The organism is Thioclava dalianensis, assembly GCF_000715505.1.
In the GTDB taxonomy this organism is placed as follows: Bacteria; Pseudomonadota; Alphaproteobacteria; order Rhodobacterales; family Rhodobacteraceae; genus Thioclava; species Thioclava dalianensis.
Map to the genome: position 1 here is coordinate 110,835 of NZ_JHEH01000002.1, position 56,121 is coordinate 166,955.

The following is a 56,121-nucleotide window of genomic DNA, read 5'->3' on the forward strand; positions in this document are numbered from 1 at the left end:
GTGAGCCGGTCGTAGAAAGCGCAGCAGCGCACATAATCGGTCGAGAGCGAGGCCTGCGCCGGATCGAGCGTGTCAGCCGTTGAGGACGACCAGCCCGCCGCACGCAGGTTGCCGCCCGATTTGGGCGTCGCAGCGACGGCGCGGTCTGCGCGCATCAAAAGCGACCCGCCAGCCGCGGCCCCCACACCCGATGCCATCAGCATCTTGAGCAGTTCCCGGCGCGTGGCGCCGCGACGGATCGCATTTTCGACCATCGCATCATCTTGGCCGGACCAGTTCATCGGTATCTTCTTCATGACAAGTCTCCATGTTGGCTTATGTGACTGCTGGGAGATCTTTCGTCGCCCTTCAGTTTCGTTCGTATTCAAGTTTCGGCAAAAGCACGATCTGCGGCGTCCGCCAGCTCCATCAGGCTATGGAAATGATAGTCGGGCTTGGTGAAGGCCTTCGGCGCGATCGTTCCGCCATAGCCGCTCTGCGCGTGGCGGCGCTCGATCCAGGCGTTGGTCATGCCGAGTTCGCGCGAGATCCCAATATCATGATATTGGCTTTGGGCCGTGTGCAGGATCGTCTCGGGGGCACCGCCCTGCTGTGCCACATGGGCGAACACTTGATGAAAGAAGGCCGGGTCCGGTTTCTCGGTGCCGGTGTCATCCGTCGTGAACCCCGCCCAGAACGGAAAGCCCAGCTTGGCCTCGTATTTCTCGAACGCCCAGCGGCGCGCATTGGTCATCGCGATCAGCTTGTAATGCCGCTCGAGCCGCGCCAGAGCGTCGACGCTGTCAGAGAAAGGCTCTGCCTCGCCCACGATATCGATCATAAGACGACGGTTGTCCGGCGTATCGGGCAGCCCGGTTGCGGCTGCAATCGCGCCAAAGCAGCGCCCGAGATCATCTGGAAAGCGCAAGGCTTGGGGTTGATAGCGCGCCTCGCGATAGACCGAGAGCGCCGCTTCAAAATCAATTTCTTGTCCTGCCGCCTGCGCGATCTGGCCAAGCCCTGCTTTGATCGCGCCTTCGAAATCGATCAGAGTGCCGACCACATCGAATGTCAGATACGCGGCCCGGGTCAGGGATAGGGGCAGTGTGGCAGTCGTCATCGTCGCAGGTCCTTGTGTTGATCACAGCGATCAGTTTACGGCTTTGGTCATCTCAGCTTCGCTCAATGCCTGCAGCTGCATGAGATCATTCTCTATAGCTACGACGGCATTTTCTCCTCTATTGCCCCGCTCCACAGCACATCTGACGCCATATCTCGGCGGGTTCAGTAGCCACGCTGCCGATCAACCTGACCTGGAACATCGATTCCGGCCTCCAATGCGGCGATGACATCCAGCGCATGACGCGCGCCTTCCTGCGCGTTGGTCTCAGCCCCGATATGGGGCGTCACGATCACCCGCGGGTCGCGCCATGCCCAATGCGTCTCGGGCAGCGGCTCGGGGTCGGTCACGTCCAGCATGGCACTCGCAATCTGCCCGTTCTCAAGCGCCGCACGCAGGTCATCAAGCACAAGTTGCGCGCCCCGTCCTGCCTGCACGAGCTTTGCACCGACAGGCAGATGCGACAGGAAATCGGCGTCGATCATACCACGCGTCTCTTCGGTCAGCGGTGCGAGGCAGATCAACAGATCGGTCTGGGCAAGAAACTCCGCCTGACGTGACGCATCAAAGATCTGCACCCCCGCGACCGCCTGCCCCGAGCGCGACAGCCCCGCCACTGGAAAACCCAGCGTGCCAAGGCTTTGCGCCACCAGACGCCCGATCCGTCCCATGCCAAGAATGCCGACCCGGCAGGTTGCGCTTTGCGCGACCGGATGGCCCTTCCAAGCCCCCGCGCCCGCCTGCGCGAGGTAGCGCGGCATATCGCGATGCAACATCAGGCTAGCCATCACCACCCAGTCGCGCACCATCTCCTCGATCCCGGGGGCTACGGCGCGGACAAGCGCGACACCGGGAGGAAGTGCGGGCATCTGATCGACGCCCGCCCCGGCCGAGATAACCGCGCGCAGATTGGGATAGCGCGCCATGTCTTCGGGTGGTTTCCAGCACGCGATCTCGGTGATCGCCGCCGGGTCGCGCACCTGTGCCTCGCCCCAGATCAGGGGGCGACCAGCGGCATCAAACGCCTCGGCCCATGCATCGGCGCGTGCTTTCGGCGAGATCAACAGCAACGCCATCAGGCAAGCACCGCACGAATCTCAGGATCTTCCAAGGTCAGATCCAGCACGCGGCGGGTGCGCTCGACGATCATGTCGATCTCTTCCTCAGTGCAGCAGAGCGGCGGCGCATATCCGAAAATGCCCTGCGCGAAGGAGCGGATGATCAGCCCCTGCTCCCATGCGCGATCAAACAGCCGCGTCGCGGGCTGCAGCTCGGCGGGGAGCGGCGTCTTCTTCTCTTTATCCGTGACCAGTTCGACCGCCGCCAGCATACCGCGCCCGCGCACATCGCCCACAAGGGGATGATCGCGCAGCCCGTCGAGACCGGCCAACAGCCGCTGCCCCATTTTCACGCCATTCTCCAGCAGCCCGCCCTCGTACAGCTTGAGCACCTCCAGCGCGACCGCCGCCGAGACCGGATGGCCCGAATAGGTGAAGCCGTGACCGACAGCTTTGGCCCCTGCCCCCTCCGCGATCGTCTGATAGACATGCTCGGTCATGAAGACCGCGCCCATCGGGGCATAGCCCGAGGTGAGCCCCTTCGCCGTCGTCATCAGATCGGGGACGATCTCTTCATCGGCACAGGCGAAAAGCGGGCCGCAGCGGCCAAATCCGGTGATCACCTCATCGGCCACGAAGAGCACGCCATAGTCCGAACAGACCGCGCGCATCGCCTTGACCCAGCCCTTGGGCGGCACGAGCACCCCGCCCGACCCTTGGATCGGCTCAAGGTAAAAGGCCGCGACCCGTTCGGGGCCGATTGCCTCGATCTTGGCGCGCAGCTCGGCCACCGACGCGTCGATAATCGCCTGATCGCCCTGAATCGGGTTGCGATAGACGTAATGCGAGGAAATCTTGTGCTGCCACGGATAGGGCAGACCGAAGCCTTCATGGAAGGCGCTCAATGCGGTCAGACCCGCGCCCAGCGTGGACGAGCCGTGATAGCCGCTTTCGACCGAGATGAACTGATCGCGCTCGGGCTGGCCCTTGGCGTGCCAGTAATAGCGCACGAAGCGGATCGTGCTATCGACCGAGTCCGATCCGCCAAGCGCGAAATAGACATGGTTGAGATCGCCGGGCGAACGGTCCGCGAGCTCTGCTGCCAGCCGGATCGGCGCCTCGGTGCCGAGATCGAAATAGCCCGTGGCATAGGGCAGTTTGCGCATTTGCGCAGCGGCGGCCTCGACCACGCTTTCATGGCCATAGCCCGCATTCACGCACCAAAGCCCGGCAAACCCGTCAATCAGCTCATGGCCCTGCGCGTCTGTGACCCGCGCGCCTTTCGCGCTTTCCAGCAGACGGACACCGCGCGCTTCATGGCCGTGGAAGGACGAGACCGGGTGCACCAGATGGCGACGATCAAGTTCGACGAGAGAATTCGTGAGCATGGGAAACTCCATTCAACCTAGCGCCTGAGACGCCAATGCGTAGCTACGATAAGAGGCGGCCGGAGCCGCGGGTTTGGGATGGCGGATCATCGCAATGCCGCCACCTGCGGGTGCCAGCCCCAAGGATTGCGCGCGCGGGCGCAAGGCTGTCGCTGTGTCGGGCAGATCGATGCGCAGGAACCGACCCTCGCAGATCCGGGCCGCCTTGATGAGAAGGGCCTCTGCGGCCTCATCGCTCTCTGCCACGATCGGCCCCAGCACCGTCCCGCGTCCGAAATCACGCAGACAGGCGTAGCCGCCCTCAGTGCACAGCAAGGTGCCGCGCGCGAAGATCCGCTCGAGAAGTGCACGACGCTGCGCCCCGAAGGCTGCGTGATCCGCCGCGACGAAAGCCTCGAAATCCGCAGCCCCGCCGCGCCGCACGGCAGGCAAAGCGTCCGCGTGCGCCTCAGCGGCCTGCGCAGTCCCTTGATGCTGAAACACTTCACCCGTCGCCGTAAAGCCCAGATTTTCATAAAGCGGCAATCCATCCGCAGTCGCGCATAGCCGCTGCTCGCAGCCCTGCGCGCGCGCCAGCACGTCTTGCATCAGCCGACGGCCAAAGCCCTGCCCGCGCAGGCTCTGTGCCACGATGATCAGGTTGATTGCGGCCACATCGTCAAACCGCGTGGCCAGCGCCGTGCCCACGACCTCACCGTCGCGCAGGGCCACGACCCCGTCGGAGACCTCCAGCGACATCTGCCAATCTTCCAGCCGATGCGGCCAGCCCGCCTGCCGGGACAAGACAAGCGCCCCCTCAAGATGGTCTGCGCGAAAATCTGAAAGCTCGGTTACGATCACGTTCGTCATAAAAAGTTCCTGCATGCTTCGTTGACCAGACGATAGGCCGAGGCGCGCGGCATGATGCGCCAGATCCCGCCGCGCGACCCTCAAGATCGACCTGAGTGCAGCGGGCCTACAGCAGATCATGCTGCGCTGACCACCCGGCCCAGCGCCTCGACCATAGCTTGCGCTGCGGCCAGCTCGGCGCGGGTGATATATTCCTCGGGACGATGCGCACGCGCAATATCGCCGGGGCCGCAGATGATCGCCGGGATGCCCGCCTGCTGAAACAGCCCCGCCTCGGTGCCGTAGGAGACAGCGCCAAGCGGGGTGGAGCCGCTAAGCTGCGCGGCCAGCTCTGCCAGCGGATGATCGGCGGCCAAGGCCAGCGCCGGGTAGCTGGCCAGCCACTCGGCCTCGATGCCCGCCGTCTGGGTCAGAGGGGCCAATAGCGCGCGCGGATCGACCCCTGCGATGGCGCGCGCCTCAATCCGGGCTTCGGCCTGTTCGGGCACGATATTGAGCGCCTGACCGCCTTCGATCACACCGATCTGCAAGGAAGAATGCGGCGGCGTGAACCGCGCATCGCACGCCCCCTGCGCCAGCTCCTCGGCCAGATCGCGCGCCTGCATCAGCGCCGGGATCAGCGCGTGAATGGCGTTGGTGCCAAGGTCGGGACGCGACGAATGCGCAGCCACCCCGCGCGCGATCAGGCGCAGCGCGGCTTTTCCCTTATGAGCCAGAACCGGCACCATGCCTGAAGGCTCGCCGACGATGCAGCCAAGCGGGGGCGCGCAGAGATCGGGCAGCTTGGCCAGCATATGCGGAACACCTTGGCAGCCCAGCTCCTCGTCATACGACAGTGCGATGTGGATCGGGGCACGCAGGGGCATCTGCGCCAGCGCGGGGAGTGCTGCGAGAACCGCTGCGTCGAACCCTTTCATATCGCAGGCCCCGCGCCCGATCAGCCGATCTCCCTCCCGGCGCAGCACGAACGGATCGGCCTTCCATTCCGGCTCGCCCGCGGGGACGACATCGACATGACCCGACAGAATATAGCCGGGCACGGTCGGATCCCCCAAAGTGGCAAACAGATTCTGCCGGTCGCCCTCGGGACCGGGCAGCACATGGACCTGCGCGCCAAGATCCCGAAGATAGTCTGCCACAAAATCCATGAGGTCGAAATTCGACGTGCCAGCGACGGTCGGAAACCCGACGAGACGCTCAAGAAGCTCTTCGGCGGTCATGATGCGATCACGAAGATCTTGCGCATCGTCTCGAGCGTCTTCCAGAGCCCGCGAAATCCAGGCTTGAGCACGAAACTGTCGCCCGGCCCGAAGCGATGCGTCTCTCCGCCCTCTTCCGAGATCTCGCAACGTCCTGACAGCACATGGCAAAATTCAAAGCTTTCCCCCTTGATGGAGCGCGTCGTGCCCGGTGTCGCCTCCCAGAGCCCGGTGCGCACGTCGCCATAATGTCCCGCCTCGTTGAGAGCGCGGTCAATATCCCAAGTCTTGAACCGGGGCGCGCCTTCGATCAGCCGATCCGGGGCGGCCTCAGCTTCGCGGGGCGCGGTGTCATATGCAGTCTTTATCACAACGAGATAGGCCATGGGGTTCCTCTTGATATCCATGCGACCAGCTTGCCCCGCCTTGCCCCGCGCAAGGCACCAAACTTGGCCAGGCGCACGGCAGGCCATGCCGTGTCACCAAGAACCTTCGCAATTTCCTGCGCTGAAACCGGCGGCTACGGCAGGCGCTTCTCGTCGGGCGGCGGCAGTATGAAACTCACACGATCCTCGGAGACACACATGACCTTTCGCCCTAAATTCATCACCTTCGATTGCCACGGCACGATGATCCTGTTCGACATGGCAGGTGCTGCGCGCGACTTCTATGCCGATCAGTTCACGCCCGAACAGATGAACAGCTTTATCACTGATTTCTCCGCCTATCGCCTTGATGCGGTGCTGGGCGCGTGGCGTCCCTATAAGGACATCGTCCACGAGGCGCTGGAGCGGACCTGCAAGCTGCATAACATCGCCTTCGATCCCGCGATCGCGGACAAGATCTATGACCGTGTACCAAGCTGGGGCCCGCATGCGGATGTGCCCGCAGGGCTCGCCAAGATCGCGCCGCATATTCCGCTGGTGGCGCTGACCAATTCGATGAACAGCCAAATCCCCTCGAATATCGCAAATCTCGGCGCTCCCATCGCGCATGTCTACACCGCCGAGGATGCGCAGGCCTACAAACCCCGGATGCGGCCCTTCGAATATATGCTCGATCAACTGGGCTGCGGACCGGAGGACATTTTGCATGTCTCCTCCAGCTTCCGCTACGATCTGCTGACCGCGCATGATCTCAAGATCAAGAACAAGGTCTGGGTCAATCGCGGGCACGAGCCGCGCGGTGCCGAATTCTACGGCTATACCGAGATCAAGGATATCTCCGAGCTTCCGGGCCTCGTCGGGCTTTAACCGCGGGAAGGATCACGCGATGCAAATGCAATCTTACTGGCACGCGACCTCGGACACGTTCACGGGGGCGATGCCCGTCCCCGTCGAGGGCCGCTATGATGTGGTCGTGATCGGTGGCGGCTTCACCGGCCTGAACGCCGCGCGCAAACTGGCAATGTCGGGCGTGCGCGTCGCGTTGCTTGAGGCCGCGCATATCGGTGCGGGGGGCTCGGGACGCAATGGCGGCCATCTCAACAACGGGATGGCGCATGGCTATGGCGAGGCAAAGGCGCATCTTGGCGCCTTGCGCGCAAAGGCGCTCTGGCAGGCCTATGATCGCTCGATCGACATGATCGAAGACGTGATCGCACAGGAGCGCATCGCATGTGATTTCCGCCGCTCGGGCAAGCTGAAACTTGCCTCCAAGCCCAGCCATGTCCCGGCCCTGCGCGCGAATTTCGATCTGATCCACGCGGAGGTCGATCCCGATACGTGCTTTCTCGAGCGTCAGCAACTGACGGGCGAGATCGGCTCGGACAGCTTTCACGCAGGCCTGCTCTATCGCAAATCCGCTATGATGCATATGGGCCGCTATGTGACCGGGCTTGCGCGCGCCTGTGCCAGTCACGGCGTCGATATCTGGGAGGGGGCGCCGGTCACGGGCCGCCGCAAAACCGCGACGGGTTGGGAGGTAAGCACCCCGAAGGGACGGCTGCAGGCCGAGCGCATCATCGCAGCCACCGGGGCCTATTCCAACTCGGTCAAAGATGCCCCGTTGGGCTATTTCCGAAAGCGGATCATCTCGGTCGGCTCCTTCATCATCGCGACCCGCCCGCTGACCGAGGCCGAGATCGCGCAGATCATGCCCGGCGACCGGACCTGCGTCACCTCGATGAATATCGGGAATTTTTTCCGCCTCTCCCCTGACCGGCGGCTCATCTTTGGCGGGCGGGCGCGGTTTTCGGCAAGCTCCGATCAGCGTTCGGACGCACAATCGGGCGAGATCCTGCGGGCCTCGATGGAGACCATCTTCCCGCAGCTTGCCGGAATCCAGATCGATTATTGCTGGGGCGGGCTGGTTGGAATGACCGCAGATCGCTATCCCCGCGCCGGTCAGGCCGATGGGATGATCTACGGCATGGGCTATTCCGGCCACGGTGCGCAGTTATCGACGCTGATTGGGCAGGTGCTGGCCGATCAGGCGATGGGCAACACCCAGAGCAACCCGCTGGAAGGGCTCGACTGGCCGCGCGTGCCGTTTTTGTCCGGCAAGCCATGGTTCCTGCCGCTGGTCGGTCTCTATTTTGGGTTCAAGGACCGCATTTCCTAAGATCACGCCTCTCCGCGCCACCCGCTCAGATGCGTGGCGGCGCGGAGTGACAGGCCGTTACGCTTAGCCCAGCGACTGCATCGCCATCCCGTAAGCCATCACGCCCGAGCGCGCCCGGCGCGACGCGCCAAGATGCATCTCGGTCACCGTGTCGAACATGCCCAGTCCCGAGGCCGAGAGGAAAGCCGCGATCCGTTCATTCTCCTGATGCAGATCGAAGCGCAAGAAGCTGCCCTCGTAAGACATCACGAAATGCGCGACCATTTGGATCGCCACGGCCTCATCTTCGCAGATGCAGGGCCCGATGACCCGGCCTTTCCCGAAGGGACGACAAAAGGCATAGCCGATCACCGCGCCATCGCGCTCGGCCACGATCGCCTCGGATCGCGCCAGAAAGACGCCCAATATCGTGCTGCGGTCGACCCCATGGGCCAGTCGGTCAAGTTCGGCCACCGCGGCAGTGTCGCGCGGCTCCATCGGGCGCAGCGCAACCCCCGGCACGGGGCGCGGCGCGTGGATCGGGCGGGCCTTGCCCTGATGCTGATAAATCAGGCCGTCGGGTACGAAGCCCGCCGTCTCATAAAGACGATAGCCAGATTTCGTGGCCGAGAGCCGCATGTCGCGCCCGTTGCAATCGGCCATCGTGCGGCGCAGCAGGCGCGCGCCGGTCCCCATCGCTTGCAGCCGCGGTGTCGTGACCATCATCCCCAGCATCGAGAAATCGTCGCCGCAGGGAAATTGCATGGTTGAGGCCAGCGCCCGGTCGATCTCATCGAGCGCGAGATAGCCCGCACCGACCTCAAGAAGCACCGCCAGATCGGCCTCGCGATGCGGCCAGAATACCCCGACGGTCAGCGTTTGAAGTTTCGCGATCATGCTCGTATCGATCGGCTCGATGCGCGCCTTGTAGCTGTCGACCTGCATCCAGTCCTGAGCGACTTCGAGCGTTTCGCGGCGCATGAAGGCACCAAAGCGCGTCAACGCCTCGGACGGCATCTGGGCTGCGGCACCGTCCGGCAGGCGTTGAGCCTCCGGCATGGTCGACGAACTCGTCGATTGATTATGCATGTCACCCTCTCTCTCCGTTCGTCCAACTTCGCGGTGCGGTTCTCCACATATCACCCGAAGCGGACAGGCAGAAATACTGTTTACGCTGATCCTGAGGTAGAATCTGCCAAAAGACAAAGATGAGCCTCTGCGCTCAGGCGACAAACGTGTCGCGGCGCAAACCGTGTTTTTGCATCTTGTCGTAGAGCGTCTTTCGAGACAGCCCGAGGATCTCGTAACTCGCCTTCAGGCTCCCGGTCTGCGCGGCCAGGGTCGCGGCGATAAGATCGCGCTCGATGCGGTCCATGCGTTCGGGGAGCGTCTGCCCGCTCGCGGCCTCGGCAGGTCTTTCGGTCTCCAGCCCAAGCACGAACAGCTCTGCGGCATTGCGCAGCTCGCGCGTATTGCCCGCCCAGCTTCGGTTGCCCAGCTCAATCAGCTGCTCGGGCGAGATCGCGGGTTCGGGCCAGAGCGCCTGCTGTTTTCCACCGATTTTCCCTATCAGTACCGGGACGGCGGCGAGGCCCGCGCCTTCATCGAGACCTGCGGGCAGCCCCGCCTACCCTCCTGACTAAGCCCAATTCTCAGGGCACGGCGCGCTCGCGCAGGCGTCTTACCCCGAAGGCCACAAGGAACAGGGCTGTCAGCACAAGGACAATCGTGGGCGCGGGCGCGGCATCCAGCCAGAAGGCCGCATAGGTGCCAAAGACGCCCGCCAGCAGCGCCACGGCCACCGCCACGCCCATCATCGACACGAACCGACGGGTGAGCAGGAAAGCAATGGCACCGGGCGCGATCAGATAGGCCACCGACAGGATGATGCCGACCGAGGAGAGCATCGCCACGATGGTGGCCGACAAGATCGCCAGCAGCCCGTAATGCAGCCACGCGATGCGCAACCCGATCATCCGTGCCTGCACCGGATCGAAGCTATGGGCGAGGAAGTCGCGCCACTTCACTCCGAGGATCAGCGCCACAGCGCCCGAGATCAGCCCCGCAGTCCACAGATCTTGCGCCCCTACCCCCAGCATGTTGCCAAACAGGATGTGATCGAGATGCAGCCCCGTCTCGATCTGGGTGTAGATCACGATCCCCAGCCCGAACATGCCCGAAAAGACCACCCCCATCACCGTGTCTTGCTTGATGCGCGAGTTGTCCTTGATGAACCCGGTGCCGAGCGCGCAGATCAACCCCGCGACAAAGGCCCCGAGAAGCAGCGGAATTCCTGCCATATAGGCCAGCACCACGCCGGGCAGCACGGCATGGCTTGTCGCATCGCCCATCAGCGACCAGCCCTTGAGCACGAGAAACGTGCTCAGCATCGCGGCCGCAGGGGCGATCAGCACCACGATCAGCAGGGCGTTTTGCATGAAGGGAAACTGGAACGGCACAAGCAGATCGCCCATCACGCAGCCCCCTTATCCGGATTACGGGCACGAGCGCGCGCCGCGCGCATCCCATGTTTGGGCGCGAATATCAGCGCCAGCAGAAACAGCCCCGTCTGAAGGCACACGATCACGCCGCCTGTGGCCCCGTCGAGGAAATAGCTCAGATAGGCGCCAAAAGCCGAGCTGAGCGCGCCGATGCTCACCGATAGGGCCAAGAGGCGCGGAAACCGGTCGGTGAGCAGATAGGCCGTGGCCCCCGGCGTCACCACCAGCGCGATCACCAGAAAGGCGCCGACCGTCTGCATCGCGGCGACGGTGCAGGCAGACAGAAGCGTGAAGAACACAATCTGCAAAGCCGTGACATTCAGCCCGATCGAGCGGGCATGGGCCTCGTCGAAGAAGACCGCCAGAAGGTCGCGCCATTTCGCCAGCAGCACGACAAGCGACACGCCACCGATAATCGCCAGCTGCAAGGTGTCGCTGGGCGTGATCGCAAGGATATTGCCCATCACGATGGTCTGGATCGATACGGCGACGGGATTGATCGAGACCATGAACAGCCCCAGTCCGAAAAACGAGGTGAAGATCATCCCGATCACGACATCTTCCTTGAGACCGGAGCGTTGGCGCAAGAACAGCATCGCCAGCGCCGCGAGCCCACCCGACAAGAACGCCCCGAGCGCGAAAGGCAGGCCCAGCATATAGGCCCCCGCCACGCCCGGCACGACCGAATGGCTCAGCGCATCGCCGATCAGCGACCAGCCCTTGAGCATCAGATAGGCCGAGAGAAACGCGCAGACCGCGCCCACAAGGGCAGACACCCAGATCGCGTTGGTCATATAGCCGTATTGAAAAGGCTCGAGCCAGATCATGTGCGCCCCTTGAGCGTGCGTGTGCGCGCGTCGTAGATCACCAGTGGGCGCTCATCATCCGAGAACACCTCAAGCTTGCGCGGATCCTCATCGTCATGCAGCCGCGGCCCGTCGAGCAGGAAATGCCGCAGCACACCGCCAAAAGCCGCGCGCAGATGTTCGGGCGTAAAGACCTCTTCGGTCGGGCCATGCGCCAGCACCGTGCCATTGACAAGCACCACCCGGTCGCAGAATTCCGGCACGGAACCCAGATTATGCGTGGCCACCAGCATCACCCGCCCCTCGCCGCGCAGATCGCGCAGCAACGCGATGATCTGCTCCTCGGTTTTCACATCGACGCCGGTGAAGGGCTCGTCGAGCAAGATCACCTGAGCGTCCTGCGCCAAGGCGCGCGCGAGGAAGACCCGCTTCTTCTGGCCGCCCGACAGCTCCCCGATCTGGCGGCTGCGATACGCGCTCATCCCGACGCGCTCCAGCGCCGAGGCGACCACCGCGTGATCTGCCGCCCGCGGCCTGCGGAAAAATCCCATATGGCCGTAGCGGCCCATCATCACGACCTCTTCGACGAGAACCGGGAAGGTCCAGTCGACCTCTTCGGCTTGGGGCACATAGGCCAGCGATTGCGCCTTGATCATCTCGCGCACGGGGCGGCCAAGGATCTCGATCTCGCCGGCCGAGATCGGCAAGAACCCCATCAGCGCCTTGAAGAGCGTGGATTTGCCCGCGCCGTTCACGCCGACCAGCGCGGTGATGGTGCCGCGCGGGATGGCGAAACTGGCATCGCGCAGGGCGGTATGGCCGTTGCGATAGGTGACCGTGACGCCGGTCGCACGGATGCCATCCTCGCTCATTCGCGCAGCCCCTCAAGAATGGTCTGCGAGGTCACGCGCAGCAGTTCGAGATAGCTGGGCACCGGGCCGTCGGGCGGGCTGAGACTGTCGACATACAGAACGCCGCCATAGGCCGCTCCCGTCTCGCGCGCCACCTGCCGCGCCGGCTTGTCCGAAACGGTGGATTCCGAGAACACTGCCGGGATCGCATTTTCGCGCACCGTGTCGATCACGCGGCGCACCTGCTGGGGCGTGCCCTGCGCATCCGCGTTGATCGGCCAGAGATAGGCCTCGCGCAGATCGAAATCGCGCGCCAGATAGGAAAACGCGCCCTCCGAGGTCACCAGCCAGCGGCGGTCCTCGGGCAAGGCCCGCACAGCATCGCGCAGCGGGCCGATCACCTGCGCCATCTGCGCCTTATAGGCATCCGCATTGGCGGCATAGGTCGTGGCATTGTCGGGATCAGCGGCACTCAGCGCATCGCGGATATTGTCGATATAGATCTCAGCGGAATCGAGCGCCATCCAGCCATGCGGATTGGGTTTGCCGTCATATTCGCCCCCCGAGATCGCAATCGGCGTGACCCCGTCCGAGATCGTCGCAGCCGGAACATCGCTCAGATTGGAGAAGAACTGCTCGAACCAGCGCTCAAGCCCCAGCCCGTTCCACAAGACCAGATCCGCGCCCTGCGCCTTGACCAGATCACGCGGGGTCGGTGCATAGCCATGAATTTCCGCGCCCGGCTTGGTGATCGAGACCACCTCTGCCGCGTCGCCCGCCACGTTTTGCGCCATATCGGCGATCACGGTGAACGTGGTGACGACCTTGAGCTTGTCTTGCGCAGCGCCTGCCCCTGCTGAGCCAAGCAACACGAGGCTCACGATCGCTGAAAGCCATGTTGTCCGGCCAATCATCCTGCTCTCCTTTTCGTGTTTTCTTGTGACTGCATGTAGGAATGATTTGCAACTGTCAAGCCAGTTGCAAGCCATTTGCATCTTGGGCTTGCCAGAGCGGGGAGATTTGCGCAAAAAAGAGCCGATGACACAGACAGATCGCCGCACCGAGAATCTCACCACCGCCCTGCGCCGCGCCGGCGTGCGGATCACCCGCCAGCGGGCGGCCCTTCTGGCGGTGCTGGCCGAGGCTGACGACCACCCCGAGGCTACGGAATTGCAGCGCCGCGCCGAAGAGGTGGTGCCGGGGATCTCGCTCTCGACAGTGTACCGCACATTGACCGAGCTGGAGACCCAAGGCGTGATCCTGCGCCATCAGTTCGAGGGCACGCCCGCGCGGTTCGAACATAGCGAGACACAGCACCACGACCACATGATCGACGTCGATAGCGGCGAGGTGGTCGAGTTTGCCAATGAGCGGATCGAACGGCTACAGGCCGAGATCGCCGAGGCGATGGGCTACGAGATCGTGCATCACCGGCTTGAGCTTTATGTACGCAAGAAAGTCGCGCGCGAGCCGTGAGGCCTCAGGCCAGCCCCAACAGCATCAACATCAGCGGCAATGTCGCCACCGAGGCCACGGTCTGCGCGGTCACGATCCCCGCCATGAAGGGGCCATCGCCGCCCAGTTGCCGGGTCAGCACATAGGCGCTGGTCGCGGTGGGAATAGCGCAAAACACCACAAGTACAAGCGCGTCTGTCCCGGCCAAACCGAACAGATGGCCGATCCCCGCCGCCAGAAGCGGCATCGCGATCAGGCGCAGAGCGGCATTGCCCGCAAGCGGCCCCAGATCGCCGCGCAGCGCCGTGATCTGCAGTGCAGCCCCCACGCAAAGCAGCCCCAGCGGCAGGCTCCCCCGGGCCAGAACCACCAGAAAATCATGCATCCCGAAGGGCAAACCCGCGCCCAGTGACGCCAGCGCAAGCCCCGCCACGCAGGCAAGGATCAACGGATTGCGCAGCATATTGCGCGCAATCGCGAGCGGCGACCGGGTCTCGCTCAGTGCAAGGATCGACAGGACATTGACGAAGGGCACCGCCACCGCCAGCACCAAAGCCGCCCGCGACAGGCCTTCCGGCCCCGCGAGCCGCGCGGTCAGCGCGAGCCCCAGATAGGTATTGAACCGCACGGCCCCCTGAAGCGCCGGGCCGAAACGGCGCGCCGGCACGGACCACAGACGGCGCAGCGCATAAAGCAGCACGGCTGCCACCGCGATCGTCGCGAGCGCCGCGCCGCCCAGCCGCCAGATCGCGGGATCATGCACCGGAGCGTTAATCAGGCTTGAGACCAGAAGTGCCGGGAAGAGGACGAAATAATTGAGCCGCTCGGCGGCAGGCCAGAAGCCCTGTGCGGGAAATCCCGCACGGTTCAGCACGAAGCCCAAACAGATCAGCGCAAAGAGCGGCCAGATGGTGAAAAGCAGCACGGTGGACCTTTGCGGCGGGACGGATCTGCGGCGGATATTTTCCCTTAGCACTGCCGGTGGTGGCTTTCCAGCACCCCTGCCATCTGCCCCAAATCTACGCGCCGCGCGGAAAACTTGGGAACCATAGCGACGCCACGGGGTTCGAAAAACAATAAAACAGATAAGCACGAAGGCGAGACGCTGCGTGATGTGGCCGTGATCCACGAGACGCACGACGCCCGAACCCCCTGCGCAATGAGCCTGCCTCCAAGGGGCCAGTCCAGGGATCAAAGCTTCGGCTGGGGCCAAAGAGCACCAACAGAAAGGGACAGCCATGCACGACAAGATGCCGCAAGAACGGCTATTTTTCTTCCCGAAGGTCCATCGCGCGGTCTTTCTGACCTCAGCAATCGTAATCCTCGGTTTCATCATTTTCGGGGCGTTGTTCAGCGAAGAATCCTCGGCCCTGTTCACCGGGATGCAGAGCTGGCTGTCGGACACGCTCGGCTGGGCGCTGATCCTTGAGATCAACCTCTTTCTCTTTGCCACCGTCTATCTGGCCTTCGGACCGTTTGGCGATATCCGGCTGGGCCGGATGACCGACAAGCCCGATTACGGGATCATCTCATGGACGGCGATGCTGTTTTCTGCGGGCATCGGCATCGGGCTGATCTATTGGGGGGTGGCCGAGCCGCTCTATCACTATTTCGCCCCGCCGATCGGCACCCCCGAAACCCAAGAAGCCGCGCGACAGGCGATGACGATCTCGTTCATGCATTGGGGGTTTCAGGGCTGGTCGGTCTATTCGATCGTGGCGCTGTCGCTGGCCTATTTCCACTTCCGCAAGGGGCTGCCTCTGACGATCCGCTCCGCGCTCTACCCGATCCTTGGCGAGAAGATCTGGGGACCGTGGGGGAGCGCTGTGGACATCCTCGCGGTGTTTGGCACGATGTTCGGCATCGTCACCTCGCTGGGGCTGGGGGCGATGCAGATCAATTCCGGTCTGGGCACGGTGTTTGGCATCGGCCAGTCCAGCACGGTGCAGATCCTGATCATTGCCTGCATCACCGCCGTCGCCACGATGTCGGTCATGGCGGGGCTTGATGGCGGGATCAAGCGGCTCTCGAACCTCAATATCGGGTTGAGCTTCGTCTTCCTCGTCCTGATGCTGATTGCCGGGCCCACGATCTTCATTCTTGATCTTTATGTTCAAAGTTATGGCGATTATCTCTCAAGCATCGTGAGCTGGACCTTCTGGACCGAAGCGTGGCAGCCCAATGACGACTGGCAGAACGCCTGGACCATCTTCTACTGGGCGTGGTGGATTTCCTGGTCGCCCTTTGTCGGCGTGTTCATAGCGCGGATCTCGAAGGGCCGCACAATCCGCGAATTCGTTCTGGGGGTGATGCTGCTGCCCACCTCGATCATGTTTTTCTGGTTCTGCACCTTCGGAGGCACGGCGCTGCATATCTCGCTGGCTGGCGACCCCTCGCTGGTCGAGGCTACGAAAAATTCCTATGGCGACGCGATGTTTGCCCTTCTCGGGCATTTCCCCGGATCGCAGATCATGTCGGGCTTTGCGATCATCCTGATCGTGATGTGGTTCGTGACCTCATCGGATTCAGGTTCGTTCGTGATCGATATGCTGACAGCGGGGGGCGATGCCGATCCGCCCAAAGTGCAGCGGCTGTTCTGGGCGATCACCGAAGGGGCCGTGGCCTCGGTGCTGTTGCTGGCAGGCGGGCTGCAGGCCTTGCAGGCCGCAGCGGTGGTGGCGGGCTTTCCCTTCGCGATCGTGTGCCTGTTCATCCTGATCGGGCTGATCAAGGCGCTCCGATGGGATCCGCTGATGGTCTATCGCCACAATCAGCGCTTCCGCAGCGACGAGGAAGCCGATCACGCGATGCCCAATGAGTTGCCCGGTGACCTTTACGGTGCGAACCCAACGCCGCCGCCGGGGCCGCCTGCCAAAACCCGGCCCGCCGAGTAAAATCAGACAGAGCCGTGGCGCAGGCTGCGGCTCTGTCTCCTTGAGGCCCCGCCCGCCACCGCGGCGCGCCGCAGGCACCGCGCGGCACCAGACTTGATCTGCGAAGGCAAGCTGCTAACTAAGCGTCTCACAAACCCGGACCCTCGCATGACCCACACCACTACTGCCGCGCCTCTGGAACCTGCGAAGAAGTGGGGCGCCGTGATCGTGTTGCTCACCGCGAATTTCATGAACCTGATCGACATCACCATCGTGAATGTCGCGCTGCCCTCGATGCAATCCGAGCTGTCTGCGGCCCCCAATATGATCGAATGGATCGTCGCGGGCTACACGTTCTCCTTCGCGCTTTTGCTGCTGCCAGCGGGGCGGATGGGCGATCTGTTCGGGCGCAGACGGCTCTTTGCCTCCGGGATCGTGATTTTTACGCTGGCCTCGCTGATCTGCGGCTTGGCACCGGCGATCGACACGCTGATCGCCGCCCGCGTGTTGCAAGGGCTGGGGGCGGCCATCATGACGCCGCAGACGCTGGCGCTGGTGCCCGCACTGTTCCCGCCCGAGCAGCGCGGCTCGGCCTTCGGGTTATTCGCGCTTACGGCGGGGCTGGCCTCGGTGACCGGCCCGATCCTTGGCGGTGTGCTGATCGGCGCGGATATCTTCGGGCTGACATGGCGGCCGATTTTTCTCGTGAATATCCCGATTGGGGTTCTGGCCCTGATCGGTGCGCTGACGCTGGTGCCCAAGGCCGAGGGCAATCGCAAGCTGGGTATCGACTTCGTAGGCATCGTGCTGGCGGCGCTGGCGATGCTGGCCGTGCTTGTGCCGCTGGTCGAGGCCCCCTCGCTCGGCTGGCAGCTTTGGATGGCACCGCTGCTGATCCTCGCGCTGCCGCTGGGCTGGGCCTTCGTGCGCTGGCAAATGTATCAAGAGGCGCGCAGCCGCCCGCAGCTTTTGCCGATGCGGCTGTTGCGGACCGGGCCCTTCCTGACGGGCAGCCTGCTCAACGCGGTGCTTTTTACCGCCGTGCCTAGCTATTTCTTTACGATCGCACTGTATCTGCAATCTGGCTACGGGCTGAGCGCGCTCGATTCCGGCCTGACGACGATCCCGTTTCCCTTAGGCGTGCTGGCCGCCTCGGCGGTGACGGGTTGGTTCGGCTCGCGCTGGGTGCGCTGGCGTGTGATGGGCGGCGCGGCCCTGTTGGGCATCGGGTTTCTCGGTCAGGGCTGGGCCGTCTGGGGTATGGGCGAGCAGATCAGCTGGCTGCGCATGGCGCCGTGGTTCTTCCTCGGCGGGCTTGGCTTGGGCAACACCGTCTCCCCGCTGTTCCAGATCGCGCTGTCTGCCGCCGACAGCAACGATAGCGGCTCGGCCTCGGGCGCGGTTCAGGCGATCCGCCAGCTTGGGATCTCCTTCGGGATCGCAATTGTCGGCGCGATCTTCTTCACGCTTCTGGGCGGGACGGCGGCAGGCGATAGCGAGACCTATCGGCGTGCGATGCTGGGCGCGATCACCTATTCAAGCCTCGTCGCAGGGGCGCTCGTCCTGTCGGCCTTGCTGATCCCGATCCGGTTGCAGCGCTAGGCCGGTTCACGAGCCACCCCAACCGCGTCAAACGGGCGTGCCGCTTTGGCGCGCCCGGCTCCAGATGTGATCTCCAGCCACAGCTCCCACGCCGCTAACACGCGCTCATATTTCCTTGACACGCCGTGAGTGGCGCTAAGTGACTCTTATTGAAGACAAGTCTTGCTTTCGGAGATCCGCATGAAAATTCAAGACCCAACCGACCGCCCCCGCACGATCCTGATCGTGATCGGCGGCGTGGCGGGCGCCGCAGTCGCGATTTATAATTACGTCACCCCGCTGACCGGGGTAAATGGCACCTCCGGGGCCGCCCTTGTGATCGCCACCTCGATCCTGATCGTTCTGGCCGCCATCGTGGTCCAGCTTCTGGCGGGCGGCTTTCTGCGCGCCCTGCTGCGTACCCTGATCGTGCTTGGGATCTTGGGCACCGCAGCGGCTGGCTATTTCTTGCATGAATGGTGGCTCATGGGCGCGATGGCCGTCGCGTTGATCGGGGTCATCTTCGATGCCGCAGCCACCCGTGGATCAGCCAAAGGAGCCTATGCATGACCCTCTCCCCCCGTATGCTCACGCTGGCCCTGATGATGGCATTCCCTGCGGCCGGCATGGCCCAGCAAAGCGACACACCCAGCGCAACCGCACCCGAAACCGCGGCCCCGCAAAGCCAAGCGGGCGATGCGCCCAAAGCAGAGGCTTCGGACGCAACGCCGAGCGCTTCTGCGCAATCGGCCCCGGACGCATATCCGGGCGTCGCCGATCCGATTTATGCAAGCGAGACGCGCAGCCGCAATGACATTCCGCTGGTGCCCAAAACGCCCGTCTGGGATGGCTTTCACGGCCAGCTCAACGCGCAGAAATATTCGCCGCTGACGCAGGTGACCCCGGAGAACGTGGGCAAGCTGCAAAAGGTCTGGGATTACCATACAGGCGATGTCTCGGATGGCTCGGGCGGCACGACCGCGACCGTGTGGTCCGCCACGCCGGTCTTTGCCAATGACACGCTTTATATCGGCACGCCCTTCTACCGGATCATCGCGCTCGATCCCGGCACCGGCAAGGAAAAATGGAGCTTTGACACCGACAGCACGCTGGAGCCACTGACCCAGCCCGCGCTCAAGAACCGGGGCGTGGCCTATTGGCAAAGCCCCAATCCGGTCGCAGGAAAGGCCTGCCAGAAGATCGTCTATATCGGGACGATGGATGCGCAGCTTTTCGCGGTGGATGCCGATACCGGCAAGCCCTGCACCGATTTCGGGAATAACGGTGTGCTGGATGTGAACCAGTGGAACACGCTCAACGACCGCTTCCCCTTCTCGGTGCTGCAACCGCCGACCGTTGCAGGCAATCACGTGATCCTCGGCTGGGCAGGCAAGGACTGGGCCTATGCCGAAGCCCCTCCCGGCGCGGTGTTCTCGGTCGATCCGCAGACCGGCAAGCTGCAATGGTCCTTTGACAGCCTGCCCGAAAAGATCCGCCGCAAGACCGGGACCGCGAATGTGTGGACGGCGATGTCGGTCGATCTGGGGCTGAACATGGTCTATCTGCCGGTGGCCTCGCCCTCGCCCAACTACTGGGGCGGCAACCGGACCGAAGAGATCCCCTATGCAACCTCGACCACGGCGCTTGATCTCGATACCGGCAAGGTCGTGTGGTCGCGGCAATGGGTGCATCACGATATCTGGGATTACGACATCAACTCGGCGCCCACGCTGATGGATATCACGGTGGACGGCAAAGAGATCCCGGCGTTGATGCAGGGCACGAAGATGGGCTTTTTGTTCGTCGTGAACCGCGCGACCGGCAAGGATGTCTGGCCCATCGAGGAGCGCAAGGTGCCGCAGGGCGACGGCTCTGTGAAAGGCGAATATTACGCCCCGACACAGCCCTTCCCGACCAAACCCGCGCCGCTGCTGGATCAGTCGAAGAAACCCGATGTGTGGAAGCTGGCCGATATCGTCTCGGGCGGGGAGTGCTCGAAGCTGTTCGACAGCCTGTCCTATGACGGGATGTATTCGCCCCCCACCACCAAGGGCGAAGGCGTTCTGGCCTATCCCGACAGTGCGGGCGGCGTGCAATGGGGAGGCGTGGCCTTCGATCCCGAGACCCAGATCGCGGTCGTGAACACCTCGCATATTGTGCAATATATCAAGCTCTATGCCCGCGAGGACTACAACAAGCAAAAGGGCGGGTCGGGCAATGAGAACGGGTTCTACCCGCAGGAAGGCGCGCCCTATGGCATGCGGCTGTCCAATGCGCTCAACTGGCTGGGCATGCCCTGCTGGAAGCCGCCCTTCGGCGAGTTGGTGGCCATCGACATGCATACCGGCGACGTGAAATGGCGCAGGCCGCTTGGCAACTCGCAAAAATTCGGCTTCTTCATGCCCGAAAGCATGGGCTCGCCCACGATCGGCGGACCTGCGGTGACCAAATCGGGGCTGATCTTCATCGGCTCGACGATGGATGCCAAGGCACGGGCCTTTGACATGAAGACCGGGCGCGAGCTGTGGTCCGACCAGATGCAGGCACCGGTCGTCGCGAACCCCGCGATCTACGAGTATAAGGGGCGCGAATATGTGGCCTTCATCGGAGGCGGCAACTCGATCCTGAAACCTGCGGTCGGCGATCAGGTCGCCGTCTACGCCCTGCCCGAGAAATAACGCAGGGCAGGACACAGCAAAGGGGGCGGGCGCACATAAGCGGCGCTCGCCCCTTTTTTATACCGCGACCCCAAGCTTCTCGCGTCGAAGAATGCACACAGGGGTTTCATCGGGGCGCGAATCCTGACAAGGGCGCAGAGGAGAGACCGAGCCGCCGGGCCGACCCTCCCCCAACCCCAATTTGAAGGACACGCCATGCGCATTTTGATCGATGTCCTGATGCAATATCGGTTCGTTCAGGCCAACACCGTCACACTGGTGCTGGAAGCGGCACAAATGCCGGGCCAAGAGGTGGTGCACGCGGATCTTGATCTCGGTCCGGCGCAGATCTCGCGGATCGCGGGCGACAGCGATGTCGGGCAGAGGATCTGGGCGCGTGTCCCGGCAGGCGATATGCAGCTTCGCTACCGCGCTGAGGTGAATGTCACGCGCCAGAGCGTCCCGCTGAGCGGGCTGCGCGCGATGCAGCTGCATGAAATATGCGCCGAGGCCGCCCCCTATATCCGCCCCTCGCGCTACTGCCAGTCGGACAAATTCGTGGCCTTCGTCGACAAGCGCTTTGGCCATCTGGCGGGTGGCGACAAGGTTGCGGCGATCCGCGACTGGATCGAGGCGAACCTGTCCTATGTGCCCGGCAGTTCGGATTCCGATACCAATGTCCTTGAGACCTTTGCCGGTCGGCAGGGCGTGTGCCGCGACTATGCGCATCTGTTTTGCGCGATGGTGCGGGCCGCGCAAATCCCGGCCCGCGCGGTCTCGGCCTATGGCCCCGACGTGGTCCCGCAGGATTTCCATGCGCTGGCCGAGGTGTGGCTTGAGGATGGCTGGCATCTCGTCGATCCGACCGGCATGTGCGCGCCCGACGCGGTGGCGGTGATCGCGGTGGGGCGCGACGCCTATGACATCGCCTTCATGGAATCGCAGGCCCCCGCCGGTTTCCTCTACCAGCAGGTCTATGTCACGCGCAGCTAGACGCCTGCCCAGACCGCGCGATCAGGCGGGCAAAGCCTGCGCCTGAAACCGGGCCAGAACGGCGAGGCGGGCCGCCTCGATTGCCGCGCACAGATCTTGACCGCCCGCCAGACCCACGGCAATCGCGCTGGCCAGTTGGCATCCCGTGCCACGCAAGCTCCCCGACAGGCGGCGCGCGCGAAAGCACAGCGGGGCGGCCTTGGGCGTATAAAGCCAATCCTCACAAAAAGTCCCATCATCATGCCCGCCCTTCACCAGCACCGCGCCGCAGCCGCGCGCGAGCAGGGCCGAGGCCAGCCCTGCCACCGAAAGATCAGCCCCCATCCCCAGCGTGCCCCCAAGTGCGCGCAGCTCTGGCAGATTGGGTGTGATCACCTGCGCGCGCGGCACAACCCGGTCCAGCAGGAGCGCCACCCCGTCGGGCTCCAGCAGCACATGGCCCGAGCTGGAGACCAGCACCGGATCGAGCACGAGCGGCGCATCGGGCAGATGCCGCGCCACCTGCGCCACATGTACTGCCGTGCCGAGCATTCCGATCTTGGCGGCCGAGACGCGCCCGGCCGCGACGATCTGCGCACCAAGCGTCTCGGGCGCGACCATCTGGACGCAATCAACCGCATGGTCGGTCTGCGCGGTGACTGCCGTGACCGCGACCCGCGCCGCGATCCCAAAATCCTGCGCTGTGGCACAGTCGCGCAGCAGCCCCGCGCCTCCGCTGGAATCCATACCGCCGATAAAGAGCACGGGCCGGGTCACTGCCCGTCTCCGATGATGGCCACACGCGAATGCCCCGCCGCGCTCAGCGCGCGGGCCGCCCGCCAAGCGCGCAGCCCCGTCGTGCAGCGAAACACCACGCGGCAGGTTGGATCGCGCAAATCTGATGGGGCCGGTCCGTCGCGCAGGTCGATCACCCGGTCCTGAGCCGTCACCTGTGCGGGCGCCAGCACCTCCGGGACACAGACTTCGGGCTCCTGCGCGGCATCAAAACGGAAACCCGCAATCCGCCAGCTTGCGCAATCCACGCTGAGCACCTGACCCAGTGGCGAGGGGGAATGGCCTAGCAGAACCGCAAGCGCCATCTGCGCCTGAAGCGCACCCAAAAGCGCCACCACCGGCCCCATCACGCCGCCCACGGCACAGCTTGGCATCTGTGCGGGCAGATCGGGAAACACCGCGCGCAAGCTGGGTGCGCCGCCGCAAAACCCACCCACATAGCCCTGCCGCGCGGCCACCGAGGCCGTGATCAGAGGCACGCTCCGCGCCTGACAGAGATCCGAGAGCGCATAGCTCGCCGCAAAGCTATCCGCCGCATCGATCACCAGATCGACGCCCTCGATCTCGGCCCGCGCATTCAGCGGATCGCAGCGTGCACAGACCGGATCGATCCGGCAGTCAGGGTTGAGCGCGCGCAGGCCGCGGGCCGCCACCTCGGCCTTGAACGCCCCGAGATCGGCCATCCGGAACAGCGTCTGGCGATGCAGGTTGCTTTGCGCGACCCGGTCGGGATCGAAAAGCCGGATATACCCCACACCCGCACCCGCCAGCAGCGGCAGAAGGGCCGAACCCAGCCCGCCCGCACCGATCACCAGCACCCGCGCCGCCCCAAGCCGGGCCTGACCCTCCTGCCCGATTTCGGGCAGAACAATCTGGCGATCATAGCGGCTCATGCAGGCTCTCTCCGGGTGGTGGCGATCCATTCGCGGCAACGCGCCTCGGGATCGGCGGCGGTCTGGATATCGGTCACGACGGCGGCGCTGTCGGCACCTGCGGCAAACAGCCCCGGCAGGCGCTCGGGCGTCAGCCCGCCAATACCCACGAGCGGCGTAGATCCGGCACGGCGCTTCCATGCGCGCAGCTTATCGAGCCCCTGAGGCGCCCATTTCATCTGCTTGAGCAGGGTCGGATAGACCGGCCCAAGCGCAACATAGGCGGGTCCCAGCGCCAGCGCGCGCTCCAGCTCGGCGCTGTCATGCGTGGAAAGGCCAAACCGTATCCCCGCCCGGCGCAAAGCATCGAAATCGGCGTGGTCCATGTCCTCCTGGCCCAGATGGACAAAGCCGCAGCGTAGCTCCAGCGCCAGCTCCCAGTGGTCATTCACCACCAACTGCGCGCCATGCACCGCACAGAAATCACGCGCCCGGCGGATCTGGCGGCGTAGCTCGTGCTCGGGCAGATCCTTGAGACGGAGCTGCACCAGTTTCACGCCCTGCGGCACCAGCAGTTCCAGCGCCGCGACATGACTGACAATCAGATAGAAAGGATCGAGCATCACACCAACTCCGCCATGCCAAAGATCGGGGTCGAGGCCTGCGCCATATCGCGCGGCGGCATCAGACCTGCAATATGGGCGAGCTGCCCCGCGCTCACCGCCTGCCCGAAGGCGCGCGCCATCGCCACCGGATCGAGCGCGCGGGCCACAGCGGTATTGAGCAAGACCGCATCAAAGCCCATCTCCATCGCGGCCATCGCCTGCGAAGGCGCGCCGATCCCCGCATCGATCACCAGCGGGATATCGGGAAAATGCGCCCGCATCGCCGCGAGTGCCGCCCGGTGCCGCAGCCCCTGCCCCGAGCCGATGGGCGCGCCCCAAGGCATCAAGACCCGGCAGCCCGCCTCGATCAGGCGCTCGCCCACGATCAGATCCTCGGTGGTATAGGGAAAAACCTTGAACCCCTCGGCGCTCAGGATGCGCGCAGCCTCCACCAGCGCGAAAGGATCGGGCTGCAGGCTGTCGGCATGGCCGATCACCTCCAGCTTGATCCAGTCCGTCCCAAACAGCTCGCGGGCCATCTGCGCGGTGGTCACCGCTTCGCGCGCGCTGTGGCACCCGGCGGTATTGGGCAAGATGCGGCAGCCGCTCTGGGCCATGATCTCGCGAAATTCGCCCCCCGCCTGCCCCTCACGGCGCAGGCTGACGGTGATCACCTGCGCGCCCGAGGCCGCAATCGCGGCCCGCAGCACGGAGGGCGAAGGGTATTGCGCGGTGCCCAGCATCAAACGGCTCGATAGCTCTGTGCCATAAAACATCGCCTATCCTCCCTGCATCGGAGACAGCACTTCGATCTTGTCACTTGCGACAAGATCCGTCTGAGCACGCGCGGCCTGAGGCACAAAAGCCCCGTTGCGCGCGGTCGCGACGCTCGTGGCTTCAAATTCCTGCTCGGCAATCAGCTCGGCCAAAGTGGTGGCGCGGGTCTCGATCTGCGCGCCATTGAGTTCAATCTGCATGAGCGGTCTCCTGTGCAAAATGCGCCACCAGCCGCGCCGCGAGGATCGGGCCCATCAAGAAGCCATGGCGATACATGCCGTTGACATGAATGCGGTCGGGCTGGTGGATCAGAGCGGGGATATTGTCGGGCAAGGCGGGGCGCAGCCCGGCCCCGGTTGCGATCACGCAGGCCTCGGCAAAGCCCGGATGGACCGTGTAGGCGGCGGAAAGCAGCTCCATCATCGCGCGCGCGGTGATCGGGCCGGTGCGCCCGGTCTCGACCATGGTCGCGCCCAGCATGTAGCGCCCCTGCCCACGCGGAACGAGATAGCAGGCAAAGCGCGGATGGAGCAGCCGAACCGGGCGGGTCAGGTTCAGATCGGGGGCGTGCAGCTCCAGCATCTCGCCACGCACTGGGCGCAGATCGGGCAGATGCTTGCGCGCCGTGATCCCGCGGCAATCCACGATCTGGCCTGTGGGCGCGCCAGAGTGACAGGCGACGCCCCGGGCGATCAGCCCCTCGCGCAGAGCCCTAAGCGCTGCGACCGGGTCCATATGCGCCTCATTGGCAAAGAACAAACCGCGCGCGAACCGCCCCACCAGATCCGGCTCCAGAGCGCCCGGCACCACCCAATCATGCCCGCGCGTGGCCCGCGCAAAGCGCTCCAGCTCTGGCGTGTCGCGGGGCGGCGCGAGCACCAGCGTGCCCCGAGACATCACGCCCGGCACATGGTCGCTCCACCACGTAACCGCGCCCTGCCCCTCCAGCACGATCTGCTCGGGCGCGCATTCCCCCTCGCAAAACGGGGCGAGCATGCCGCCCGCCAGATGCGAGACCGGCGGCGGGGCCCCTTCGGGCACGATCACCTCGACGCGGTGCCCCGCCTCGGCCAAGGCGGTGGCGGCGCACAGCCCCGCCACGCCAGCCCCCAGAACCGAGATCATTGCTCCGCGTCCTCCACGGCTTCTGCGGGCACATAAAGTGCTCCGCCTTCGCGGAACTTCGCGGCCATGCGCTCCATGCCCTCGTGCTTCTCGGCTGCGGCCCGGATGTCGTGGCTGATCTTCATCGAGCAGAATTTCGGCCCACACATCGAGCAGAAATGCGCGACCTTGTGGGCGTCTTTCGGCAAGGTTTCGTCATGCATCTCGCGCGCGAGATCGGGGTCGAGACCGAGATTGAACTGATCCTCCCAGCGGAACTCGAACCGCGCCCGCGAAAGCGCATCGTCGCGCCGCTGTGCGCCCGGATGGCCCTTTGCCAGATCGGCAGCATGGGCTGCCAGCTTGTAGGTGATTACCCCGGTTTTCACGTCATCGCGGTCGGGAAGGCCCAGATGTTCCTTGGGCGTCACGTAGCACAGCATCGCGGTGCCGAACCATCCGATCATCGCAGCCCCGATGGCGCTGGTGATATGGTCATAGCCCGGCGCGATATCGGTGGTCAGCGGGCCAAGCGTGTAGAAAGGCGCCTCGTGGCAATGCTTGAGTTGCTCGTCCATATTGGCCTTGATCTTGTGCATCGGCACATGGCCGGGCCCCTCGATCATCACCTGACAGTCCTTGGCCCAAGCGATCTTGGTCAGCTCACCCACGGTCCGCAGCTCGGCGAATTGCGCTTCGTCATTGGCGTCGGCGATGGATCCGGGGCGCAACCCGTCACCAAGCGAGAAGCTCACATCGTAGCGCCGACAGATGTCGCAGATCTCTTCGAAATGCTCGTAGAGGAAGCTCTCGCGGTGATGGTGCAGGCACCATTTCGCCATGATCGAGCCACCGCGAGAGACGATCCCCGTCACCCGCTTGGCCGTCATCGGCACCATATGCAGACGCACACCCGCATGGATGGTGAAGTAATCCACACCCTGCTCGGCCTGCTCGATCAGGGTCTCGCGGAAGACCTCCCAGGTCAGATCCTCGGCCACGCCTCCGACTTTCTCAAGCGCCTGATAGAGCGGCACTGTGCCAATCGGGACAGGCGCGTTACGAATGATCCAGTCGCGGATATTGTGGATGTTGCGCCCGGTCGAGAGGTCCATCACCGTATCGGCGCCCCAGCGGATCGCCCAGACCATCTTCTCCACCTCGTGCTCCATCGAGGAGGTAACCGCGGAATTTCCGATATTGGCGTTGATCTTCACCTTGAAATTGCGCCCGATGATCATCGGTTCCAACTCGCGGTGATTGATATTGGCAGGGATGATCGCGCGGCCCGCAGCGATCTCGGCGCGCACGAATTCGGGCGTGACCAGATCGGGCAGCTCGGCGCCGAACGCCTCGCCATCGCGCGGAGCTGCCGCGCGACGCCCCTCGTTTTCGCGGATCGCCACGAATTCCATCTCGGGTGTGATGATGCCCGCGCGGGCATAGGCAAGCTGGGTCACGGCCCGGTCACCCACGGCGCGCAGCGGATTGCGGCTGATCGGAAAGGCGGGCGTCAACCGGTCGCCCGTGGCAAAGCCGTTATCGGCTTCGGTCACGGGCCTGCCCGGATATTGCTCGATCTCGCCGCGCGCCTGCAGCCAGCCGCCGCGCACCTCGGGCAGGCCCTGCTCAATGGAGATCTTCACATCGGGATCGGTATAGGCCCCGGAGCTGTCATAAAGCATCAAGGGCGCTTCGTTCGACACGGAGATTTCGCGCATCGGCACGCGGATCTCATGCTGCGCGCCCGGCAGATAAGTCTTGCGCGAGGCGGGCAGCGGGCCAGTGGAAATGCTCGGGATCGTATCTTTCATTTCGGTCTCCTCAAAGAATGAGACCCAAGTGAAACACGTGGCAGAAAGGGACCGTCCGGCCCCGGAATGTGCATGCGCACAGGGCCATTCGGCCCGAAAGGACCGCACCTGTACATCGGTTGCGGAAATGCCCTTCGGTCTTCCTACGCCAGTATCAACTGGGTCAGGTTCTAAGGGTCGCGTCACCTCGGCGGGGCAAGCCTCGCCGAAATCAGCCTCTCAGTCCCTTGGGCGGGACTCCCCTGACGTGGGTCGGAGCATTGTGAATCCGCGCGGACATGTCAACAGGCCATCCGCGCGGTTTGACTACTGCGCGCGGTGCTCTGCCACGGCGCGCGCGGCCATCTCAAGGATCGCAGCGCGGCTGTCGGCCACGGCGATGAACCGACCGTTGTGGCAGAATTTCGCGCCCGTCACACCGCAGGCGACCTCAAGCGCGGCATCGGTCAGCCCAGCCCAAGCCGCGGGCAGATCGGCGCGCGTGGCGAAAGTGTCGTCCCCGGTGCGGATCGTTGTGAGCGCCCAATCGTCGCCGCGCGGATGGACCACGAAGAGCAGGTGATCGGCGCCCGCCGCCTCAACGCCTGCACGAAACGGCATGCCCATCGGCAGCTCCAGCACCGCGCTCTCGCCCGCAGCCTCGATGGCCGCCAGCACCATGCCCTCGGCGCGCAGCTTGGCGGCCTTACTCCGGATCTGCGCCTCGACAAAGGCACGCGCGACCGACAGCGCGTCAAAGAACGCGCGATCGTCAGCGCCCTCACTGCGATCATCGAAGGCAGGCTTGAGGGTCTCCAGCAGGACCGGCAGCGTGAGCCGCGCAAAGAGCGGGCCCGCCTCGGAGGGGTTCACCTTGCCATTATCGACCAGATCGACGGGCAGCACGAAGCCGCGATCCAGACTGCCATGGACTTCGTCAACATGCGCCTCAGGCACATCCATCGCCCGCAGATAGTCGCGCCCGAACGCCGCCCAGATCAGCCCGAAGGAGCTGTAGGGCTGGCCATCTTCGCGCAGCGGGCTGGGGCGTTGGTGGTGATCGAAAATCCGAAGATCCGGGTCGAACTGCCCGCCCACATCATAGATGATCCGGTCCTCGCCCGGCGTGATCCAAGCGCGATCGCGCGAGCGGATCAGCTGCGCTTGCGGGAAGAGCCGGGTGAGAATGACCGACGACAACAGCTCGTCTGCATGAAAGCCGCCGGAATGGGTTACGAGATGGGAAATGGTCATGGACACGCCTTAACTGAAACTGGCGACCGCCGGGCCGCCCTTAAGAATTGGCATGCAAGATCCGCGCCAGCAGCCCCCGATACCGGCGCCCGTTGCATCATATCTGCCCAGAACACTCAAGGCGATGCGTGACAGAGGACGGTCTGGCATGTTGCGGTACGGATCCATGCATTGATCGGCCGCACACGGATCGCAGCTCACCCGGTAATCGGCAGCCAGCCGATAAGGGGAGCGGCGGCCAGAGCCATCCGAATCCTGCGCTGCCGCGCGGCATCGCCCTTCACTGCCTCAAGAAGCAGCTCGGCGAGAACCACGGTGCCACGCGCGGTCGATTGGTTTTGTTGAGCTGTTTTCCGGCCATGGAGCGCCCTTGGGCCTGAAAGATCAATGCAGGGTCGCGGCTTGCCCCAAAGGATCAATATATAGAAAAGGCGCCCATTGGGCGCCCTATATGCAGATCTCGGGAAAACTTAGCCTTCGCTGGAAAAAACTCAGGTAAGTCTTACAGCCTCAATGCGTCCAGTTTGCACGCCGGTCGGTCGCGAAATTCTCGCCGTATCCGCGCATGCGAACATTCGCATGGCGCTTTTGGGGTTCGCTCACGACGTAGTCGAGGCCCTTTTCCTTGGCAAAATCCTCAGCGGCTTCGCGGGTGGAAAAGCGCAGGCGCACTTGGGCTTGCGTATCATCCGAAGAGGTCCAGCCCATCAGCGGATCGATCTCTCGCGCATCGGCGGGAACGTAATCGAGAATCCAGTGCTTCGTCTTGGCAACGCCTGATTGCATGGCGTTCCGGGCCGGCTGATAGATGCGTGCGCGCATGGGCAAACTCCTGTGCGATGCTTTGGTTATGTCTTAGTGCATCACCGCGAAATCGCAAGACCTCCCGATGTGGCGCGACCCGCTATCGGCACCGCATTTTTTGGCAAGAACAGCGTCTGTCGACCGGCAGGGGACAAGGGGTGGGGGTGATATGCCGGTCGACAGATCTATGCTGCTTGCCGGATCAGTATGCAAACCCCTCGCGACTTTCACAACAGAAAATACCTCGCAATATTCTGATTTAAAAAGAAAATTAGAAAGAGTTGCTAAACGTCTTGTTAACCCGTTCCCGAACCCCTTGAATGCGAACGAAAAGAGGACAAATCTAGGGCCAGCGAAGAGAGGGCCGGATGCCGCATAACACGACCGATCAGCCGCGCGAGCGGCCCGACGTACTCACCCGCCCCAAACTGGAAGGCGGCAAGCGCTTCGTGATGCATACCGAATATTCCGCGGCGGGCGACCAGCCCACGGCGATTGCAGAACTTTCGGGCGGGGTCGAAGAGGGCGAGCGCGATCAGGTGCTACTTGGGGCGACGGGGACGGGCAAAACCTTTACCATGGCGCGGGTAATCGAAGAGACCCAGCGCCCGGCGATCATCCTTGCGCCCAACAAGACGCTGGCAGCCCAGCTATATGGCGAATTCAAGCATTTCTTCCCCGAGAACGCGGTGGAGTACTTCGTCTCCTACTACGATTACTACCAGCCCGAAGCCTATGTCGCGCGCTCCGACACCTATATCGAGAAAGAATCCCAGATCAACGAGCAGATCGACCGGATGCGGCACTCGGCCACGCGGGCGCTGCTGGAGCGCGACGATGTGATCATCGTGGCCTCGGTGAGCTGCATCTACGGCATCGGCTCGGTCGAGACCTATTCGGCGATGACCCAGGATCTCAAGATCGGCGAGTTGATCGAGCAGCGGCAGTTTCTGGGCGAATTGGTAGCGCAGCAATATAAGCGCCTCGACGCGGCCTTCCAGCGCGGCTCCTTCCGCGTGAAAGGCGATACGGTCGATCTGTGGCCCGCCCACCTTGAGGATCGTGCATGGCGCTTCAGTTTCTTCGGTGAAGAACTTGAATCGATTACGGAATTTGATCCGCTCACCGGGCATAAGACGAATTCGTTTGAACAGATCCGCATCTATGCCAACAGCCACTACGTGACGCCGCGCCCGACGCTTCAGCAAGCCACGAAAGGCATCCGCAAGGAGCTGACGCTTCGGCTGAAGCAATTGCAGGACGAGGGTAAGCTGCTGGAGGCGCAGCGGCTGGAACAGCGCACGAATTTCGATCTCGAGATGCTGGAGGCCACCGGCGTGTGCAACGGGATCGAAAACTATTCGCGCTATCTCACGGGGCGCGCGCCGGGCGAGCCGCCGCCGACGCTGTTCGAGTTCATCCCGGACAATGCCATTGTTTTCGCAGATGAATCTCACGTCACCGTGCCGCAGATCGGCGGCATGTATCGCGGGGACTACCGGCGCAAATTCACGCTGGCCGAGCACGGCTTCCGCCTGCCCTCCTGCATGGATAACCGCCCGCTGAAATTCGAGGAATGGGACGCGATGCGCCCGCAATCGGTCTTCGTCTCGGCCACTCCCGCGAAATGGGAGCTTGAGCAGACCGGCGGTGTGTTCACCGAGCAGGTCATCCGCCCCACCGGTCTGATCGATCCGCTCATCGAGATCCGCCCCGTCGAGACGCAGGTCGATGATGTGCTCGATGAAATTCGGCTGGTTTCGGCGAAGGGTTATCGCACTTTGGTCACGACCCTGACCAAACGCATGGCCGAAGATCTGACAGAATATCTACATGAACAGGGCGTTCGCGTGCGGTATATGCACTCGGATATTGACACAATCGAACGTATCGAGATTTTGCGCGACCTGCGGCTGGGGGCCTTTGATGTGCTGATCGGGATCAACCTTCTGCGCGAGGGGCTCGACATTCCCGAATGCGGTCTTGTGGCCATTCTTGACGCCGACAAAGAGGGGTTCCTGCGCTCGGAAACCTCGCTGATTCAGACGATTGGGCGGGCAGCTCGGAACGCCGAGGGTCGGGTGATCATGTATGCCGACCGGATCACTGGCTCGATGCAGCGCGCCATGGATGAAACCGATCGCCGCCGGGCCAAGCAGATCGCCTATAACACCGAGCATGGCATCACGCCCGCCACGATCAAGAAGAATGTCGAAGACGTTCTTTCCGGCCTCTATCAGGGCGACACGGATATGTCCCGCGTCACCGCAAAAGTTGATAATGTGAAACCGGGCGCCAATCTTGAGGCGCATCTGGAGGATCTGAAGTCGAAAATGCGCAAGGCCGCGGAGAACCTTGAGTTCGAGGAAGCCGCCCGTCTGCGCGATGAGGTCAAGCGGCTGGAGGCGGTGGATCTGGTGCTTCACGACGATCCGCTCGCACGTCAATCCGCGGTGGAGGCGGCGTCCGAAGCGGCGACCAAAGCCAAGGGACGCTCCACGGCGGGGCGCCCCGGCCAACGCGGCGGCGTGAAGCGGCGCAAAGGGCGCTAGGCGCGCTTGCGCGCCACCAACTCGCGATTGAGCGTGAGCCTGCCCTTTTGCCACTCGCCCCGGACGAGCAACTCGCGGGACTTGAGGATTGGATAGTCCGCAGTCCAATCGCGATATCGGTCATTCGTCACGATCCGCGCGCGAAGCCCGCTCGCGGCTTCGAGCAAGAGAGGATCGGCGGGCGTCCCTTTCGGTGCGATCAAGACACGGTCGCTCGCTATCCCAAGCGCACGCGCCAGTTCCGCATTATTCAGATAGCGACCGCGCAGAAGATAGCCTGCATTGGCGTCGAAATAGACCACAGGCTGGGCCTTCGCGGCTCGAATGCGCGCAATCACCGCCTTGACGGGTGCCAGATCCGGCTGGGAATTGCGCCAATACATGACGTTTGACCCGTCGATGAGAACGAAGCGCCGGGCCGCACGCCCCGAAAGCCTGCGGCGCAGAAACAGAACGACGACAAGCAGGACGGCGACAACTAGAACTGCGAGCAAGGCGTGAGGATGTGCCGAAACAGTCATGAAAATCCGGATCGAAATGGCGTCGTTTGTAATCCGGCGAGATTAGTCCAACCGGGAGCGAGCGCAAGATACGAGATCCCATGCCTCTTGCCCCGAATGCGAAACGCGGCTAGCTCGCGAGGATGACTTGCGCATTCATTCTCGGGGCCGCTGTCTGGCCCGGCGGGCGGCCTTCGCCGACGCTGGAACGGCGCAGCCTGCATGCGGCGCAGATGTATCATGCCGGGCGGGTCTCGCGGATCATGTGCTGCGGCGGGCTGGGGCGCAACGCCCCCTCAGAGGCGGATGTCATGGTCGAAATACTGACCGGCGCAGGCGTCCCGCGAACAGCGATCTTGATTGAGGACCGCTCCACCACCACCCGCGAGAACATCGCCTTCGGGCTGGAACGGCTTGGGATGTCAGACGAGATCGTTTTGGTCACGGATGGCTATCATGCGCCCCGTGCCCGCGCGATTGCCCGCAGCCTTGGCATAAGGTGCACAAGCGACAGCCCCGCACATAAAGCCCGCCCCCGCACGATCCTGCGCGAGAGCGGCGCTTGGCTGAAATTCCTGTGGCAGCGGATGCGCGGGATTTAGTCGAGGATCAGCTTGCCGATCACCAGCACAACAACTGCGCCCAGCACGGCCATTGCGAGGATCGCAAGCAGCCCGCCCGCCGCCAGCACCGCGCCGCCAAGAATTGCGACGATGAAGGGGGTGGCCAGCGCACCAAGAACCCCGATGGCGAGATAGGCCGCCTTATGACGCCCGCCGGTCACAAGGCTCGCGACCGCACCTGCGAGCAGACCTGCAATCACAAGCAAAATAAGCCCGATAGTCCCAATCGCCTGCAGAACGTCTTCCATCTCGTCTCTCCAGTATGTCTTCTGACATGGGAACGCGGCTGCGAGGCGCGAGGTTCCCGTGCTCAGTATGACGCTTCGATCTCGTACATCACTGGCTCGAAGCTGCGACAGAGCGTGTAGATCACCCGGTTGCGCGCGATCATCTCGGGGCTGCGCAGCATCGCCTGATAATCGCCCCGCTCGCGCCATTTCGAATAGGTCGCGATCCGCGTATGCGCATCGTTCATATGCAGGCCCGCGCCCAGAAAGCCCGGCGCTTTCGAGATCAAATCGCGATACGCCTCCTGCAATCGCTCCATCAGCTCGGCGGCGGTCGCAGGTGTCATCTCGAATGTGCAGATCACGGTTTGTCCGCTGAAATCACTGGTAATTTCGGTCATGAGAAATCCTCCTTGCCCCATGCTCGCACAGACGGCGCAAAAAATCACCGCTCCATTTCAACCAAACCAAAGCGGCAACAGGGTCAGCGCAGGCAACGCTAGGATCAGCGCGACGCGCAAAAGATCCGCTGCGACGAACCACACGACCGCACGCCATGTCTGCGGCGCAGGGGTCTCCCCCTCAATCGCGGCGATGACAAAGAGGTTGAGCCCCACTGGCGGCGTGATCAGCCCGACCTCGACCACGATGAGCACCAGGACGCCAAACCACAGCGCCAGCGCCTGCGGATCCATCCCGAAATCGAGCCCCACGACAATCGGCCAGAAGGTCGGCAAGGTCAGAAGGATCATCGAGAGACTGTCCATGAAACAGCCCAGCACGAGGTAGAGCACCAGCATCGCGCCCAGCACGAGCCACGGGCTGATCCCCTGCCCCACGATCAGTTCCGCGAGTTCCTGCGGCAGGCGCGCAAAGCCCAGAAACCCGTTATAGACGGCCGCGCCAAGGATGATGAAGAACACCATGCCGGTCGTCTGCGCGGTCTCGCGCAAAGCCGTGATCCACCCGCCATCGCGCAGCCCGCCCGAGGCCCAAGCGGCAAGTCCGGTCAGGGCGGCCCCGATGGCCGCGCCTTCGGTGGGCGAGAAGATCCCGCCATAGATGCCGCCCACAACCAGCGCGAAGATGGTCACGACGGGCCATGTCGCCCAGAGCGCCGCTCTGCGCGCAGACCACGGGCTTGCGGCGCGCGGGTGCCCGGCGGCACCGGGGTGACGCCACAGATAGACGCGCACGGCACAGCCATAGCCCGCCACCGCCAGCAAGCCCGGCAACAGAGCCGCGGCGAAGAGTGTCGCGATATTCTGCTCGGTCAGGATGGCAAAGATCACCAGCACGATGGAGGGCGGGATCAGGATGCCCAGCGTGCCGCCTGCGGCCAGCGCCGCCGTCGACAGCGCGCCCGAATAGCCCGCAGCTTTCATCTCGGGCAGCGCCACGCGGCTCATCGTGGCCGCAGTCGCAAGCGAGCTGCCGCAGATCGCACCGAACCCCGCACAGGCGCCGATGGCGGCCATCGCCACCCCGCCCCGCCGATGCCCGATCAACGCATCGGCGGCGCGAAACAGCGCCCGGCTCATCCCGCCCTGCGTGGCGAACTGCCCCATCAGCAGGAACATCGGGATCACCGACAGCTCGTAATTGGCAAATGTCGAGACGCCCTCATTCTTCATCTTGGCCAGCCAAAGCTGCGGGCTGCCGCTCAGCGCCCAAAGCCCGCCCGCGCCCAAAACCAGCATCGCAAGCCCAATCGGCGCGCGCAGAAAGATCAGCAGCAACAACAGTGGAAAGGAGCCGAGCGCGAGGGCAAAATCACTCATGGGCGCTCCCCCCTTGCGCCGTCGTCCAGAGCGCCACAAGGGCCGCGCCCCACGCGCCGGGCAGGCAGGCGGCGTAGCCCCACCAGAGTGGCAAACCGAGCAGGAATGTCGTCTCGCCCGAACCAATCTTGCCCGCCATCCCGACCCCGATGCGCCAGGCGATGATCCCGAAAAGAAGCGCCGCGAGCCCCTGCCAGATCCGATCCAACAGCCCCGCGATGGGCCCGCGCAGCAACGCGACCCGCGCATGGGCATGGCGCAGCTGCACCAGCGGCAGCATCGCATAGACGATCCCCGGCAGGGTCAGCTCGACCAGCTCGAACCCCGCCTTATAGGGTCCAAGCCCCAGCGCGCCCGGCAGCCATCCTGCCTGTGCGCCTTTGAGGCCCAGCGCCCCCAGGCTCGAGATCGCGGTCATCGCAACCAGCGCCAGCAGCGCGAGGCCCGCAAGTAAAGCAAGCCCGTTTACCGCGCGCGCAATCGCAGCCTGCACGGATCAGGCCGTATGCTGCGCGATCAGCGCCTGCGCCGCCTCAAGCAGCGCCGCGCCCTGCACGCCCCGCGCGTCCATCTCGCTCACCCAGGCCTCGATCACCGGCTGCGAGGCGGTTTTCCAAACAGGCGTCTCATCGGCGGAAATCGTGATGATCTCATTGCCAAGATCGATCGCGGCCTGACGCGAAGGAATATCCTCGGCCTGTTGCGCCGCCCCCGCCGCGCGCGAAAACGCCGCGCCGGACACGCTGTCGATGGCCGTTTTCAGATCATCGGGCAAGCTGGCATAGCGCCCCTTGTTCATCGCAAGAATAAAGCTCGCCGTGTAGATCGAAGCGCCTGCAAATTGCGTGTGATGATGCACCAGCTCGCCGATCTTGAGCGAGGCCGAGACCTCCCACGGCAGCAACGCGCCATCGATCGTGCCACGCGACAGAGCTTCGGGGACCGAGGGCACGGGCATGCCGACGGCCGTTGCGCCGAACTGCTCAAGAAGCTTCGTGGTCACCCGCGACGGCCCCCGCAGCTTGAGCCCTTCGAGATCGGCAATCTGATGCACCGGCTTATTGGCATGGATCACGCCCGGGCCGTGCACCCATGTGCCCAGAAGATGCACATCGCGAAAATCCGTGTCGATCATATCCGACTGCGCAAGATCCCAGAGCGCCGCTGAGGCGGGGGCCGCATCCGCCACCATGAAGGGCAGCTCCATCACTTCGGTGCGCGGGAACCGCCCCGGCGTGTAGCCCGGCAGGGTCCAGATGATATCGACCACCCCGTCGGTGACCTGATCGACCAGATCCGAGGGCTTTCCGCCCAGCTGCATCGACGGGTAGTGCTGCACCTTGATGCGCCCGTTTGAGACCCGCTCCACCGCCTCGATCCAAGGCGTCAGGATATGGGCCGGTACAAAGCTCGTTTCGGGAAGAAACTGATGCAGACGCAGGGTCACCTCGGCGGAAGCAAATACCGGCGGCGCGGCCAGCGCAGTTGCGCCCGCAGCCAGAGCAAAGGTCTCGCGACGTGTGAACAGTCGACGCATACGGATCTCCTTCTCGCGCTTTCGTTACCCGCTTACCCCGGCGCGACCGTTGCGTCCAGTTCCCAAAACCTGCGAGGGGCGCCGCCCCCGTCCGCGCGCCGCGCGGCCTCCCCCGGGATATTGGAACGAAATCGAAAACATGACTCCCTCTTTTGAATTCGTCTAAATATCCCGGGGTGAATTGGCCGGAAGGCCAAGAGGGGCAGCGCCCCTATTTACCGCGCTGGAAGAATCGCGCGCGCTCATAAAGCCCTTCGAGCCGCTTCATCCGCGAGGCGGTTTCCTCCCATGTCAGCGACTGCACCGCCGCCATCAGCGTCTCGACCAGCACCTGCAAGGCGACCGTGCTGTCCCAAGCGCTCGGCACCTCGATCTGAGCCGAAAACCGGTAGCGCGCGTGCCGGGCGGCGGGGCTGACCCAAGGGTCGGTGATCAAGATCACCTCGGCGCCCTGATCGGCAGCCATTTCGACAAGCTGGAGCACATTGTTTTCGTAGCGTCTGATATCGAAGACCAGCAAGACGTCGCCCGCGCGCATCTCGAGCATCGCGGGAGGCCAGGCATTCGAGACCGGCTCGAGCAGTTCCACACCGGGGCGGATCACCTTCATATGGGTCGTGAAATAGTCCGCGATGGGCAGGGTAATGCGCCCGCCGGTCGCAAATATGCGACGTTCGGGATCGGCCAGCAGTTCGGCGGTCGCATCGAACTGGGCGTGATCGATCTGCGCCAGTGTCGCCTGAAGATTGCCCAGCACCGCGTCCGCAAAGCGATTGAGCATATGGGTGTCCGGCGCGGCCTCCGCCCAGCGATCATGTTTGGCCAGAGGCGAGACCAGCCGCGCCTCCAACTCTTCGCGCACCGCCTGTTGCAGACCCGGATAGCCGCCAAACCCCATCTTCTGCGCGAGCCGCACGACGGTGGGCGAGGACACCTCTGCCGCCTTGGCCAATTGGGTGACCGAGCCCAGCAGCGCGACCGGGTAATGACGCAGGATGTAGCTCGCCAATTGGCGCTCCGTGCGCGTCATGGTCTCGATCGCCTGTGCGATCTGATCTTCGATATTTTGCGTGACCGCTGCCAAATTGAGCACTCCTTGCGTCTCATCACCGAACAGATCGTAACAGAGATAAAAACTCTGAAAATATCTTGACACAAACCATTCACGAAGACGAGCCTGCTCGTGAACGAGATGCGGGAATCGATGGAGGCCGAGGTGCCGCAACACGAGACACCGATACGGATTGAAGGCGAATCCCGCGATGGCGCTTGCGTGATCATCTGTGAGCATGCCTCCAATGCGATGCCCGCGCCTTGGGGCGATCTTGGGCTCGATCCGGAGCAGCGGAAAGCGCATATCGCGTGGGATCCGGGCGCGCTTGGGCTCGCGCAGGCGCTGGCTGTGGCGCTTGATGCGCCGCTCGCCCAAGCCTGTCAGTCACGGCTGATCTACGATCTCAACCGACCGCCGCAGCATCCGGGCGCGATGCCCGAGCGCTCCGAGACCACCGACATTCCGGGCAATCGTGATCTTGATGGCGCGGATCGGTTGGCGCGGGTCGAGGCGCTCTACCTGCCCTTTCATGCGGAGATTCGCGCATTGATCGCGCGCCGGTTGGCACGGGGCCTCAGCCCGATCCTTGTGACCGTGCATTCCTTCACGCCGATTTATTTTGGCAAGCCGCGCGCGGTCGAGCTGGGAGTGATCCATGATGCAGATGCGCGCCTCGCCGAGGCCATCGTGGCACAGGCAGACGCGCAGACTGATCTCGCCGTGCAGCTCAACGCCCCTTATTCCGCGCGCGATGGCGTGACCCATACGCTGGCGCTGCATGGTACCGCGATGGGACTGCCCAATGTCATGCTGGAGTTGCGCAACGATCTGATCGCGGACAGCCCCGCCCAAGAGGCGATGGCGGCCCGGCTGGCGCCGGTGCTGCGGGCTGCCATGGACGACACGCGCGCCACCCCGAAGGAGACTGTCTGATGCCGGGATGGATCCGCAGCTATGTACGCGTTGTCGAGGGCTTCAACCGGCGGCTGGGCAAGGTCGCGATGTACCTACTTTATGTGATCATGGGGATCATGCTGTTTTCCAGCATCACCAAGATCGCGCATATTCCCGCGCTCTGGACGCTGGAAATGGCCCAGTTCACGCTGGTGGCCTATTACATGCTGGGCGCACCATGGTCGCTGCAGGGCGACACCAATGTGCGCATGGACCTGCTTTACGCGCGCCGCTCGGAAAAGGGCAAGGCGTGGTGGGATGCGTTCACAGTGCTCGCGCTGATGTTCTACCTCGCGATCATGGTCTACTCGGCCTTCGACTCCACCGTCTATTCCTTCGAATATAACGAGCGCAACCCGAGCGCGTGGCGCCCCTATCTCTGGCCGATCAAGGTGATCATCACGGCGGGTTTCTTTCTGATGCTGCTGCAGGCGACGGTGCTTTTGATCCGCGACATCGCGACGATCCGCGGAGAGGACATCTGATGGACCACAACACAATCGCCATTCTGATGTTCTCGACCATGCTGCTGATGATGCTCACAGGCCAGCGTGTCTTCGGCGCGATCGGCTTTGTCGCTGTGGTCACGGCGTTCTTCCTTTGGGGGCCGGGGGGCACGCAGATCAGCTTTGGCTCGGTCATGAAGCTGATGAAATGGACTCCGCTTCTGACGCTGCCGATGTTCGTCTATATGGGCTATGTGATGTCCGAGAGCCGTCTGGCCGAAGACCTCTACCGGATGTTCCATGTCTGGTTCGGACCGCTGCCCGGGGGGCTCGCCATCGGGACGATCCTGCTGATGGTGATGATCTCGGTGATGAACGGGCTGTCGGTTGCGGGCATGGCCATCGGGGCCACGATCGCCCTGCCCGAGCTGTTGCGGCGCAATTACGACAAGCTGATGATTTCGGGCGTGATTCAGGCGGGCTCCAGCCTCGGCATCCTGATCCCGCCTTCCGTGGTGCTGGTGCTGTTCTCGCTGATCGCGCGCCAGCCGGTCTCGGAGCTTTGGCTCGCGGGCGCAGTGCCGGGGCTGCTGATGGCCACGTTGTTCATCGCCTATATCGTCATCCGCTGCCGGTTGAACCCGGCGCTTGCGCCGCCGATGGACCCCGAGGAGTTGGCCCAGATCACGATGCGCGAGCGGCTGCGTCTTCTGCGTGCGGGCCTGCTGCCGGTCTTTATTTTCGTGGCGATGATGGTGCCCTTCCTCAAGGGCTGGGCGAGCCTGACGGAGGCCTCGGTGATTGGCGCGCTGGCCGCGGTCTTTGCCGCCGCGATCAAGCGCCGCTTCACTTGGGACGTCTTCCAGAAGGCCACCCGCCAGACCCTGCAGATCACCGTGATGTTCATGCTGATCATCACCGCGGCGCTCTCTTTCGGGGCGGTCTTCGACGGCTTGGGCGCGGGCCGCGCGATCGAGGATTTCTTCACCGAAAGTCTTGGGCTGGGACCGTGGCAGGTGCTGATCCTGATGCAGCTCAGCTTTCTGGTCATGGGGATGTTTCTCGATGACACGGCGATGCTGGTGATCGTGGCGCCGGTCTATGTCAGCCTCGCGCGGCATCTGGGCTTCGACATGATCTGGTACGGTGTCCTTTATACTATCACCTGTCAGGTTGCCTATCTGACCCCACCCTTCGGCTATAACCTGTTTCTGATGAAGGCGATGGCACCGCCCGAGTTCACCCTGCCGGTGATCTACCGCTCGGTCTTTCCCTTCGTGGGCGTGATGGTGCTGACGCTGATCCTCGTGATGATCTTCCCGCAACTGGCGCTGTGGCTGCCCCATGCGGTGCTTGGACGATAACCAGAGCTCGGAGAAACCGGGCCTCTTTATTCAACAAGGAGAGAGAGTGATGACAACAAGACGTAAGTTTCTGACCACCGGTGCGGTGGGCGCGGCGGCGGCCGGTCTTGCCGCCCCCGCGATTGCCCAGACCAAGCCGATCAAATGGCGCATGCAGACCTATGCGGGGCCCGCGCTGGCCGAGCAGGTCGTGGACAATTGCATCAAGACCTTCAACGAGATCGCCGATGGCCAGATGGAGATCGAGCTGTATTACGCAGACCAGCTCGTGCCGACGTCCGAGCTGTTCCGCGCGATGCAAGCAGGCACGATCGATGCGGTGCAATCGGATGATGACAGCATGGCCTCGCCCACGGAGGTGACGGTGTTCGGCGGCTATTTCCCGTTCGGGCTGCGCTATTCGCTCGACGTGCCGACGCTGTTCAACGAATGGGGCCTCAACGAGATCTGGGACGAGCAATATGCGGCGGTGGGCGTCAAGCACATCTCGGCTGGCTCTTGGGATCCGTGCAACTTCGCGATGAAAGAGCCAGTTAAATCGCTCGACGATCTCAACGGCAAGCGGGTCTTCACCTTCCCGACCGCCGGACGCTTCCTCGCGCAGTTCGGCGTCGTGCCGGTGACGATCCCGTGGGAGGATGTCGAGGTCGCGCTGCAAACCGGCGAGCTGGACGGTGTGGCATGGTCGGGCATCACCGAGGATTACACATCCGGTTGGGGCAAAAACGCGCCCTATTTCCTGACCAACAACATCTCGGGCGCTTGGATCGGTCACTTCTTCGCGAATATGGATCGCTGGAACGAGGTGCCCGACAAGATGAAAACGCTGATGCGGACCTGTTTCGATCAGTCCCATTATCACCGCCAGTACTGGTACTGGTCGGGCGAGGCAAAGCTGCGTGTCGAGGGCACAGAGATGCAGCTGACCACGATCCCCGATGCCGAATGGCAAAAGGTCGAGGATGCCGCGCATAAATTCTGGGACGAGATCGCAGCCGAGAGCGAGCTGAAGGCGAAAGTCGTTGATATCTTCAAGAAATACAACGAGACCATGAAGAAAGCCGGACCGCCCTATCGCAACACCTGATTGCGTCCGGTCACCGACCACAAACCAAAAGGCGCGCCGGGGCATTGTCCGGGCGCGCCTCTCTCCCCCTCTTGCCCGGAACACGGCCACGCGGCACAGTCTCCGGACCCGTCATTCCCCCGGAGGTTTCCATGCCCGCCAAGTTCTCGTTCGATGCGCTCAAGAAGGCCGTGAAGGCCGGCGAGGTCGACACCGTCATTACCGCGTTGATCGACATGCAGGGCCGTTTGCAGGGCAAACGCTTCCACGCCGCGCATTTCATCGAGAGCGCTTGGCAAGAGACCCATTGCTGCAACTACCTGCTGGCCACCGATCTCGAGATGGAGACCGTGCAGGGCTACGCCGCGACGAGCTGGGAAAAGGGCTATGGCGATTATGTCATGAAGCCCGATATGGAAACGCTGCGCCTGATCCCGTGGGCGCCCGGCACGGCGCTGGTGCTCTGCGATCTGCTCGATCACCACGGCGCGCCTGTGCCCCATGCCCCGCGCACGATGCTGAAGTCGCAGATCGCGCGCGCCCGGGCGCTCGGCTTCGATCCGGTGATGGCGACGGAGCTGGAGTTTTTCCTCTTTGAGGAAAGCTATGTCGATCTTTTCGATGCGGGCTATCGCGACCCGACGCCGATGGCGCGCCACAATATCGACTACTCGATCCTCGGCAATGTGCGCACCGAACCTGCGCTGCGCGAGATCCGCAATGCGCTCTACGGGGCGGGCATCCCGGTCGAGTGCTCCAAGGGCGAGGCCGAGCGCGGTCAGGAAGAGCTGAATGTCAAATATGCGCCGGGGCTCGAGACCGCCGATATGCATGTGCTGATCAAGCAATGCACCAAGGAGGTCGCGCAAAAGCACGGGATGTCCGCGACCTTCATGGCCAAGTATCACACCGACCGGGCCGGCTCTTCGAGCCATGTACACCAATCGCTTTGGTCGGGCGGCAAGAACGCCTTTTTCGACCCGGATGCGCCGCATGGCATGTCCGAGATGATGCGTCATTTCCTTGGCGGGCAGCTGAAACACGCCCGCGAGATCACATATTTCCTCGCCCCCTACACCAACAGCTACAAGCGGTTCTGCGAAGGGCTGTTTGCGCCGACGAAATCAGTCTGGTCGCTTGATAACCGCACCGCCGGATTTCGGATCTGCGGTGAGGGCACCAAGGGCGTGCGGGTCGAGTGCCGGATCGGTGGCTCGGATCTGAACCCCTATCTCGCCTGCGCAGCCCTTCTGGCCGCTGGTCTGGCTGGGATCGAGGGTCAGATTGACCCCGGCCCGCAAGCCGATGGCGATATCTACAAGGCAAGCGACGTGATCGAGATCCCCAAGACCCTCCCCGAGGCCGCCGATGCGCTCGAGGCCAGCGAGATGCTGCGCGCGGCCTTCGGTGACGAGGTGATGGCCCATTATACCCATGCCGCCCGCTGGGAAATTCGCGAGCAAAATCGCGTCGTGACCGATTGGGAACGCCAGCGCGGCTTCGAACGCGCCTGAGGGCTGAGCACAACGATCGCGGAGAGACCTTCCGCAAGGAGACATCATGTCAAAGACAATTCAATGCATCTCGCCCGTCGACGGGGCGGTTTATGCCGAACGCGAAGCGCTGAGCCATGTCGATGCGCAACGGGTGGCCGATCTGGCGCGGGCCGCCCAACCCTCTTGGGTCGCGCGCCCTCTGGCCGAGCGGATCGCGCTGGTGCAGGCCGGGATCGCTGCGCTCAACGAGACCTCCGAGCAGGCCGTGGAGGAGCTCGCCTGGCAGATGGGCCGCCCAACCCGCTATGGCGGCGAATTCGGCGGCATGAATGAGCGCGCGGCCTATATGGCCGAGATCGCCGAGGCGGCGCTGGCCCCGATGGTGGTCGAGGATAACGACACGGTGCTGCGCCAGATCGCGCGCGAGCCGATGGGTGTCGTTTTGATCATCGCGCCGTGGAATTATCCCTATATGACGGTGATCAACGCGCTGATCCCGGCGCTGATCGCGGGCAATACGGTCGTGCTCAAACACGCAGCCCAGACGCTGCTGGTGGGCGAGCGGATCGCGCAGGCCTTCCACGCGGCGGGCGTTCCCGAAGAGGTGTTCCAGAATGTGTGTCTCACGCATGACGTGACCGAGGCGCTGATCGGCGCACGCGCCTTTGATTTCATCAATTTCACTGGCTCTGTCGGCGGCGGGCGCGCGATCGAGAAAGCCGCGGCGGGCACCTTTGTGGGGCTCGGGCTGGAGCTGGGCGGCAAGGATCCGGGCTATGTGGCCGAGGATGCCGATCTTGACGCGGCGGTGTCGGGGCTGATGGATGGGGCGCTCTTCAACTCGGGGCAGTGCTGCTGCGGGATCGAGCGGATTTACGTGCATCAAAGCCTCTATGAGAGCTTCGTGAACAAGGCCATCGACTGGGCCAGCGCGCTCAAGCTGGGAAATCCGTTCGAGCCCGAGACCACGCTGGGCCCGATGGCCCATACCCGCTTTGCCGAGGTGGTGCGCGGCCAGATTGCCGATGCAATCAACGAAGGCGCGACGCCGCTTCTGGACCCGGCGATGTTCCCCGCCGATGATGGGGGCGCCTATCTCGCACCGCAGATCCTTGTCGATGTGAACCATGAGATGCGGGTGATGCGCGAGGAAAGCTTCGGCCCGGTCGTGTGCATCATGGCCGTGAAAGATGACGAGGAAGCCATCGCCGCGATGAATGACTGCGATTACGGGCTGACCTGTTCGCTCTGGACGGCGGATGCGGGGCGCGCGCAAACCATCGCGGAACGTCTGCAAACCGGCACCGTCTTCATGAACCGCTGCGACTATCTCGACCCGGCACTGTGCTGGACCGGCTGCAAGGAGACCGGGCGCGGCGCCTCGCTCTCGGTACTGGGTTACCACGCGCTCACACGTCCGAAATCCTACCACTTCAAGAAGGTGTCCAAATGAACACGCCTGTTGCCAACTGGTCCTATCCCACGACGATCAAATTCGGTGCGGGCCGCATTTCAGAGCTGGCCGATCACTGCAAGGCCGCGGGCATGCGCGCGCCCCTTCTGGTGACCGACAAGGCGCTGGCGGCGCTGCCGATCACCGCGCAGGCGCTCGATATCCTCGATGCGGAGGGGCTTGGCCGCGCGGTGTTCTCGCAGGTCGATCCGAACCCGAACGAGGCCAATATGGCCGACGGGATCGCAGCCTTCAAATCGGGAAAGCATGACGGTGTGGTCTGTTTCGGCGGCGGCTCGGCGCTGGATCTGGGCAAGATGATTGCGCTGATGGCCGATCAAACGCCATCCCTAAGCGTCTGGGATCTTGAGGATATCGGCGATTGGTGGACCCGTGCGGACGGCGCCAAGATCGCGCCGATCGTAGCCGTGCCCACCACCGCTGGCACCGGCTCTGAGGTCGGGCGCGCAGGCGTTCTGACCAATTCCGAGACCCATAAGAAAAAGATCATCTTCCACCCCAAGCTGCTCCCCACCGTGACGATCTGCGATCCGGAACTGACGGTCGGCATGCCCGCCTTCATCACCGCAGGCACCGGGATGGATTCGCTCGCCCATTGCCTTGAGGCCTATTGCTCGCCGCATTATCACCCGATGAGCCAAGGCATCGCGCTCGAAGGGATGCGGCTTGTATTCGAGAACCTTCCCAAGGCCTTTGCGACCCCCGGCGATCTGGTCGCCCGGGCCCATATGATGTCGGCGGCTGCGATGGGCGCTGTGGCATTTCAGAAAGGGCTGGGCGCGATCCATTCGCTCAGCCATCCGGTCGGCGCGGTCTATGGCACCCATCACGGCACGACCAACGCAGTCGTCATGCCGATGGTGCTGGCGTTCAACCGCTCGGCCATCGAGGAACGGATCACCCGCGCGGCCGCCTATCTGGGGATCGCGGGCGGGTATGAGGGCTTTGTGGCCCGCATCCTTGCGCTGCGCACCGAACTGGGCATCCCGGCCTCGCTTTCCGAGATGGGCGTCGCGGCAGACAGGCTTGATGAGCTGACCGAAATGGCGCTGGAAGATCCGTCCTGCGGCGGCAATCCGATCGAGATGACGCGCGAAAATACCCGCGCGCTTTTCGAGACCTGCCTGTAAACGCGCCTGAGTTCTCGCGCCCGAGGCGCGGCAAGGATGCAACCCTAGGCAACGAAATCGCCCTCGCGCCGCGCGCGGGGGCACTCCAAGCTCGCAAAGCCTACACTTCTTCGCTAGGAAGAGTGCAAAGAGACAAGACGGCTTTGGGGACAACGCATGGAACGGATCACGGGCGGAGCAGCCATCGCAGCACTTCTTGCGGGAATGGGGTTTGCAGTGCCAGCAGGCGCCGAAGACCAGCTCGCGTGGAGCATCGGCACATTGGGCGCACCCGGTGCCATCGACACCCCCACCGCCGAAGCCTTCCGCGATGGCGAGCTGGTCGGCTCCGTCTCGGGCTATTCCGACAGCCAGCGCGGCAATTTCTCGTTTCAGGTCTTTCCGCGACTGACCGCCACGATGCGCTTCTCGCGTGAGAAGGGTCTGGGCGCGGGCGGCGATACGCTGAAGGATCGCAGCTTCGATCTTCACATGCTGGTGCTCAAAGAACGCGACTGGCAGCCCTCCTTCGCCATCGGCCTGCGCGATATGTTCGGAAATGCCCGCTATGGCTCGGAATATATCGTAGCCAGCAAGACACTCACACCGCGCCTGCGCGCCTCGCTCGGCTGGGGCTGGGGACGGCTGGGATCTGGTGGCTCGGGCGGCGGCACACGCCCCGCGCCGAATCTCGACGGCGGGCTCAACAACGACGCGTGGTTCAAGGGCCCCTCCGCGCCCTTCGCCTCGGTGATCTGGCAGGCGACCGACAAGATCCGGCTCAAGGCAGAATATAACGACGACGATTATGCCGCCGAGGCCGCCGCCAACGGGTTCGACAACAAGACACCGCTGAATTTCGGGATCGATTATCAGATCAATTCGATGGCTTCGGTTTCGGGCTATGTGCTGCATGGCTCCAAGGTGGGCGTACAGTTTAACATCGCGCTCGATCCGCGCCAGCCCGCCGCCCCCTCGGGTCTTGAGCGCGCGCCGCTCCCCGTCAAGCCGCGCCCCTCGCGGGCGAGCGATCCCAGCGCCTATGCCACCGATTGGGCCCAGGATCCGACCGCGCAACCCGCGATCCAGAAATCCATCGGTGATGCGCTCAAGAAGGACGGGCAGGTTCTTGAGGCGATGAAGCTGACCCCGCACAGCGCCGATCTGCGGATCTCGAACGAGACCTATCGCTCGAACCCGCAAGCTATCGGCCATGCCGCGCGGATCGCAAGCCGCGCGCTGCCCGCCTCCGTGGACACGATCAAGGTCACGCTGATGGAGGGCGGCATGCCCGCCTCGACCACGACGCTCAAGCGCTCGGATATCGAGCGGCTGGAGAACGGCCCCTCGACGAAGATCGCGGCCGTCGCGAAAATCGGCGAGGCCGAGCGCGGCAATCAGGGCTATGTGACCACGCCGGATGTCTATCCGCGTCTGCTCTGGGGCATCGCGCCCTATCTGGAGCTGTCGCCCTTCGATCCCGATAACAGCCTGCACGCCGATGTGGGCGTGACGCTGAGCGGGCGCTATGAATTTGCGCCGGGCCTCGTTGTGGCGGGCGCGCTGCGCCAAAAGGCCATCGGCAATCTCAAGGACAACCCGGAGCGCTCGACCTCGACCGCGCCGCATGTGCGCAGCGATATTTACGAGTATCAGCGCCATGGCGATCTGACCGTGCCCTACCTGACCTTCGCCTCCTACGGGCGGCCTGCACGCGATGTCTATTCGCGCGTCACGGTGGGTCTGCTGGAGCGGATGTATGGCGGCGCCTCGGGCGAACTGTTGTGGAAACCCGTCGACAGCCGTCTGGCGCTGGGGGCCGAGATGAACTGGGTCAAGCAACGTGACTTTGACCAGCGTTTCTCGTTCCGCGATTATGACACGGTCACGGGCTTCCTGTCGGCCTATTACGATTTCGGCAGCGGCCTGACGGGTGAGCTGGATGTGGGCCGCTATCTCGCCAAAGACTGGGGCGCCACGATCACGCTGGATCGCGAGCTGGCCAATGGCTGGAAAGTCGGCGCATGGGCCACCTTCACCGACATGTCGACCAGCGAGTTCGGTCCGGGCAAGTTCGACAAGGGCATCCAGATCACGATCCCGCTTGGCTATGCCACCGGCATGCCGTCGCTCAAGGAATTCACCACCACGCTGCGGCCCTATGTCGGCGATGGCGGCGCGCGGGTGAATGTGAACGGGCGGCTCTACGAGACGATCGAGGGAAGCCATCAGGGCGGACTCTACGAGGACTGGGGGAGGTTCTGGCGATGAACCGGGGCATCCTGGGCACCGCCGCCCTCACCTTCCTTCTGGCCGCGTGCAGCCATGACAGCGCAGGTATCCAAGAGAAGAAATCCGGCGGTGTGAAGATGGTCACCTCGGCGCTTGGCAAAGTGCTTCCGGGCAAGAAGGAGACGGCCACACAAGCTGCGCCCTCCGATCCCAATGCGCTGGCCGCAGCCGCGCTGCAATCGCTCAAAGGCCCGGTCATCATGGTGACCTTCGAGGCCAACAAGACCCCGATGATCGGCGCGATGCGCGGCGAGAACGGCACGATGCGGACGTATCAGACGCCCAGCAACCGGGCCTTCGTTATGCGCAACGGGTTGCTGGCCGGCACGCGCGGCTTTGGGCGCGATCTGATGTCGGCTGATACGCAGGCCGCAGATCGGCTGATCCGTAGCACCACCGCAGGCACCGCTCAGCGGGTCTACCGCTATCTCGATGGCGGCGGGGCCGAACGCCCCCTGCCCGTCTCCTGCACGATCACGCCCGGCGCGACCGTCGACATCGGTCCGGTCAAGGCACGGCAGGTGGCCGAGCATTGCGAGGGATCGGGCGCTCGCCTCGATATGAGCTATCTGGTGGCAGGCGGCACGATCTTGCAATCGCGCCAATGGGTCGGTCCCGGCCTTGGCTATGTGACGATCCAGCAATTGCGCAACTGACGGCACAGCTTGACTGCGCCCGCAGCCTCGCTCCTGTGAATGCAGGGCGGGGCCATTGGCTTGGCCAAATGAGGCCTGCCCGGTCTGCGCGTGTTCAGAGACATCGATCTGAGAACCACTGCCCGCCCCGGCAGGCCTCGCCGCGCACTCGGAGCGTTGGCGATTCGATAAGCTTCCCTGCGCGCATGAAAAAAGGCCGGAGCGTCTATACGCCCCGGCCTTCTTTAACTTTGCGTGTCGTCCGAACTTAGTTGTTCGACGCGGCGACTGCGACTGCAACGAGCAGCAGAACCGGGATGATGATCGCCGGGTTCGACGACGACGACTGCTGAACCACAACGGGCTCGGGCTCGACAACGGGAGCGACATAGCCGCCCGCGAATGCTGCGGAACCGGTGAGGCCGAGGGCCAGGGCGATGGTAGCGATCTTTTTCATAGTAATCTCCGTCATTACCGATAGGAGCCGCCCAGGATTTGGCAGCATCGTGGTCGAGATTTGCATAGGTTCACGATGTTGCAAAGAGTAAAACCAGAGCGCCCTCACGGGCAGCGCGTGACTGTTGCACTTTGGCATGCATGTGGCGGGAATGGCGCATCTTTCAGCCATTTTCCGAATGCAAGGAACCGCTTGCCGATTTGTGCGAGCGCGGATTCCTCTAAAGAAATCTGTCACTTCCCGCATCAGCCTGTCTGTGAGGGGTTCTAGCGAGAAGACTCACCAAACCCAAATCACGACAGACCGCTTTGCGATAACGATCCAGACAGAAGTCGCGCACAAAAAAGCGCCGCGCAGGGAACAAACCTGCGCGGCGCGTCGAAGCTTAAAGCCCCAGGCAATGGCGCATCACCGCCTTTTGGGCATGCAGCCGGTTTTCCGCCTCGTCGAAGATCACCGATTGCGGCCCGTCCATCACGGCGCTGGTGACCTCATCGTTGCGATGCGCGGGCAGGCAATGCATGAAGAGCGCATCGGGATTGGCATGCGACATCAGCTCTTCGTTGACCTGATAGCCACGCAGCTGATTGTGGCGCCGCTCCTTGGCCGATTCCGGGTCATGCATCGACACCCAAGTATCGGTGACCACCAGATCCGCGCCATGAACGGCCTTGACCGGATCGCGTTCAATCGTGATCGGCCGCCCCCGCTCCTGCGCCAGATCCAGCCAGGCCCGCTCGGGGTCGAGCGGCGGCGGGCCGGTGAAGGTCAGATCGAAGCCGAATTGCAGGCTGGCATGAGCGAGGCTGGCAAAGACGTTGTTGCCATCGCCCGACCAGACGACTTTCTTGCCCGCGATCGGACCATGCCGCTCCTCGAACGTCATCACATCCGCCATGATCTGGCAGGGATGGGTGCGGTTGGTCAGCCCGTTGATCACCGGCACAGAGGCGTATTCCGCCATCTCGAGGAGGGTTTCCTCTTCGAAAGTGCGGATCATGATCAGATCGACATAGCGCGACAGCACCCGTGCGGTATCGGCAATCGTCTCGCCATGGCCCAGCTGCATATCCGAGCCCGAGAGCACCATCGTCTGCCCGCCCATCTGGCGCACGCCCACATCGAAGCTGACGCGGGTCCGGGTCGAGGGTTTCTCAAAGATCAGCGCGACCATATGGCCCGCAAGCGGCTGCTCATCATCAGGCGCGCCTTTGGGCCGGGATTTGCGCGCGCGTTTCATCGCAATCCCCTGATCGATCATCGAGCGCAGGGCTTCGGGCGGGGTGGTGTGGATATCGAGGAAATGTGTCATCGTACAGGCTTTCAATGCGGATCGCCGGGGGCTGTCTGCCCCCGGACCCCCGAGGATATTTTCGTCAAGAGGAAGATCAGGTCTCGAGTTGCGTGGCTGCAGCATCGAGGCGCTGGACGGCCTCTGCGAGATCCGCCTCGGAGATGTTGAGCGCAGGCAGCAGGCGCAGGACATTGTCTGCCGCCGGGACCGTGAGCAAGGCCTGATCATAGGCGGCGGCCACCAGATCTGTGGGCGCACGCTTGCATTTGAGCCCGAGCATCAGGCCGGTCCCCCGCACGCTTTCGAACGTGTCGGGATGGGCCGCGATCAGTCCTTCGAGCTTCTGACGCAGGAAGCCCGCGCGAGCATTGACCTGTTCGAGGAAGGCGGGATCGGTGACGATCTCCATGACCTTGCCGCCCACAGCGCAGCCCAGCGGGTTGCCGCCATAGGTCGAGCCATGGGTGCCCGCGACCATGCCGGAGGCCGCCTCTTCGGTGGCCAGCACCGCGCCCAGCGGGAAGCCCCCGCCGATGCCCTTGGCGACCATCATGATATCGGGGGTGATGCCCGACCATTCATGGGCAAACAGCTTGCCGGTACGCCCGACCCCGCATTGCACCTCGTCGAAGATCAAGAGCGCGCCGGTCCGCTCGCACAGATCGCGCAGCCCCTTGAGACATTGATCGGGCACCGGACGGATACCGCCCTCGCCCTGCACCGGCTCGATCAGGATCGCCGCGGTCTTGTCCGAGACAGCCGCGGTGAGCGCGTCGTGATCGGCCCAAGGCAATTGCGTGAAGCCGGGCAGCAGCGGGCCGAAACCCTTGACCATCTTTTCGGCATGGGGGACGGCCGAGATCGCGCCGGTCGAGCGGCCATGGAAGGCACCCTCGAAGGTGATGATCTCGGAGCGGTCCTCGCCCTTGGAGGACCAATATTTCCGCGCCATCTTGATTGCGAGCTCCGCCGCCTCGGTGCCCGAATTGGTGAAGAAAACGGTGTCGGCAAAGCTGTGCTCGACCAGCATCTCCGCCAGCTTCTCCTGCTGCGGGATCTGGTAGAGGTTGGAGACATGCCAGAGCCGTTGCGCCTGCTCGGTCAGGGTGGCCACCAGCTCGGGCGCTGCGTGGCCCAGCACGTTCACCGCAATGCCTGCGCCCATATCGAGAAATCGGCGGCCATCGGCGGTCTCCAACCAGGAACCTTCGCCTTTGACGAAAGCAAGCGGCGCGCGATTATATGTCGGCAGGACAGAGGGGATCATCTCTTGGGTCTCCGGGAAAAGGAAGGCCAAGGGGTGCAACAGGCCGCGTGTCCTGTCAACACTCATGGCCTTCGGTCAGCGATTTGGGAAAGTGGCTCAGGCCACGGCAGATCGGACGTCAGGCGCGTGAGCGGCGGCGTCGGGGAGCTGTGATATATGCAGTCCGTGCGATCATGGCGGCAAGCATTAGCCGCGCGCCGGGGCTGTGTAAAGTCCCAATGCGCGCGGCTTTTGTGCAGATCAGGCTTTCATCCGGTAGCCGATGCGCAGCCAGTACCAAGCCAGCGCCAGCACCAGAACGATTGCCGGGCCCACGACCGCCACACCATGCCAGGGCGAGCTGTCCGAGACACCCAGGAAGCCGTAGCGCGCGCCGTCGATCAGGTAGAAGACCGGGTTGTAATGGGTCAGGATCTGAAAGCCCGGCGGCAGTGCTTTGGCCGAGTAGAACGTGCCCGAGAGGAACGACAGCGGGGTGATGATGAAGTTGGTGATCGCGGCCATCTGGTCGAATTTCTCGGCGAAGACAGCGGCGAGGATGCCAAGCCCGCCCATGAAGGTCGCGCCCAGCACGACCCATGTGATTGCCCAGAACGGATGCGCAATCCCCTGCCCCAATGCGAGAAAGAGACCAAGTGCGATCACCACCGCCACCAAGAGGGAGCGCGCGATGGCACCCACAAGATAGCCCACGAGGATCTCCCACGGGGCCAGCGGCGGCATCAGAGTGTCGATGATATTGCCCTGCACCTTGGCAATCACGATCGAGCTGGAAGTGTTGGCGAAGGCGTTCTGGATCACCGTCATCATCAAGATGCCCGGCGCGATGAAATGCAGGAAGTCCACGCCCATCACGGGCGCACGCCCCTTGCCGAAGGCCAGAGCGAAGACCGTCAGAAACAGCCCCGCCGTGATCAGCGGCGCGAGCACCGTTTGTTGCCAGACCGCCATGAAGCGGCTGATTTCGCGCTGGCCGAGGCTGCGCATTCCAAGCCAGTTCACCGCTCCGAAGCGGCGTATTCCGATCTCTTGCATGAGTATCTCCCGTCCTTGAGGCGCATCTAGCACGCAATCTAGACCTGTCCAACGCGCGCGCCCTTGAAAATCGTGGTCCGCGATTGTATCTGTGCGCCTTCGAGTTAAAATGCGATCAGCACGCATGTCAGGCGCCGCACAGGCGGAGCCCGAGAGAAATGAGAGGCACCCCATGTCCTGGACCGATGAACGCGTAGAGCTGCTCAAGAAGATGTGGTCCGAGGGCCAATCCGCGAGCCAGATCGCCAAGGAGTTGGGCGGGGTGACGCGCAACGCGGTGATCGGCAAGGTGCATCGCCTTGGCCTGTCCAACCGCGCAGGCGGTGCCGCCGAGCCTGCCAAGCCCGAGCCCAAGGCAAAGCCTGAAAAGGTCGAGACCAAGCCCGCAAGGCCGGCCGAGCCCAAGGTCGAGGAAAAGCCCGCCCCTGCAGCAGCCGCGACCGCCAAGCCCGAGCCCGCTCAGCCCGCGACACCCTCGCCTGCCCGCCGCGCGATCATTCCCGCCGGTCAGCCACTGCCGCCGCAGCCTTCGGCCAATGAGATTGACCCGGCCGCGCTGGCCAAGGTCGGCGAGGTCGAGAAACACGCCAAGAAGCTTGGCCTGATGGAGCTGACGGAGCGCACCTGCAAATGGCCGATTGGCGATCCGGCCACCGAAGATTTCTGGTTCTGCGGTCTTCCGAGCCAATCGGGCAAGCCTTATTGCGAGGCGCATGTCGGCGTGGCCTTCCAGCCGATGAGTTCGCGCCGCGACCGCCGGCGCTAAGCGGTGGAGCGAGGGGGCTGTCTGCCCCCGGCGCTGACGCGCCTCCCCCCGAGGATATTTTCGTCAAGAGGAAGTGAGGGGCCGTGCGAGCGGGCAACCTCCACACTGCGAGGCCTGCGATGAGCACCAACCCACCCGACCTGCGCCCCGATCTGGCGCCCCGCGCGCGGATCGCGGATGCCCCCCGTCCCGGTCAGCCGGTGATCGGGATGGTCTCGCTTGGCTGCCCCAAGGCGCTTGTCGATAGCGAGCGGATCCTGACGCGGCTGCGCGCCGAGGGCTATGCGATCTCGCCCGATTACGCGGGCGCCGATGCGGTGATCGTGAACACCTGCGGCTTTCTCGACAGCGCCAAGGCCGAGAGCCTTGAGGCGATTGGCGAAGCTCTGTCCGAAAATGGGCGGGTGATCGTGACCGGCTGTCTGGGGGCCGAGCCCGATTACATCACGGGCGCGCATCCCTCGGTGCTGGCGGTGACCGGACCGCATCAATATGAGCAGGTGCTCGATGCGGTGCATGGCGCGGTGCCGCCCGATCCCGACCCTTTCGTCGATCTTTTGCCCGCGACCGGCGTATCGCTGACGCCGCGCCATTACAGCTATCTCAAGATCTCCGAGGGCTGTAACCACAAATGCAAATTCTGCATCATTCCCGATATGCGCGGGCGGCTTGTGTCGCGCCCGGCCCATGCGGTGATCCGCGAGGCTGAAAAGCTGGTCGAGGCGGGTGTGCGCGAATTGCTGGTGATCAGCCAGGATACCTCGGCCTATGGCGTGGATATCAAGCATGCTACGGCGCGCGACCATCGCGCCCATATCACCGATCTGGCGCGCGATCTGGGGTCTTTGGGCGCTTGGGTGCGGTTGCACTACGTCTATCCCTATCCGCATGTGCGCGACCTGATCCCGCTGATGGCGGAGAGCCATGAAAACGGTGGCGGCGTGCTGCCCTATCTCGATATCCCGTTCCAGCACGCGCATCCCGATGTGCTCAAGCGGATGGCGCGGCCCGCGGCTTCGGCGCGCACGCTGGACGAGATCGCGGCGTGGCGGGCCACGTGCCCCGATATCACCCTGCGCTCGACCTTCATTGTGGGGTATCCCGGCGAAACCGAGGCCGAGTTCCAGTATCTGCTCGATTGGATGGATGAGGCGCAGCTCGACCGGGTCGGCTGTTTTCAGTATGAAAACGTGGACGGTGCGCGCTCCAACGCCCTGCCCGATCATGTGCCCGATGAGGTCAAGCAGGATCGCTGGGACCGTTTCATGCAAAAGGCGCAGGCGATCTCCGAGGCGAAGCTGCAAGCCAAGGTCGGCACACGCCAGCAGGTGATCGTGGATTCGGTGGATGCCGAGGGGGCGACCTGCCGCACCAAGGCCGATGCGCCCGAGATCGACGGCAACCTCTTTATCGACGAAGGCTTCGAGGGGCTCGCACCGGGCGATCTCGTGGATGTCGAGGTTGACGAGGCCAGCGATTATGACCTTTGGGGGCGGTTGGTCTAGGCCACCCCCTCCCCTCCGCGTCGCGTCGCGTCGATCAGACGGCACCGTCGGTGTCGATATGCACCACCGTGCCGCAATGTTTGCAATGAACCGCGTCGGCGTCATGCAGGCTCAAGCCGCAGGTCTCGCATTCATGACGGATCTTGGTGGGCCGGAACAGCACCTGCGCGAGACGCAAAAACAGCGTCACGCCGAAGATCATGATGAGAACCGCGAGCATCCGCCCCCATTCGCCTTTCGGGGTGATGTCGCCGAACCCGGTTGTCGTCAGCGTCGTCACGGTAAAATAGAGCGCATCCGAATAGTTGTCGATCTGGGGATTGATCCGCACCTGCGTCGCATAGATGAACCCGGTCATCACGAAGAGAAAAACGCACAGGTTAATCGCGGCCAGCACGACCTCTTGGTTGCGGCGGAAAAAGGCAAAATCCGCACGCAGCCGCGCGACAAGCTGATAGGTGTGCAACAGCCGCAAGGTGCGCATGATCCGCAGAAAGCCAAGCCCTTCCCCGGCAATCGGCGCAAGAAACGAGGCGATAGCCACGAGATCCGCCAAAGTCGTCAACTGCGTCCAGAAGCGCCATTTCCCCTTGGTGATCGCAAAGCGCGCGGCGAAATCGCATACGATCACCAAGCCGATCAGCGCATCCACCCATTCGATCCAGATTTGGCCCGGGAAGAACGAGCTGACGATCACGAAGCAGATCGTGATCAGATCGAAGCCCAGCAGCGCATAACGGAAGCGATGCGCCTCAGCGCGATCAGAGTCGTAGAGCGTTTTGAGAAGGTCGAGCATTGCAAATCCTATCGGTTTCTCGACCGATAGCTGGTTTGCCCGGCTCTGGCAAAGGCG

57 protein-coding genes and 1 riboswitch (1 of these 58 cut by a window edge) are annotated in these 56,121 nt (G+C 63.5%); of the genes, 21 read left to right on the forward strand and 36 right to left on the reverse strand.

Annotation, left to right across the window (positions count from 1 at the left end; all coding sequences use genetic code 11):
• The 7 genes from DL1_RS02200 to DL1_RS02230 all read right to left on the reverse strand — a co-directional run.
• A protein-coding gene (locus DL1_RS02200) for an ABC transporter substrate-binding protein (RefSeq protein WP_038061823.1) crosses the window boundary here: on the reverse strand, positions 1 to 296 show its 5' end (the start). The gene continues 1,315 nt to the left of window position 1, outside the view; 296 of the gene's 1,611 nt are visible here — the first part of the coding sequence; the start codon lies at positions 294 to 296; the stop codon falls past the left edge of the window.
• A gap of 68 nt (positions 297 to 364) precedes the next feature.
• The gene (locus tag DL1_RS02205; RefSeq protein ID WP_038061827.1) at positions 365 to 1,099 is read right to left on the reverse strand and encodes an HAD-IA family hydrolase; all 735 of its coding nucleotides are present in this window, start codon (positions 1,097 to 1,099) and stop codon (positions 365 to 367) included.
• Positions 1,100 to 1,263: 164 nt separating this feature from the next.
• Positions 1,264 to 2,175, reverse strand: a complete 912-nt coding sequence (locus tag DL1_RS02210; RefSeq protein WP_038061830.1) for a 2-hydroxyacid dehydrogenase — start codon at positions 2,173 to 2,175, stop codon at positions 1,264 to 1,266.
• Positions 2,175 to 3,545: an aspartate aminotransferase family protein gene (locus DL1_RS02215; protein WP_038062199.1), complete on the reverse strand. Its 1,371-nt coding sequence runs from the start codon at positions 3,543 to 3,545 to the stop codon at positions 2,175 to 2,177. The genes DL1_RS02210 and DL1_RS02215 overlap by 1 nt, the downstream gene beginning before the upstream one ends.
• Positions 3,546 to 3,557: 12 nt before the next feature.
• Positions 3,558 to 4,394 carry a GNAT family N-acetyltransferase gene (locus tag DL1_RS02220; RefSeq protein ID WP_038061832.1) on the reverse strand — a complete coding sequence of 279 codons (837 nt, stop codon included), beginning with the start codon at positions 4,392 to 4,394 and terminating at the stop codon, positions 3,558 to 3,560.
• Positions 4,395 to 4,510: 116 nt separating this feature from the next.
• The gene (gene argE, locus DL1_RS02225) at positions 4,511 to 5,614 is read right to left on the reverse strand and encodes an acetylornithine deacetylase (protein ID WP_038061835.1); all 1,104 of its coding nucleotides are present in this window, start codon (positions 5,612 to 5,614) and stop codon (positions 4,511 to 4,513) included.
• Positions 5,611 to 5,979 carry a cupin domain-containing protein gene (locus DL1_RS02230; protein ID WP_038061838.1) on the reverse strand — a complete coding sequence of 123 codons (369 nt, stop codon included), beginning with the start codon at positions 5,977 to 5,979 and terminating at the stop codon, positions 5,611 to 5,613. The genes argE and DL1_RS02230 overlap by 4 nt, the downstream gene beginning before the upstream one ends.
• A 198-nt stretch (positions 5,980 to 6,177) precedes the next feature.
• Between DL1_RS02230 and DL1_RS02235 the strand changes: the two genes are divergently transcribed.
• Both DL1_RS02235 and DL1_RS02240 read left to right on the forward strand, forming a co-directional pair.
• The gene (locus DL1_RS02235) at positions 6,178 to 6,846 is read left to right on the forward strand and encodes a haloacid dehalogenase type II (RefSeq protein ID WP_038061841.1); all 669 of its coding nucleotides are present in this window, start codon (positions 6,178 to 6,180) and stop codon (positions 6,844 to 6,846) included.
• Between the two features lie 19 nt (positions 6,847 to 6,865).
• Positions 6,866 to 8,155: an NAD(P)/FAD-dependent oxidoreductase gene (locus DL1_RS02240; protein ID WP_038061844.1), complete on the forward strand. Its 1,290-nt coding sequence runs from the start codon at positions 6,866 to 6,868 to the stop codon at positions 8,153 to 8,155.
• Positions 8,156 to 8,218: 63 nt separating this feature from the next.
• Here the strand turns inward: DL1_RS02240 and DL1_RS02245 are convergent, their stop codons facing one another.
• The 6 genes from DL1_RS02245 to DL1_RS02270 all read right to left on the reverse strand — a co-directional run bounded on the left by DL1_RS02245 (position 8,219) and on the right by DL1_RS02270 (position 13,206).
• The gene (locus DL1_RS02245; protein ID WP_051693251.1) at positions 8,219 to 9,223 is read right to left on the reverse strand and encodes a GNAT family N-acetyltransferase; all 1,005 of its coding nucleotides are present in this window, start codon (positions 9,221 to 9,223) and stop codon (positions 8,219 to 8,221) included.
• A gap of 133 nt (positions 9,224 to 9,356) precedes the next feature.
• Entirely contained in the window at positions 9,357 to 9,572 is a 216-nt protein-coding gene (locus tag DL1_RS22005; protein ID WP_038061847.1) for a helix-turn-helix domain-containing protein, read from the reverse strand.
• A gap of 214 nt (positions 9,573 to 9,786) precedes the next feature.
• Entirely contained in the window at positions 9,787 to 10,608 is an 822-nt protein-coding gene (locus DL1_RS02255; RefSeq protein WP_038061850.1) for a metal ABC transporter permease, read from the reverse strand.
• Positions 10,608 to 11,462, reverse strand: coding sequence for a metal ABC transporter permease (locus tag DL1_RS02260; protein WP_038061853.1), 855 nt, complete (start codon positions 11,460 to 11,462; stop codon positions 10,608 to 10,610). Before DL1_RS02260 ends, DL1_RS02255 begins: the two co-directional genes overlap by 1 nt.
• On the reverse strand, positions 11,459 to 12,313 hold the full coding sequence (locus DL1_RS02265; RefSeq protein WP_038061856.1) for a manganese/iron ABC transporter ATP-binding protein: 855 nt from the start codon (positions 12,311 to 12,313) through the stop codon (positions 11,459 to 11,461). The genes DL1_RS02260 and DL1_RS02265 overlap by 4 nt, the downstream gene beginning before the upstream one ends.
• A complete protein-coding gene (locus DL1_RS02270; RefSeq protein ID WP_038061859.1) occupies positions 12,310 to 13,206 on the reverse strand; it encodes a metal ABC transporter substrate-binding protein in 897 nt (298 codons plus the stop codon). The genes DL1_RS02265 and DL1_RS02270 overlap by 4 nt, the downstream gene beginning before the upstream one ends.
• Before the next feature lie 124 nt (positions 13,207 to 13,330).
• Here DL1_RS02270 and DL1_RS02275 point away from each other — a divergent pair, with 124 nt between their 5' ends.
• Positions 13,331 to 13,768, forward strand: coding sequence for a Fur family transcriptional regulator (locus DL1_RS02275; protein ID WP_038062205.1), 438 nt, complete (start codon positions 13,331 to 13,333; stop codon positions 13,766 to 13,768).
• A gap of 4 nt (positions 13,769 to 13,772) precedes the next feature.
• Here the strand turns inward: DL1_RS02275 and DL1_RS02280 are convergent, their stop codons facing one another.
• On the reverse strand, positions 13,773 to 14,672 hold the full coding sequence (locus tag DL1_RS02280; RefSeq protein WP_038061862.1) for an AEC family transporter: 900 nt from the start codon (positions 14,670 to 14,672) through the stop codon (positions 13,773 to 13,775).
• Positions 14,673 to 14,985: 313 nt separating this feature from the next.
• Between DL1_RS02280 and DL1_RS02285 the strand changes: the two genes are divergently transcribed.
• The 5 genes from DL1_RS02285 to DL1_RS02305 all read left to right on the forward strand — a co-directional run bounded on the left by DL1_RS02285 (position 14,986) and on the right by DL1_RS02305 (position 21,851).
• On the forward strand, positions 14,986 to 16,641 hold the full coding sequence (locus tag DL1_RS02285) for a BCCT family transporter (protein WP_038061865.1): 1,656 nt from the start codon (positions 14,986 to 14,988) through the stop codon (positions 16,639 to 16,641).
• A 147-nt stretch (positions 16,642 to 16,788) separates the two neighbouring features.
• Complete coding sequence (locus DL1_RS02290; RefSeq protein ID WP_038061868.1) at positions 16,789 to 18,222, forward strand: MFS transporter; 1,434 nt, start codon at positions 16,789 to 16,791, stop codon at positions 18,220 to 18,222.
• 180 nt (positions 18,223 to 18,402) lie between these two features.
• Positions 18,403 to 18,771, forward strand: a complete 369-nt coding sequence (locus DL1_RS02295; protein ID WP_051693253.1) for a hypothetical protein — start codon at positions 18,403 to 18,405, stop codon at positions 18,769 to 18,771.
• Positions 18,768 to 20,879 carry a pyrroloquinoline quinone-dependent dehydrogenase gene (locus DL1_RS02300; RefSeq protein ID WP_038061872.1) on the forward strand — a complete coding sequence of 704 codons (2,112 nt, stop codon included), beginning with the start codon at positions 18,768 to 18,770 and terminating at the stop codon, positions 20,877 to 20,879. Before DL1_RS02295 ends, DL1_RS02300 begins: the two co-directional genes overlap by 4 nt.
• A 195-nt stretch (positions 20,880 to 21,074) precedes the next feature.
• The gene (locus tag DL1_RS02305) at positions 21,075 to 21,851 is read left to right on the forward strand and encodes a transglutaminase-like domain-containing protein (protein ID WP_038061876.1); all 777 of its coding nucleotides are present in this window, start codon (positions 21,075 to 21,077) and stop codon (positions 21,849 to 21,851) included.
• A gap of 21 nt (positions 21,852 to 21,872) precedes the next feature.
• On the opposite strand, the gene thiD is transcribed toward DL1_RS02305, so the two are convergent.
• The 10 genes from thiD to DL1_RS02350 form a co-directional block, all read right to left on the reverse strand.
• Positions 21,873 to 22,607, reverse strand: coding sequence for a bifunctional hydroxymethylpyrimidine kinase/phosphomethylpyrimidine kinase (gene thiD / locus DL1_RS02310; protein WP_038061879.1), 735 nt, complete (start codon positions 22,605 to 22,607; stop codon positions 21,873 to 21,875).
• Entirely contained in the window at positions 22,604 to 23,518 is a 915-nt protein-coding gene (locus DL1_RS02315; RefSeq protein ID WP_038061881.1) for a HesA/MoeB/ThiF family protein, read from the reverse strand. The genes thiD and DL1_RS02315 overlap by 4 nt, the downstream gene beginning before the upstream one ends.
• On the reverse strand, positions 23,515 to 24,120 hold the full coding sequence (locus DL1_RS02320; RefSeq protein ID WP_038061884.1) for a thiamine phosphate synthase: 606 nt from the start codon (positions 24,118 to 24,120) through the stop codon (positions 23,515 to 23,517). The genes DL1_RS02315 and DL1_RS02320 overlap by 4 nt, the downstream gene beginning before the upstream one ends.
• Complete coding sequence (locus DL1_RS02325) at positions 24,120 to 24,878, reverse strand: thiazole synthase (RefSeq protein ID WP_038061888.1); 759 nt, start codon at positions 24,876 to 24,878, stop codon at positions 24,120 to 24,122. Before DL1_RS02325 ends, DL1_RS02320 begins: the two co-directional genes overlap by 1 nt.
• Before the next feature lie 3 nt (positions 24,879 to 24,881).
• Positions 24,882 to 25,079, reverse strand: a complete 198-nt coding sequence (gene thiS, locus DL1_RS02330) for a sulfur carrier protein ThiS (protein ID WP_038061890.1) — start codon at positions 25,077 to 25,079, stop codon at positions 24,882 to 24,884.
• Positions 25,069 to 26,004: an FAD-dependent oxidoreductase gene (locus DL1_RS02335; protein WP_038061892.1), complete on the reverse strand. Its 936-nt coding sequence runs from the start codon at positions 26,002 to 26,004 to the stop codon at positions 25,069 to 25,071. Before DL1_RS02335 ends, thiS begins: the two co-directional genes overlap by 11 nt.
• Positions 26,001 to 27,797, reverse strand: a complete 1,797-nt coding sequence (gene thiC, locus DL1_RS02340; RefSeq protein WP_038061895.1) for a phosphomethylpyrimidine synthase ThiC — start codon at positions 27,795 to 27,797, stop codon at positions 26,001 to 26,003. Before thiC ends, DL1_RS02335 begins: the two co-directional genes overlap by 4 nt.
• 123 nt (positions 27,798 to 27,920) lie before the next feature.
• A riboswitch (TPP riboswitch) is annotated at positions 27,921 to 28,051 on the reverse strand.
• A gap of 52 nt (positions 28,052 to 28,103) precedes the next feature.
• Positions 28,104 to 29,030: an MYG1 family protein gene (locus tag DL1_RS02345; protein WP_038061898.1), complete on the reverse strand. Its 927-nt coding sequence runs from the start codon at positions 29,028 to 29,030 to the stop codon at positions 28,104 to 28,106.
• Between the two features lie 197 nt (positions 29,031 to 29,227).
• Entirely contained in the window at positions 29,228 to 29,344 is a 117-nt protein-coding gene (locus tag DL1_RS22285; RefSeq protein WP_342725868.1) for a DUF6880 family protein, read from the reverse strand.
• A 196-nt stretch (positions 29,345 to 29,540) separates the two neighbouring features.
• On the reverse strand, positions 29,541 to 29,852 hold the full coding sequence (locus DL1_RS02350; RefSeq protein ID WP_038061901.1) for an ETC complex I subunit: 312 nt from the start codon (positions 29,850 to 29,852) through the stop codon (positions 29,541 to 29,543).
• A gap of 350 nt (positions 29,853 to 30,202) precedes the next feature.
• Between DL1_RS02350 and uvrB the strand changes: the two genes are divergently transcribed.
• Positions 30,203 to 32,386 carry an excinuclease ABC subunit UvrB gene (gene uvrB, locus DL1_RS02355; protein ID WP_038061903.1) on the forward strand — a complete coding sequence of 728 codons (2,184 nt, stop codon included), beginning with the start codon at positions 30,203 to 30,205 and terminating at the stop codon, positions 32,384 to 32,386.
• Here uvrB and DL1_RS02360 read toward each other — a convergent pair.
• Positions 32,383 to 32,907, reverse strand: coding sequence for an NYN domain-containing protein (locus DL1_RS02360; RefSeq protein ID WP_038061905.1), 525 nt, complete (start codon positions 32,905 to 32,907; stop codon positions 32,383 to 32,385). The genes uvrB and DL1_RS02360 overlap by 4 nt on opposite strands.
• Before the next feature lie 122 nt (positions 32,908 to 33,029).
• On the opposite strand from DL1_RS02360, the gene DL1_RS02365 reads away from it, so the two are divergent.
• Entirely contained in the window at positions 33,030 to 33,488 is a 459-nt protein-coding gene (locus DL1_RS02365; protein WP_038061908.1) for a YdcF family protein, read from the forward strand.
• Here DL1_RS02365 and DL1_RS02370 read toward each other — a convergent pair.
• The 6 genes from DL1_RS02370 to DL1_RS02395 form a co-directional block, all read right to left on the reverse strand.
• Positions 33,485 to 33,757 (reverse strand): hypothetical protein, encoded by a 273-nt coding sequence (locus tag DL1_RS02370; protein WP_038061911.1) that lies wholly within the window; start codon positions 33,755 to 33,757, stop codon positions 33,485 to 33,487. The two genes, DL1_RS02365 and DL1_RS02370, sit on opposite strands and share 4 nt — an antisense overlap.
• A 62-nt stretch (positions 33,758 to 33,819) precedes the next feature.
• Positions 33,820 to 34,137: an antibiotic biosynthesis monooxygenase family protein gene (locus DL1_RS02375; protein WP_038061914.1), complete on the reverse strand. Its 318-nt coding sequence runs from the start codon at positions 34,135 to 34,137 to the stop codon at positions 33,820 to 33,822.
• 57 nt (positions 34,138 to 34,194) lie between these two features.
• Complete coding sequence (locus DL1_RS02380; protein WP_038061916.1) at positions 34,195 to 35,517, reverse strand: TRAP transporter large permease; 1,323 nt, start codon at positions 35,515 to 35,517, stop codon at positions 34,195 to 34,197.
• Positions 35,510 to 36,010: a TRAP transporter small permease subunit gene (locus DL1_RS02385; RefSeq protein ID WP_038061918.1), complete on the reverse strand. Its 501-nt coding sequence runs from the start codon at positions 36,008 to 36,010 to the stop codon at positions 35,510 to 35,512. Before DL1_RS02385 ends, DL1_RS02380 begins: the two co-directional genes overlap by 8 nt.
• A gap of 3 nt (positions 36,011 to 36,013) precedes the next feature.
• A complete protein-coding gene (locus tag DL1_RS02390; RefSeq protein WP_177195314.1) occupies positions 36,014 to 37,054 on the reverse strand; it encodes a TRAP transporter substrate-binding protein in 1,041 nt (346 codons plus the stop codon).
• 211 nt (positions 37,055 to 37,265) lie between these two features.
• Complete coding sequence (locus DL1_RS02395) at positions 37,266 to 38,138, reverse strand: MurR/RpiR family transcriptional regulator (protein WP_038062211.1); 873 nt, start codon at positions 38,136 to 38,138, stop codon at positions 37,266 to 37,268.
• 108 nt (positions 38,139 to 38,246) lie between these two features.
• Between DL1_RS02395 and DL1_RS02400 the strand changes: the two genes are divergently transcribed.
• From DL1_RS02400 to DL1_RS02440, 9 genes are all read left to right on the forward strand, one after another.
• Positions 38,247 to 39,041 (forward strand): N-formylglutamate amidohydrolase, encoded by a 795-nt coding sequence (locus DL1_RS02400; RefSeq protein WP_245739568.1) that lies wholly within the window; start codon positions 38,247 to 38,249, stop codon positions 39,039 to 39,041.
• Positions 39,041 to 39,547 carry a TRAP transporter small permease subunit gene (locus DL1_RS02405; RefSeq protein ID WP_038061920.1) on the forward strand — a complete coding sequence of 169 codons (507 nt, stop codon included), beginning with the start codon at positions 39,041 to 39,043 and terminating at the stop codon, positions 39,545 to 39,547. The genes DL1_RS02400 and DL1_RS02405 overlap by 1 nt, the downstream gene beginning before the upstream one ends.
• Entirely contained in the window at positions 39,547 to 40,872 is a 1,326-nt protein-coding gene (locus tag DL1_RS02410) for a TRAP transporter large permease (protein WP_038061923.1), read from the forward strand. The genes DL1_RS02405 and DL1_RS02410 overlap by 1 nt, the downstream gene beginning before the upstream one ends.
• Positions 40,873 to 40,921: 49 nt before the next feature.
• The gene (locus tag DL1_RS02415) at positions 40,922 to 41,959 is read left to right on the forward strand and encodes a TRAP transporter substrate-binding protein (RefSeq protein ID WP_038061926.1); all 1,038 of its coding nucleotides are present in this window, start codon (positions 40,922 to 40,924) and stop codon (positions 41,957 to 41,959) included.
• A 131-nt stretch (positions 41,960 to 42,090) separates the two neighbouring features.
• Positions 42,091 to 43,452, forward strand: coding sequence for a glutamine synthetase family protein (locus tag DL1_RS02420; RefSeq protein WP_038061929.1), 1,362 nt, complete (start codon positions 42,091 to 42,093; stop codon positions 43,450 to 43,452).
• A 46-nt stretch (positions 43,453 to 43,498) separates the two neighbouring features.
• Positions 43,499 to 44,887, forward strand: coding sequence for an aldehyde dehydrogenase family protein (locus tag DL1_RS02425; protein ID WP_038061932.1), 1,389 nt, complete (start codon positions 43,499 to 43,501; stop codon positions 44,885 to 44,887).
• Complete coding sequence (locus DL1_RS02430) at positions 44,884 to 46,038, forward strand: iron-containing alcohol dehydrogenase (protein WP_038061935.1); 1,155 nt, start codon at positions 44,884 to 44,886, stop codon at positions 46,036 to 46,038. The genes DL1_RS02425 and DL1_RS02430 overlap by 4 nt, the downstream gene beginning before the upstream one ends.
• Before the next feature lie 156 nt (positions 46,039 to 46,194).
• Positions 46,195 to 48,288, forward strand: a complete 2,094-nt coding sequence (locus DL1_RS02435; RefSeq protein ID WP_038061938.1) for a YjbH domain-containing protein — start codon at positions 46,195 to 46,197, stop codon at positions 48,286 to 48,288.
• Complete coding sequence (locus DL1_RS02440) at positions 48,285 to 48,965, forward strand: YjbF family lipoprotein (protein WP_038061941.1); 681 nt, start codon at positions 48,285 to 48,287, stop codon at positions 48,963 to 48,965. The genes DL1_RS02435 and DL1_RS02440 overlap by 4 nt, the downstream gene beginning before the upstream one ends.
• A 247-nt stretch (positions 48,966 to 49,212) precedes the next feature.
• Here the strand turns inward: DL1_RS02440 and DL1_RS02445 are convergent, their stop codons facing one another.
• The 4 genes from DL1_RS02445 to DL1_RS02460 all read right to left on the reverse strand — a co-directional run bounded on the left by DL1_RS02445 (position 49,213) and on the right by DL1_RS02460 (position 52,997).
• Entirely contained in the window at positions 49,213 to 49,401 is a 189-nt protein-coding gene (locus DL1_RS02445; RefSeq protein WP_074854709.1) for a hypothetical protein, read from the reverse strand.
• A 385-nt stretch (positions 49,402 to 49,786) separates the two neighbouring features.
• On the reverse strand, positions 49,787 to 50,713 hold the full coding sequence (argF, locus tag DL1_RS02450) for an ornithine carbamoyltransferase (RefSeq protein ID WP_038061943.1): 927 nt from the start codon (positions 50,711 to 50,713) through the stop codon (positions 49,787 to 49,789).
• A 76-nt stretch (positions 50,714 to 50,789) separates the two neighbouring features.
• Positions 50,790 to 51,962, reverse strand: coding sequence for an aspartate aminotransferase family protein (locus tag DL1_RS02455; RefSeq protein ID WP_038061946.1), 1,173 nt, complete (start codon positions 51,960 to 51,962; stop codon positions 50,790 to 50,792).
• A gap of 240 nt (positions 51,963 to 52,202) precedes the next feature.
• Entirely contained in the window at positions 52,203 to 52,997 is a 795-nt protein-coding gene (locus DL1_RS02460) for an ABC transporter permease (protein WP_038061949.1), read from the reverse strand.
• A 172-nt stretch (positions 52,998 to 53,169) separates the two neighbouring features.
• Between DL1_RS02460 and DL1_RS02465 the strand changes: the two genes are divergently transcribed.
• Entirely contained in the window at positions 53,170 to 53,763 is a 594-nt protein-coding gene (locus DL1_RS02465; RefSeq protein ID WP_038061952.1) for a GcrA family cell cycle regulator, read from the forward strand.
• A gap of 119 nt (positions 53,764 to 53,882) precedes the next feature.
• Positions 53,883 to 55,268 carry a 30S ribosomal protein S12 methylthiotransferase RimO gene (rimO, locus tag DL1_RS02470; RefSeq protein ID WP_038061955.1) on the forward strand — a complete coding sequence of 462 codons (1,386 nt, stop codon included), beginning with the start codon at positions 53,883 to 53,885 and terminating at the stop codon, positions 55,266 to 55,268.
• Positions 55,269 to 55,302: 34 nt separating this feature from the next.
• On the opposite strand, the gene DL1_RS02475 is transcribed toward rimO, so the two are convergent.
• Positions 55,303 to 56,064 carry a potassium channel family protein gene (locus DL1_RS02475; protein ID WP_038061957.1) on the reverse strand — a complete coding sequence of 254 codons (762 nt, stop codon included), beginning with the start codon at positions 56,062 to 56,064 and terminating at the stop codon, positions 55,303 to 55,305.
• Positions 56,065 to 56,121: the final 57 nt, after the last annotated feature.

Coding starts and splice junctions, on each gene's coding strand:
- DL1_RS02205 (WP_038061827.1), bottom strand. CDS start 1,099: ATGACGACTGCCACACTGCCCCTATCCCTGACCCGGGCCGCGTATCTG.
- DL1_RS02210 (WP_038061830.1), bottom strand. CDS start 2,175: ATGGCGTTGCTGTTGATCTCGCCGAAAGCACGCGCCGATGCATGGGCC.
- DL1_RS02215 (WP_038062199.1), bottom strand. CDS start 3,545: ATGCTCACGAATTCTCTCGTCGAACTTGATCGTCGCCATCTGGTGCAC.
- DL1_RS02220 (WP_038061832.1), bottom strand. CDS start 4,394: ATGACGAACGTGATCGTAACCGAGCTTTCAGATTTTCGCGCAGACCAT.
- argE (WP_038061835.1), bottom strand. CDS start 5,614: ATGACCGCCGAAGAGCTTCTTGAGCGTCTCGTCGGGTTTCCGACCGTC.
- DL1_RS02230 (WP_038061838.1), bottom strand. CDS start 5,979: ATGGCCTATCTCGTTGTGATAAAGACTGCATATGACACCGCGCCCCGC.
- DL1_RS02235 (WP_038061841.1), top strand. CDS start 6,178: ATGACCTTTCGCCCTAAATTCATCACCTTCGATTGCCACGGCACGATG.
- DL1_RS02240 (WP_038061844.1), top strand. CDS start 6,866: ATGCAAATGCAATCTTACTGGCACGCGACCTCGGACACGTTCACGGGG.
- DL1_RS02245 (WP_051693251.1), bottom strand. CDS start 9,223: ATGCATAATCAATCGACGAGTTCGTCGACCATGCCGGAGGCTCAACGC.
- DL1_RS02255 (WP_038061850.1), bottom strand. CDS start 10,608: ATGGGCGATCTGCTTGTGCCGTTCCAGTTTCCCTTCATGCAAAACGCC.
- DL1_RS02260 (WP_038061853.1), bottom strand. CDS start 11,462: ATGATCTGGCTCGAGCCTTTTCAATACGGCTATATGACCAACGCGATC.
- DL1_RS02265 (WP_038061856.1), bottom strand. CDS start 12,313: ATGAGCGAGGATGGCATCCGTGCGACCGGCGTCACGGTCACCTATCGC.
- DL1_RS02270 (WP_038061859.1), bottom strand. CDS start 13,206: ATGATTGGCCGGACAACATGGCTTTCAGCGATCGTGAGCCTCGTGTTG.
- DL1_RS02275 (WP_038062205.1), top strand. CDS start 13,331: ATGACACAGACAGATCGCCGCACCGAGAATCTCACCACCGCCCTGCGC.
- DL1_RS02285 (WP_038061865.1), top strand. CDS start 14,986: ATGCACGACAAGATGCCGCAAGAACGGCTATTTTTCTTCCCGAAGGTC.
- DL1_RS02290 (WP_038061868.1), top strand. CDS start 16,789: ATGACCCACACCACTACTGCCGCGCCTCTGGAACCTGCGAAGAAGTGG.
- DL1_RS02295 (WP_051693253.1), top strand. CDS start 18,403: ATGAAAATTCAAGACCCAACCGACCGCCCCCGCACGATCCTGATCGTG.
- DL1_RS02300 (WP_038061872.1), top strand. CDS start 18,768: ATGACCCTCTCCCCCCGTATGCTCACGCTGGCCCTGATGATGGCATTC.
- DL1_RS02305 (WP_038061876.1), top strand. CDS start 21,075: ATGCGCATTTTGATCGATGTCCTGATGCAATATCGGTTCGTTCAGGCC.
- DL1_RS02315 (WP_038061881.1), bottom strand. CDS start 23,518: ATGAGCCGCTATGATCGCCAGATTGTTCTGCCCGAAATCGGGCAGGAG.
- DL1_RS02320 (WP_038061884.1), bottom strand. CDS start 24,120: ATGCTCGATCCTTTCTATCTGATTGTCAGTCATGTCGCGGCGCTGGAA.
- DL1_RS02325 (WP_038061888.1), bottom strand. CDS start 24,878: ATGTTTTATGGCACAGAGCTATCGAGCCGTTTGATGCTGGGCACCGCG.
- thiS (WP_038061890.1), bottom strand. CDS start 25,079: ATGCAGATTGAACTCAATGGCGCGCAGATCGAGACCCGCGCCACCACT.
- DL1_RS02335 (WP_038061892.1), bottom strand. CDS start 26,004: ATGATCTCGGTTCTGGGGGCTGGCGTGGCGGGGCTGTGCGCCGCCACC.
- thiC (WP_038061895.1), bottom strand. CDS start 27,797: ATGAAAGATACGATCCCGAGCATTTCCACTGGCCCGCTGCCCGCCTCG.
- DL1_RS02345 (WP_038061898.1), bottom strand. CDS start 29,030: ATGACCATTTCCCATCTCGTAACCCATTCCGGCGGCTTTCATGCAGAC.
- DL1_RS02350 (WP_038061901.1), bottom strand. CDS start 29,852: ATGCGCGCACGCATCTATCAGCCGGCCCGGAACGCCATGCAATCAGGC.
- uvrB (WP_038061903.1), top strand. CDS start 30,203: ATGCCGCATAACACGACCGATCAGCCGCGCGAGCGGCCCGACGTACTC.
- DL1_RS02360 (WP_038061905.1), bottom strand. CDS start 32,907: ATGACTGTTTCGGCACATCCTCACGCCTTGCTCGCAGTTCTAGTTGTC.
- DL1_RS02365 (WP_038061908.1), top strand. CDS start 33,030: ATGACTTGCGCATTCATTCTCGGGGCCGCTGTCTGGCCCGGCGGGCGG.
- DL1_RS02370 (WP_038061911.1), bottom strand. CDS start 33,757: ATGGAAGACGTTCTGCAGGCGATTGGGACTATCGGGCTTATTTTGCTT.
- DL1_RS02375 (WP_038061914.1), bottom strand. CDS start 34,137: ATGACCGAAATTACCAGTGATTTCAGCGGACAAACCGTGATCTGCACA.
- DL1_RS02380 (WP_038061916.1), bottom strand. CDS start 35,517: ATGAGTGATTTTGCCCTCGCGCTCGGCTCCTTTCCACTGTTGTTGCTG.
- DL1_RS02390 (WP_177195314.1), bottom strand. CDS start 37,054: ATGCGTCGACTGTTCACACGTCGCGAGACCTTTGCTCTGGCTGCGGGC.
- DL1_RS02400 (WP_245739568.1), top strand. CDS start 38,247: ATGCGGGAATCGATGGAGGCCGAGGTGCCGCAACACGAGACACCGATA.
- DL1_RS02405 (WP_038061920.1), top strand. CDS start 39,041: ATGCCGGGATGGATCCGCAGCTATGTACGCGTTGTCGAGGGCTTCAAC.
- DL1_RS02410 (WP_038061923.1), top strand. CDS start 39,547: ATGGACCACAACACAATCGCCATTCTGATGTTCTCGACCATGCTGCTG.
- DL1_RS02415 (WP_038061926.1), top strand. CDS start 40,922: ATGACAACAAGACGTAAGTTTCTGACCACCGGTGCGGTGGGCGCGGCG.
- DL1_RS02420 (WP_038061929.1), top strand. CDS start 42,091: ATGCCCGCCAAGTTCTCGTTCGATGCGCTCAAGAAGGCCGTGAAGGCC.
- DL1_RS02425 (WP_038061932.1), top strand. CDS start 43,499: ATGTCAAAGACAATTCAATGCATCTCGCCCGTCGACGGGGCGGTTTAT.
- DL1_RS02430 (WP_038061935.1), top strand. CDS start 44,884: ATGAACACGCCTGTTGCCAACTGGTCCTATCCCACGACGATCAAATTC.
- DL1_RS02435 (WP_038061938.1), top strand. CDS start 46,195: ATGGAACGGATCACGGGCGGAGCAGCCATCGCAGCACTTCTTGCGGGA.
- DL1_RS02440 (WP_038061941.1), top strand. CDS start 48,285: ATGAACCGGGGCATCCTGGGCACCGCCGCCCTCACCTTCCTTCTGGCC.
- DL1_RS02445 (WP_074854709.1), bottom strand. CDS start 49,401: ATGAAAAAGATCGCTACCATCGCCCTGGCCCTCGGCCTCACCGGTTCC.
- argF (WP_038061943.1), bottom strand. CDS start 50,713: ATGACACATTTCCTCGATATCCACACCACCCCGCCCGAAGCCCTGCGC.
- DL1_RS02455 (WP_038061946.1), bottom strand. CDS start 51,962: ATGATCCCCTCTGTCCTGCCGACATATAATCGCGCGCCGCTTGCTTTC.
- DL1_RS02460 (WP_038061949.1), bottom strand. CDS start 52,997: ATGCAAGAGATCGGAATACGCCGCTTCGGAGCGGTGAACTGGCTTGGA.
- DL1_RS02465 (WP_038061952.1), top strand. CDS start 53,170: ATGTCCTGGACCGATGAACGCGTAGAGCTGCTCAAGAAGATGTGGTCC.
- rimO (WP_038061955.1), top strand. CDS start 53,883: ATGAGCACCAACCCACCCGACCTGCGCCCCGATCTGGCGCCCCGCGCG.
- DL1_RS02475 (WP_038061957.1), bottom strand. CDS start 56,064: ATGCTCGACCTTCTCAAAACGCTCTACGACTCTGATCGCGCTGAGGCG.